The organism is Candidatus Berkiella cookevillensis (assembly GCF_001431315.2).
In the GTDB taxonomy this organism is placed as follows: Bacteria; Pseudomonadota; Gammaproteobacteria; order Berkiellales; family Berkiellaceae; genus Berkiella_A; species Berkiella_A cookevillensis.
Genome location: NZ_LKHV02000001.1, coordinates 403,699 through 461,369 on the forward strand (window position 1 = coordinate 403,699; position 57,671 = coordinate 461,369).

Sequence of the window (57,671 nt, forward strand, 5' to 3'; positions counted from 1 at the left end):
TTCATCCAGTTTAAATCAGCACCAGCAGAGAAATTTTTGCCTTGTGCTTTTAAGAGGATAATACGGGTATTTTCATTTGAAATCGCTTCTTTGATAAAATAAGTGAGCTGCTCTATCATCCCATCATCAAAGGCATTATGCTTATCTGGTCGATTGAGGGTTAAGGTGGTAACGCCTCGTTTGTCTGTTTCGGATAAGATAAATGAATCAGTACTCATATTCTAAATACTCCAAATTGGGTTGGCTCGATAGGGGCATTTAATGAGGCAGACAAACCAAGTCCAAGCACTTCCCTGGTTTTGGCAGGATCGATGATGGCATCGTCCCAAAGGCGAGCGCTTGAATAATAGGGGCTACCCTGGGTCTCATATTGTTGAATGATGGATTCAAAAAACTGGGTTTCTTCTTTTTTATCCCATGTTTTATTTTGTTTTTTTAGGCTTGCTTGTTTTACTTGTACCAGTACACTTGCGGCTTGTTCACCTCCCATGACAGAGATACGTGCATTGGGCCACATCCACAAGAAGCGAGGCTGATAGGCTCTGCCACACATACCGTAATTACCCGCACCAAAACTGCCTCCAATAATGACAGTCAGTTTAGGCACTTTTGCGCAAGCAACGGCAGTTACCATTTTGGCACCATCTTTTGCAATACCGCCTTCTTCATAGCGTTTACCGACCATAAATCCGGTGATATTTTGCAAGAAAATTAATGAGATTTTACGTTGACAGCATAGTTCAATGAAATGTGTGCCTTTCTTGGCAGACTCAGAAAATAAAATACCATTGTTGGCAACAATGCCAACTGGATGACCATAAAGATGCGCAAAACCGCAGACTAAGGTTGAGCCATAGAGCGCTTTAAACTCATGAAATTCAGAATCATCAACTATTCGTGCAATGATTTCCTTGACATCCATTGGATATTTTAAGGAGGTAGGAATAATGCCGTATATTTCTTCTGGGCGATAGCGGGGGGCTTTTATGCTTTGTATGTCAAAGGGTATGCGTTTTATCGTAGTGAGATTTTTAATACAGTCGCGCGCAATTAATAAGGCATGCGCATCATTTTGTGCATAATGATCTGCAACACCCGATATTTTGCAGTGGGTATCAGCGCCACCGAGTGCTTCTGCTGTGACGACTTCGCCTGTAGCAGCCTTTACTAAAGGGGGGCCTGCTAAGAAAATGGTAGCTTGATTTTTTACCATGATGCTTTCATCCGCCATAGCAGGCACATAAGCACCACCAGCGGTGCAAGAACCCATTACAACGGCAATTTGTGGGATGCCTTGGCTTGACATCATTGCTTGGTTAAAAAAGATTCTGCCAAAATGATCTCTATCTGGAAAGACTTCATCTTGATAAGGTAAATTTGCACCGCCTGAATCCACTAAATAAATACAGGGTAAACGATTTTCTTGTGCAATTTCTTGTGCTCGTAAATGCTTTTTGACTGTAATGGGATAATAAGTGCCGCCTTTAACGGTCGCATCATTGGCAATAATCATACATTCTCTGCCATGAACACGACCGATACCGGTAATGATGCCGCCTGCAGGCACAGAATCTTCATAGAGATTAAAACCAGCAAAGAGAGAAAACTCCAAGAAGGCAGAGCCTGGATCGATCAATTTATCGATCCGAACTCTGGGGAGTAATTTGCCACTACTGGTGTGTTTATCTTGTTGCGCTTTGCCGCCTCCTTGCGCAACAAGTTCACTTAACGCTTGTAATTGTGCAACCTGTGTCTGCATGGCGGCAGCATTTTTTTTAAAGTCATCAGATTGTGTATTTACTTTAGTTGCTATAAAGGGCATATCTTAATCCATTAATGTTATGGCAATTGCTGTGGCCTCTCCACCACCAATGCAGAGTGATGCAACACCTTTGCTTAGGCCTTTTGTGCGTAAGGCATAAATAAGTGTCGTTAAAATGCGTGCACCTGATGCCCCAATAGGGTGACCCAATGCACAGGCACCACCATGAATGTTTACTTTTTCGCTTGGTAATTTAAGATCTTTCATTGCTGCTAAGGTAACAACCGCAAAAGCTTCATTGATTTCATATAAGTCCACCTCTTCTGCAGACCAATTGAGTTGAGCTAAAAGTTTCTGAATGGCGCCAACGGGAGCTGTTGTAAACCAGCTGGGATCTTGAGAATGTGTGGCATGTCCTTCTATGCGCGCTAATACAGGAAGTTTATGTTTTTGTGCTTCTTGTAGCGACATAATTAAATGCGCAGATGCACCATCAGAAATACCGCTGGCATTGGCTGCCGTTACCGTGCCGTCTTTTTTGAAGGCAGGTTTGAGTGTCGTAATTTTATCTAATTTTGCATTCAGTGGTAATTCATCGGTGTCGTATAGCATAGCTCCTTTTTTGGTTTGTACTTCAAGTGCACTGATCTCATTCTTAAAAAGTTTGTGTTCAATGGCGTATTGAGCGCGTTTGAGGGATTGTATTGCAAATTCATCTTGCATTTGTCGGGTGAAGCCATATTTTTCTGCACACAATTCAGCAAAAACACCCATGAGTGTGCCTTTATTGTAGGCATCTTCTAGACCATCTAAAAACATATGATCTTTTACTTCACCATGCCCCATACGCAACCCACCACGTGCTTTGGGGAGCAAGTAAGGTGCAAGTGTCATATTTTCCATACCACCGGCAACAACGCATTGATTAGTGCCTGCTTTGATAGAATCAATACCCAACATAATCGCTTTCATGCCAGAGCCACACATTTTATTAACGGTTACAGCGGCAGCTTTATCTGGAATGCCAGCGGCTTTGGCGGCTTGGCGAGCAGGGGCTTGGCCTAATCCTGCGGGTAATACGCATCCCATGATGACTTCATCAATATGTTGAGGATCCATTTTGACAGAAGCTAAAGTAGCATTGATGGCATGTCCACCCAATTGTGGTGCAGTGATGTCACTAAAACAGCCTTGAAATTGGCCAATAGGGGTGCGTTGTGTTGCGACGATGACGATGGGATTGTCTTTTGAAATCATAGAATTGTCCTTAGTGTCGTTTTATGTTGGGTTTTTAGTTCGATTATTGTCGCCATCTTGTATACCCTTCACAGCTGAATTTTCGAGGGTGTTGACATCGCTTATCTCGCAATAGTCATGTATTTTGCATACATTCCTATTGCTCGAAAGCTTGTCGCCTACTCGACATTGTGCCCCTTGCGGGTAAAAATCATCTGTTCTGGGTATAATATTCAATGCGAGCTTGCTTCATTAAATATTTCCTTACCAATGATCATACGACGAATTTCAGAAGTTCCAGCGCCAATTTCGTATAATTTAGCGTCTCTTAAAAAGCGCCCGGTGGGAAATTCATTGATATAGCCATTGCCGCCCAAGCATTGAATGGCTTGTAAAGCAACTTGAGTTGCTTGTTCTGAAGCAAATAAGATAACAGCGGCAGCATCTTTGTTTGAGAGTTGTCCGCTTTCATCTGCGTATTTTGCTAATTGATATACAAAAGCTCTTGCTGCACTTAAGGTAGCATACATGTCTGCAACTTTTGCTTGAATCATTTGGAATTCGCCAATAGCTTTGCCAAACTGCTTGCGTTCGTGAATATAAGGCACGACACAATCAAGACAGGCTTGCATAATGCCAATAGGGCCTGCGGCTAAAATCAGTCGTTCATAATTCAAACCACTCATTAAAACTTTAGCGCCTTGATTGAGTTCTCCGAGAATATTTTCAGCAGGCACTTCACAATTATTAAAAACCAGTTCACATGTGTTTGATCCGCGCATACCCAATTTATCTAATTTTTGTGCAGTAGAAAAACCAGAAAATTCTTTTTCAATGATGAAAGCAGTAATGCCTTTAGAGCCACCTTCAGGGGTTGTTTTGGCATATACTACGAGTGTATTTGCTTCGGGGCCATTGGTGATCCACATCTTATGGCCATTGAGGATAAATTTATCGCCTTTTTGTGTTGCTTGTAATTTTAAACTCATGACATCAGAGCCACTGCCTGTTTCACTCATGGCCAGTGCTCCGACATGCTCGCCAGAAATCAGTTTAGGTAGGTAGCTTTGTTTTTGTTGCTCTGTGCCATTGCGGCGAATTTGATTGACACACAGATTAGAGTGCGCCCCATAACTAAGGCCAACAGAAGCTGATGCCCGACTGATTTCTTCCATGACAATGACGTGTTCTAAATATCCTAATTGTGCGCCGCCGTATTTTTCTTCTACAGTAATGCCTAAGAGTCCAAGCTCGCCCATTTTTCGCCAGAGTGGTTGTGGAAATGTATTGCTTGTATCAATTTCATGAGCAATCGGTTTAATTTCTTTTGCAGCAAATTGCTCAACGGTTTGTTGAATAAGGTTTGCTGTCTCTCCAAGATGATGTCTCATAATGCTTTCCTTAAATGAGAGTAAACTTTATAACTCGATTGCAAAAGTTTTCAGAAACTCTATCCTTCTTTGGTACAAACCACAAGTATATAGTCTTCTCACATGAATTTTATGGGGTGTTGTCTTCGTCCTCTCGCAATCCTCATGTACTATATGTACACTGCGGTTGCTTGAGGCTTGACGCCTACCCTAAAACCCATGTGCTGTGACTATATGCATTCAAATTTTAGGCTTCACTCATAGAGTCAAAAGTTAAGGTAATCAGATGAACATAAAAGATCAAGTCGTTCTTGTTTCTGGTGGTGGTAGTGGTATGGGTGAAACGCTGTGTCATTCATTGGCTCAGCAGAATGCGACTATTATCGTGCTTGATCGACATGCAGAAAATGCGCATCGTGTTGCTAAAGCAATAAATGGCATAGCTTTAGTCTGTGATATTACAGATGAAAAAGCTTTGGAAGACAGCATTCATGGTTTAGCAATAGAGCTTCAAACAAAACTTAAAGTAGTCGTCAATTGTGCGGGTATAGCGCCTGCACAACGTATGGTCGGTAAGAAAGGACCCGTTGCTTTAGAGTGGTTTGAGCAAGTGATTAAAGTGAATTTAATTGGCACCTTTAATGTCATGCGTTTGGCTGCGCATCTTATGATTCAAAATGCCACAGAACGAGAAGAAAATGGCGTTATTATTAATACTGCTTCGATAGCGGCTTTTGATGGGCAAATAGGCCAAAGTGCTTATAGTGCTTCTAAAGGAGGCGTTGTGGCAATGACTTTGCCATTAGCGCGTGAATTAGCACAATTTGGTATACGTGTGATGACCATTGCACCAGGTTTGATTAATACACCCATGTTACAAGGCATGCCAGATGCAGTGACAGAAGCATTAATCAGCCAAACGGTTTATCCGAAGCGTTTTGGTGAGACATCAGAATATGCCAAACTGGTTGCACATATTATTGATAATCCAATGTTGAATGGGGAAGTGATACGCCTCGATGGGGCTATGCGCATGGCTTAAGTCTTCGCAGCTGTGTTTTAAACATCGTTGCTTTCGCCATCTCGCAATCCTCATTTGTTTTTCAATAAATGAGCGTAGCGAATGATTTTTCCCACTTTTGTAAAGGGGGAAAGCGTGAAACGCTAGGGGGATTTAGACCTCGAATTTAGATTGTACAGCTAAATCTCCCTGACACTACGTGTCTTCCCTCTTTACAAAGAGGGAATTTGATTCATTGCGCGTATCTACCTTTATAATCAAAGCTATCCCTCTTTCTGTAATTCTTTTCCAATCACAATTTTTTGTATTTCGCTGGAGCCTTCATAAATAGAAGTTACGCGTACATCACGATAAATTCTTTCAATGGGAAAATCACTGAGATATCCATAGCCGCCTAAGATTTGTATGGCTTCTCTACAAATATGCTCCGCACGTTCTGTTGCAAAGAGTTTTGCCATGGCAGCTTCTTTGATAACGCTGTGGCCCATGTCACGCTTACTGGCCGCATAATGTATTAATTGACGTGCTGCTTCTAATTCAGTTGCCATTTCTGCGAGTTTAAATTGTATGGCTTGGTGCTGAAATATTTTCTTGCCAAAGCTTTCTCGTTCTTTTGCATACTGCAAACTGAATTCAAAAGCCTTTTGCGCCATACCGAGTGCTTGAGCACCGACACCTAAACGACCACATTCCAGCGTAGATAAAGCAATTTTATAGCCTTCTCCCTGCTGGCCAAGCAGATATTCTTCGGGCACACTGATATTGTCCAGCACAATTTGCGCAATATTTGAGGTATGTTGACCCATTTTGCTTTCGATTTTAGCAACCGTATAGCCTTTGGTATTGGTGGGTACAATGAAAGCACTGATCTCTCTTTTATCATCGTGATGATTGGTTGCTGCAAATACAATGGCAATATCTGCAATGTCTCCAGAAGTGATGAATTGTTTAACACCATTGAGGATGTAGTTGTTGCCTTGCTTTACTGCTTTGCTTTGAATATTAATGGCATCACTGCCCGCTTGAGGTTCAGATAAGCAAAAAGCGCCCAAATGCTTGCCTTGAGCCATTGGTTTTAAAAATTGTTCTTTTTGTTCTGTGGAGCCATATTTTAACAAAGGCAAGGTGCCTACACTGTTGTGTACACCGATGATGGTAGAAACACCGCCATCTGCTTTTGCTATTTCTTCCATAAATAAGACATAAGAAAGGTAATCGCATTCAGCACCACCCAAATGTTCTGGAACTAAGACACCCATAAAACCTGCTTGTGCAAAAGGCTCAAGTGCCGCTTTGGGGAACTGCTTTTTTTGTGCCCATTCTTCTGCAAAAGGTGCAATATGTTTATTTGCTAGTTGCCTTGCAGTTTCTTTTATGAGTTTGTGCTCTTCCTTGAGTAGCATAAATAACACTCCATGACCATTCGTCGATTATTATACTTTTAAACAGTTACTACATAAGAATATTGCTAAAATAGCTGCTTGGCTATTAGCCTTAACATATTTTGGCTGTTAGAATTTTCCATTTATAGTCTTTGCACATAAATTTTGGGCGATGTTGTCTTCGCTCTCTCGTAATCCTCATTTACGCTTGCGTAAACGCCGGTTGCTCGAGGCTTGATGCCTACCCCAAAAATCATGCGTTGTGACTAAAGAAAGATTGCATAATATTTTGCGTCGCAAAAAGGAGATCCTTGTGAATCAAGAGAATACGATTGTAGCAAATTTTGCCATCTCCTATTTTCGTTATTTAGATGAAAATGGAATTTGTTCAAAAGAGTTGCCTGCATATCTACAGGATCCACAGCATATTGAAAAGTTATATAAGATGATGGCTAAAACAAGAATATTTGATAAAAAAGCCATCACTTTGCAGCGTACAGGTAAATTGGGTACTTATCCTTCTACTTTGGGCCAAGAAGCCATTTGTGTGGGTATTGGTGCTGCGATGAAAAAAGAAGATGTGTTGTGTCCCTATTATCGTGAATATGGTGCGCAATTTTGGCGCGGTGTTCGTATGGAAGAAATTTTATTGTATTGGGGTGGTGATGAAATAGGGAGCGCCTTTAAAGACAATCCACATGATTTTCCTATTTGTGTGCCCATTGCAAGTCAATGTTTGCATGCGGTAGGTGCTGCATTTGCTTTTCAGTACCGTCAAGAGAAAAGAGCAGTTGTTGCTACTATCGGAGATGGTGGCACTTCTCGGGGTGACTTTTATGAAGCTTTGGGCGTTGCGGGTGTCTGGAAATTGCCGGTTGTGTTTGTTATCAATAACAACCAATGGGCAATCTCTGTTGCAAGAGAAAAGCAAACCGCTTCAGAAACATTGGCACAAAAAGGCATCGCCTGTGGTGTTCCTTCTCTTCAAGTCGATGGGAATGATATTTTTGCCGTTACGCAAAAAGTTGAAGAAGCTTTAGCGCGTGCACGTAATGGTGAAGGCTCTACTTTGATTGAAGCGATTACCTATCGTATGTGCGATCATACAACAGCAGATGATGCCAGCCGCTACAGGCCCGAAGCAGAACTTAAAGCACATGAAAAATTTGATCCCATCAAACGTGTAAAGCAATATTTGTTAAGCAAAGGGGATTGGGATGAAGCGCGTGAAAGTAAAATGATTGAATCTTTTACGCAGGAAGTAAACGATGCAGTAGCGCGATATCTTGAAACACCTACACCACCTGCCGAAGTTATGTTTGAACACTTATATGCCACTTTGCCCAGAGCATATGAGGCTCAATACCAAGCATTAAAAGAGGGAACAAAATGACCGCTATTACATTAATTGAAGCTGTTAACAAAGCCTTAGCTTATGAATTAGAACATGATCCCAATGTTGTGGTATACGGTGAAGATGTTGGTGTGAATGGTGGTGTGTTTCGTGCCACAGATGGTTTGGCAAAAAGCTTTGGAGAGCACCGCGTTAAAGATTCTCCTTTGGCTGAAAATCTGATTGCAGGCTTAGCGGTTGGTATGTCTGCAATGGGGCTAAAGCCCGTGGCAGAAATTCAATTTTTAGGCTTTATTTACGCAGCTTTAGATCAAATCATTAGCCATGCAAGCCGCTTGCGTAATCGTACACGAGGACGATTAAGTTGCCCAATGGTGATTCGTACGCCTTACGGCGCGGGTATTCATGCGCCTGAACACCACTCAGAAAGTATCGAAGCAATGTTTGCGCATGTACCAGGATTACGGGTTGTCATTCCATCCTCTCCTAGTCGTGCTTATGGATTATTATTGGCCGCCATTCGTGATCCAGATCCTGTTATATTTTTAGAACCAACGCGTGTTTATCGTTTAATGAAAGAGGAAGTGGAAGATAATGGTGAAGCATTGCCGTTAGATGTTTGTTTTCAGTTACGCGAAGGCAATGATGTTACCTTAGTTTCTTGGGGGGCGATGATGCACGAAACCTTACAGGCTGCTGATGAACTTGCAAAAAATGGCATTACAGCAGATGTTATTGACGTTGCTACCATTAAGCCTTTAGATATTAATACGATTTTAAATTCTGTGCATAAAACAGGCCGCTGTGTGATTGTGCAAGAATCTGTCTCAACCTGTTCTGTTGGATCGGAAATTTCAGCACTCATTGCAGAAAATGCTTTAACCTCATTAATGGCACCTGTTGTGAGAGTATCAGGTTATGACACCATTGTTCCCTTATATAAGCTTGAAAAAACATATCTTCCAAGTAAACAAAGGATTTTAACGGCTGTACAACAAGTTTTGGAGTTCGCATGAAGATATTTCATTTGCCTGATTTAGGAGAAGGATTGCCAGATGCAGAAGTTGTAAAATGGCATGTTGCTGAGGGCGATACTATTGTAGAAGATCAAGCTTTGGTTTCAATGGAAACTGCAAAGGCAGTTGTAGAAGTACCTTCCCCTTTTGCTGGGAAAGTAAAAAAACTACATGGTAAAGAAGGTGATATTATTGCAACAGGCGCACCTTTAATAGAATTTGAAGTGAGCGCTAAAGAAGACAGAGGAACGGTTGCGGGTAAAATTGAAGTCAGCGATGAGATCATCAAAGAAACCGCAATTTCAGCATCTGGTAAGGCTTCTGGTATCAAAGTATTACCTGCCGTGCGTGCACTTGCAAATAAACTCAATGTTGATCTCTCCATTGTCTCTGCAACTGGGGCGAATGGTACAATCACTGCCGATGATGTAAAAAGAGCAAGCGAAGCATTGAATCAGGCTGGCCCTTTAGAACCTTTGAAAGGGACTCGACGCATGATGGCGATAACGATGGCGCAATCGCATAGTGAAGTTGTGCCCGTTACCATTGTGGATGATGTGGATATTCATGCATGGGCCAATAATGGTGATTATACGGTACGTGTTATTCAAGCCATGGTTGCAGCTTGCCAGCAAGAAAAATCCTTAAATGCTTGGTTTGATTCTGCACAATTGGGTAGACGTTTGCTAAAAGAAGTGCACATTGGTTTGGCGATGGATACGCCCGATGGTTTATTTGTTCCTGTGATTAAAGATGCGCACAGCAAAGATGCTAAAATGTTGCGTGATGAGATCAATGCGCTTAAAACGGAAGTGAGCACGCGCACTATTAAGCCTGAGAAATTACAAGGGGCTACCATTGTTCTGTCTAATTTTGGAAAGTTTGCTGGTCGTTATGCAAATCCCATTGTTGTACCTCCGATGGTTGCTATCTTAGGTGTTGGCGCATTGCGTAAAGAAGTAGTGGTTGTGAATAACGATCCGCAAGTGCATCCCGTGCTACCGTTGTCTTTAAGTTTTGATCATCGCTCTGTAACAGGCGGGGAAGCAACACGCTTTTTGAAAATATTGATAGATGAATTAAAAAAATAGTGATTATCTAGGTAAATTCAAAGATAAATTCAAAAAAGGCGCTTTAAGCGCCTTTTTTGTTAATATTGATATTCTTTACATTTTCGGTTGAGTAACCAATCAATAGAGATCTTTCCTGGGCCGTGTGCCATCAGTACCATCATCATTACACCCCAATAGAGATGTTGATGAAAGCCAGCTGAGCCTTGTGGTGTCCATAGAAATGGGTAGGAATAAAGGGCTACAAGGTTAACGATAAATAGACCAATGGCTGCAAAGCGACTAAACAAGCCAATCAACAACAGAAGGGGTAAAACTAATTCACCCATTGTACCCAAATAGGCTGCAATATCGGCAGAAATCAGTGGCACTTCATATTCATTTTCAAATAGCATTAGAGTGCTATCCCAGCTTTGAATTTTGTTTAAGCCAGAATTCCAGAAAAAAACTACGAACAGCCAAGCACGTAGTGTCAGATCGACTAAAGGGGCTAGTACGCTTAATAAGTTGGTCAATTTGCTATATAGGCGTGATAGTCTTTCCATAGATTCCTATTTCCCTAATTCTATTAAATACCAATCAGATCTTCACTGAATGGTATTACACCTAAAGCAGTACTGATTATCAACAAAATTTTCTTTAGCTCACAGAAGGGTGAGTCGTTTCTTGAATTTTTTATGCTACTATTTAGGTGTAGCTAAACATTTTTAAGAATTAGATATAAAGCAAGGAGCATTATTATGCGTAAAGGGGTTATGGGATTATTATTTATAAGTGTTGGTCTGGCATTTTCTCAAGCTGCATTTTCAACAGAAATGATACGTTATGAGCATGATCTGCATCACAATAAAGCGACCAATCATAAAGTGCATCAGCAAGGGGCTAGCCATACACAAGGTACTGATCGTAAAACCTCTGGCCAAAAGCTTCAAAAGAAACAATCCAATTCTGATGCGTATCAAGGCGCTAGACCTAATTATTATAAAGACGATTCTGCTAACAGTCGTAATGCTGCGCGTCATGGGGTGCGTGAAAAAAATTAGCGCTTAATTAAGTTCAGGGAGGCCAAAATTTAGGTCTCCCAAATATTATTTTTTATACAGTAATGCCTCTTTTTTAGCTCGCATGCTTTCCTATTTTTCTTCACCCATCGTTTTATAGAAAAAATATATTTAAAATCATTATGTTACTTTTGAACTCTTACTTCATTTATTTTGTGATAGGTCATAGCCATTTTTTAGAATAGGCGCATATCAACTTTTATTCATCTTTCAAACTGAGATAATAAAAGACATTAAAGCCACATTGGTTTTAGATGTGAGGAGTAGTTGGTATGTTAACGAAAAACCTATTATTAAGTTTGATTTTTTCTTTAAGCTTAGGATTAGCTTCCGTTGTTCATGCAGAGTCTGGTGGTGGTAGCGATGGCGGTAGTTCTGGCGCTTCAGGTGGCGGCGGTAGTGAAGGTGGCGGCGGTAGTGAAGGTGGCGGAGACAATGACAATGGCATGCAAAAAAGTGTGGGAAACGCTGCTGTTGAGCGGGCTAGAAGTGATGGTGGAACGCATATCAATGACATGACAGAAGGTCGTGGTGGTGCACCTGCAGGTTCTAATGCTGAATCAGCGTTGGAAAGAATGAGAGATAGAGACTAGGTCGCTATTCAGCTTCTAATAAAATAAAGTTTATTTTATAGGGGGAGAAACCCCCTATTTTTTATATTCTAAAATACTCAAAAAGATCACCTTTATCGATAGATTTGAGTTTTCTACCTTATCCTTTATGCAGTAATCTACTTACTGTAGCTTAAGCTTCCTTTTATTTATCTGTATTGCAAATATTAATAGAAAATATCTTTAAAATCATGATGCTGTTTTTTTACTTGTGTGTTGTTAGCATTTTTTTAAGTTGAAGAGCTGTGCATGATGCTTAAGTATGAACTATGATTCATTTGCTAAACTGGGAATATAAAAGATATTAAAGCCACTTTGGTTTTGAATGTTAGGAGTGATTTTGTATGTTAACGAAAAATTTATTATTAAGTTTAATCTTTTCTTTAGGTTTGGGCTTAGTAACTGCGGCTCATGCTGGTAGCGAAGGTGGCGGTGCAGACGGCGGTGGTTCAGGTGATTCTAGCTCTGGCAGTGAGGGCGGAGATAATAATGATGTAAAAAGAGGTTCTAGTATTTCTCCTCAAAATAGCCGTCAAGGACAGATTCGAGAAGGAGATCCACCTGCAAGCCATCCTGCTGTGCGTGCAGAAAAGTTTATGGGTGATAGAGACTAATTTTAAGCTATTCACTTTTATATCTTGGAACTCGTATGAAAATACGGGTTCCATTACCATCCAATCAACCTCTTTATTTATCTGCTAAAATTCATGTGAGAAGGCTATATAATCGTCTTGTGCAAAAGGTGGCAATATGAAAAAAATCTCTCTTGCAATAGTCGTTGCTATGATTGTGTGCACCATGAATGCATGTTCCCATTTGCGCAAAGAAAATACCGCATCCGCACAATCTCAGTCAGCCTCTCAACCTAAAAAGAGTAATAGCATCAGTAAGTGGTTGTTTCAAAAAGAACCTGCGCATTACAGCGAAAGCTATGACAGGGGTGTATACCGTGTGCGTGACAGAAAGTAAAATAGGTGAGCGAGGTACTCTCGATATTAAATAGATGTTGCGTGTTTACCTAAATAAGCCGATTGAATGGTGGGGTTGTTGAGTAGTGACTGACCTGTTCCTATGAGTTCTATTTTTCCATTCACAAGCACATATCCACGATGTGCAAGTTTGAGCGCATGATTTGCATTTTGCTCAACCAAAAATAAAGTGGTACCTGCCTTTGCAATCTCTGAGAGTATCTTGAATATTTGCGTTACCAACAAAGGTGCTAAGCCAAGACTGGGTTCATCTAAAAAAAATACACGTGGTTTTGGCATGAGGCCTCGACCAATGGCCAACATTTGTTGTTCGCCACCGGATAAGGTGCCCGCTCGTTGAGTGCGTCTGTCGTATAAAATGGGAAAGAGAGAATATATATACTTTTGTTGCATTTGATTTTGTGCTTTATTTTTGATGACAAAAGCACCTAATTGCAAATTTTCTTCCACGGTGAGTTTGGGAAATATACGCCTTCCTTCTGGAGACACAGAGATGCCGCATTTTATGATTTCATGTGAACTTAAGTGATGAATAGCTGTGCCTTCAAATAAAATACTGCCTGTTGCTATCGCTGGCTCTCTAAATAAGGACATCAGTAGCGTTGTTTTTCCTGCACCATTTGCACCAATGAGTGCAACAATCTCATTTTCGTAGATATCTAATGACACATCATTTAAGGCTGTGATAGAGCCATAGCGGGCAACAATGTTCTTATATTGCAGTAAGGGCGTATTATTCATAAGATATTCTTCGCATTCTTTCAAGCGGCATCTTGTTCAATTCCCAAATAGGCTGCAATAACGCGTTTGTTATCTCTGACCATCTCTGGCGAGCCTTGGCAGATAACTTTACCATGGTCGAGAACGACGATTTGATCGGATATACCCATCACCATGTTCATATCATGTTCAATCAGTAAGATGCTAAGTTCAAGGCTTTGTTTAAGGTGTTGCAGCAGGATGCTCAGTTCTTCTGTTTCTTGAGGATTTAATCCCGCTGCAGGTTCATCTAAACAGAGTAATTTGGGTTTTAAGCAAAGACAACGTGCAATTTCTAAATGGCGTTGTTGTCCATAAGATAATTCACCCGCTAAACGATTGGCTTGTGCTGTTAAATGAAAATTTGCCAGCCAATAGAAGGCAATTTCAAGCGCTTGATTTTCCCAATGCTGAAATTTCTTTGTATTGAACAAACCACTTAAAAGATTACGATGTGCGAAGATGTGTTGGGCTACCAGTAAATTTTCCACAACGGTCATTTCTTTAAAAAGCCGAATATTTTGAAAAGTTCTAGCAATGCCTAGTTGAGCGACTAAGTGAGAGCCACCGAACATTTTATAATACAAGCACTGATATAATTCATAAGGTGATAAGAGATAGCCTAATTGAAAGGGCATACCTAATAGCGCGCGGATATTAATACGTCGATGCTTCTCGTTGAAGTATAAAGCGCCTTTGCTGGCATTATAAAAGCCGGTTAAGCAATTAAAAAGCGTTGTCTTACCCGCGCCATTAGGTCCAATGATGGCGGTAATACTTTTTTCTTTGACATCGAATGAAATATCTTCGAGTGCGTGTATGCCACCAAAGGTTATGCCTAATTTTTCAACGCTTAAAATGCTGTTGTTACTCATAAGCCTCGGGCGCCTGTTGTTTTTTCTTAGGTGCATCGAACCATTGTCGGACAACCCCTACTAAACCTTTGGGTCGCCAGATCATCATTAAAACCATCAAAGCACCAAAGCCAAGCATTCGATACTCAGAAAATTCTCTTAGTAGCTCTGGTAACAAAGTGAGTACAATCGCAGCAAAGACAACACCCACGATAGAACCCATGCCACCTAATACAACAATGGCTAAGATAATAGCCGATTCAAAGAAAGTGAAGGAAGCAGGATTCACAAAACCTTCATGCGCCGCAAAAAATACGCCCCCTAAGCTGCCGACCATTGCACCTAGGCTAAAGGCGGATAGCTTGGTTGTGACATGATTGATGCCCAGGGAGCGACAGGCAATTTCGTCTTCTCGTAATGCTTCCCAAGCGCGCCCAATAGGCATTTTTTGCAGCCGAACAACAAAGCGCAGCATCACGCATACAACCAGAAATAATAAGAGATAAATAAAGATGTAGCGATGATTTGCAGAATAAGTGATGCCTAAAAATTCATGAAAGGGTATACCGCCTTCTTTGGCTCGGCGTGAAAATTCTAGGCCAAATAAAGTAGGCGCAGGCGCTGAGATACCATTAGGGCCATGTGTAAAGGAAGCCCAATTGTTCAGTACTAAATGAATGATTTCACCAAAGCCCAATGTGACAATGGCCAAATAGTCGCCGTGCATTCTTAGGACAGGGAAAGCTAAGAGAGCACCAAAACTGGCAGCGAGTAAGGCGCAAAAAGGAAGCGCACCCCAAAAACCAAGCCCTAGATACTCGGCACCTAAGGCATATCCATAAGCGCCTACAGCATAGAAAGCAACAAAGCCCAGATCCAGCAAGCCTGCCAATCCCACAACAATATTTAATCCTAAGCCCAATAACACATAAATAAGTGCAAGTATGGCAACACTGAGCCAATATTTTCCTAAGAAGAAAGGCAGTAATAAACCAAGACTAAAAATAATTAAGAGTATGAGCCAGTTTTTATGAAAGGGTCTTCTGACAGTAATTTTAGAGGCTTTGGAAGGGGATATTTTTTTCCACCAGGCTTTATGATTTTGTGTTTCTTGGCCGATGATAAGTAAAAATCGACCTATAAATACAATGAGAGCCAGAGCGATGGGGCGCATGGGTGCGAAATCAATGGTGAAGCCGCGGAGTATGAGTCCTGTAATGGGGCCAAACACTAAGAAAGCGATAATACTTGTATAAAATGAATCTAGTAGAGCTTTCCTTAGCATTAAGTTTACACCTTTTCCACTTCTGGTGTTCCCAACAAACCACTGGGTTTGAATATAAGCACTAACACTAAGATAGAGAAGGCAAAGACATCTTTAAAATCAACATCGATAAAGCCTGAGAATAGGGATTCTGCCATGCCTAGCAGCAAACCGCCTAACATGGCACCAGGCAATGATCCAATACCACCCAGAACAGCTGCAGTGAAGGCTTTTATGCCAATGATAAAGCCAATATAGAAGTTAAAAGAACCATAATTTAGAGAAACAAGAATACCTGCGATGGCAGCCATTATGGCGCCAATGACAAAAACCAAGGGAATAATTTTATGGGTGGGAATACCTAAAATACTTGCCATCTTGAGATCTTGTTGGGTGGCACGCATGGCTTTGCCTAAACGGGTTTTTTTAATCATTAAGCTTAGTAAAATCATGCTGATGATGGTTGTTAGCATGATAGAAAGCTGCACTTGGGAAATTTGAATAAAATGATCTTCGCTGCCAAAACGCCAATGCCCTTCTAGTAAAGAGGGGATACCTTGGCTGCGTGCTCCCTGACTGACACGTACATAGTTTTGTAAAACAAGAGACATGCCGATCGCAGAAATTAAAGGCGCTAATCGTGTAGAGCCTCTAAGTGGTTTATAAGCAATACGTTCAATGCACCAACCGTAGATGCCTGTTATGGTAAGTGTCAGTATTAAGGTAATGGCTAGAACAATCGGTAAGCTAGTAATGCCTAGCAGAGCAAGTAAAGCAATAAAAATAGCGGCAAGATAGGCTGAAATCATATAGACATCACCATGTGCAAAATTGATCATGCCGATGATGCCGTAAACCATGGTATAGCCAATGGCAATAAGACCATAAATGGAGCCTAATACGAGTCCATTGATGAGTTGTTGGCCAATGACTATCCAATCCATGGTCGTTGCTTAGGATACAGTGTTTTTATATTGATGGTATTTACCGTCTTTATCCCAGAAATAGATGACATAATCAGACGTTTTTAAATCACCTTTTTCATCCCAGGCTTTTTCTCCCATAATCGTTTCAACTGAGTTGGCCTTTAACCAGGTACTCAGTTGTTCGCCTTGTGTAGATTTTGTTGCTTCCATTGCTTTGACAATAATTTGTAGCGTTGCATAAGAATATAAAGTATATCCCTCGGGCTCGTAGCCATTTTTTCTAAAAGTGTCGACAAGACGTTTACCTTCAGGTAAAGTTCGTGGATCGGCACCAAAAGTCATGTAGACATTTTTCACCATTTTGGCGCCACCTGCTGCAACCACAAAGTCTTCAGACATAATTCCATCACCTGAAATAAAAGGTATCATGCTGCCTTGTTCTCTTAATTGGCGTACAAGAGGACCTGCCTCATTATGGAGTCCGCCAAAATAAACTGCCTCTGCTTTGACTTGTTTTATTTTGGTAACTAAGGCATTAAAATCTTTTTCACCTCGTGTTAAGCCTTCATATAAAACTATGTCAATACTCAGTGTTTTCAAATGTTTCATCATGGCATCTGCAATGCCTTTGCCGTAGGTATCTTTGTCATGGATAACGGCAACTTTTTTGGCATTCAGTTTTTCATTGAGAAAATCTGCTGCAACGACGCCTTGTTGATCGTCACGACCGCAGGTTCTAAAGATGGTTTTAAGGCCTCTGTCTGTGACACGTGGATTTGTAGAGGCAGGCGTAATCATCAGCACATCACTTTCTGCATATATGTTTGATGCTGGAATGGTAGAAGAAGAACAGAAATGACCGATGACTGCTTTTACATCTTCTTGATCGACCATACGATTTGCAAGGGCAATGGCTTGTTTAGGTTCACAGGCATCATCTGCCCGAATCAATTCAAGCGTGTGACCTAGAACGCCTCCCTTTGCGTTTATATCTTTGGCTGCTTGTTCAGCTCCTTTCCATAATTGTTCACCAAAAGAAGCGTAAGCACCTGACAAAGGGCCTGCAATCGCAATTTTAATGGTTTCTTTTGCAAACAGTGGGGCTGAGAGCAGTGCGCTGCACAACAAAGGGCCAATTATCTTTTTAATTCCTTTTAACACAATATGCTACTCCTTTGACTGTTAACGCGTTAGGCCTTTTCAATGCTGATTTGATAAAAGGGATTGGGGATTTTAACCTTAGCTTCTGTATATCCGCCCTTTAAATCATCGGGTTGGTCGCCGATATTGAGGATAATTTCATAACCTTTGTGTGCAATGTCCTTTCTTGCATAGGTTTTGTAATCTGTTGTTGATAATTTGTCGTTCGAGATGGGGCGCATATAGATATCTTCCCAGGTGTGGTAGCCTGCTCGCTTTAAATTCATAACGGTGACAGTACTGATTTCTGGGGTATGAGGACGGCCTGTGATAAAAAAAACAGCGACATTGTGATCAATGGCATGTTGATAAAGATTTAAGATTGAGTCAATAGCAGGTGCATCGCCTTGTAAATAAGCGCCTGTAAAGGCTTCTGTATTGCCGGTAAAGTGCATGCGTTTTAAGCTTGCGTAATTAGAAAGCGCTGTCTCGTCAATATCTAATACAATGGCAAGCCTTGCTTCTTTACGATTGCGGATTTGGATATCTAGATATTTTCTTGCTTTGTCTATTTCCGTTTCAATATCTTTAAAATAATTCCCAGACTCATAATATTCTGTGAGTGTTTTAATGATCTCAGGGCTTTGCCCCTTTGTATAAGCTGCTTGTATGAACGAAGGTATGGCAAGCGCACAAAGCAAGAACACTGTGGAAAAAATGGAGTCTATTCTAGTTTTCATCTTTCTCTCAGGCTTAGCGTACTGTAAAAGGAGATTGATTTTGCCGTTGCTTGATTCGCAAATCATTAAACAATACTAATGCAATACTAAAGGTTAAGGGTAACAGCAAGCTTTGCAAAATGAGGTGTAGTGCAAATACATAATAATACCAGCCCGTTATTTGGAACAGTGTTTTGGAAAAAATACTAACTAATAACACAAAGGCCAATAGCATGATAATAATGTTTAGTAATAGGGGGACACTCATAATAACAAAGGTATGCCACCAATTGCCCCACACAAGCTGATGGCTTGTTAAGAGAGACTGTAGTACACCTTTGTTTTCATTGACGACCATCATAAAAGAGAACATCAGAGTGATGGACAATATAAAGCCTGGTACGATCAATAGCATCGTGCCACTGAAGACAATAATCAGATAGAGTGTGGCTACTAAGAGGGTCGTCACTAATCTATAGAGGCTTTGCTTGATAGATTGCAGTGTCGAGTTCTGAATACCATTACATGAGCAATGTAACTTAAATAATAAGCCTAAACTAAAAATAAGAGAAAGAAGCCAGCTTAGACTCAGCATCAATAAATGCGTTGCTGAGTGTTCTGATATGTGAATATTTGAAGTAAGTGTAATGTAGGGCCAATATAAAGGCACAAGAAAAAAGAAGGATGCAATCAACGCAAGTAGAAATCCTTGTTTATAAGAAGATTTATAGAGTTTAAATCCACTTTCAAGAATTTCGGACTGTTGACTTGATTTTGTTAATAAACTAAACATTATGGCTAATATATTATTTATTCATGACCACATCATAACGCGAAATGAGGGGAATGGAGTATTATCTTATGAAATTTTAAGTGTTATATCTTCCTTACACTATTTTTCTCTTAAAGTTCATTTACTTCTATCGCTAAAATTTTGAGTGTATAGTCCAATCATAAATTAAATAGACGATAATAAAAGTTAACAAGCAGACTATACATTATGCAAGCATTGTCAATCAGCAATCTTAAGAAACAGTATGCAGATGGTACGGTAGCACTCAATGGTGTCACTTTAGCGGTAGAGCATGGTGATTTTTTTGGCTTACTTGGCCCAAATGGTGCGGGTAAATCAACAACCATTGGTATCATTGCAACACTTGTCACTAAATCTTCTGGTCAAGTTGAAATTTATGGACATGACTTGGATAAGGATAGGTATCAAGCCAAGTTTCAGTTAGGCCTTGTACCTCAAGAGTTTAACTTTAATGTCTTTGAGTCGCCCATGAGTATTTTGATCAACCAAGCTGGTTATTATGGTATTCCCTATAAGGAAGCGAAAATACGAGCGACCGATCTTTTAAAAAAATTAGATTTATGGAGCAAAGCGCATACACCGGGTCGCATGTTATCGGGTGGGATGAAAAGGCGACTGATGATTGCACGAGGACTCATTAATCATCCGAAATTATTAATCTTGGATGAACCTACAGCGGGTGTTGATATTGAGTTGCGTCGCTTTATGTGGGAATTTTTGAAAGATCTCAATAAGCAAGGCACAACCATTATTTTGACAACGCATTATCTTGAAGAGGCAGAGCAGCTTTGTAAAAATGTTGCCATTATTAATAAGGGCGAACTCATTGAAAACAGTAGCGTTAAGCTACTGGTCAATCAATTACATGTAGAGAGTTACGTGCTCGATATCAAAGAGCCGCTTGCAGAAGTGCCCAAGCTGGATGGCTATAGTTTTATGTTGCCAGATCCGACAACCTTGGAGGTCAGTTTCCAACGATCTTTAACGGTCAATCAATTATTCCAAGGATTATCTGAATTGGGTTGCCACGTATTAAGTATGCGCAACAAAGTAAACCGCTTAGAAGAGTTATTTTTATCTCGAGTATCAGGAAAGCCCTTATCATGATATGGCAAAACTACATTGCATTTAATACGCTTGTCAGAAGAGAAATTTCAAGATTTTTTCGCATTTGGACGCAAACACTGCTGCCTTCACCGATTTCAATTATTCTATATTTTATCATTTTTGGTAGCTTAATTGGGCCACGCATTGGCGAGTTGGGTGGTTATCCTTATATTGATTACATTGCGCCAGGTTTGATTATGATGGCAATCATTAATAATTCCTATGCAAATGTCGTTGCTTCATTCTTTGGAGCTAAATTTCAAAAAAATATCGAAGAAATGTATGTATCTCCCATGTCAGCCAATACGATTCTATGGGGATTTGTTATTGGTGGTGTTGTTAGGGGATTTTGCGTTGGACTTATTGTGATGGTGGTTGCTTTCTTGTTTGCAGATTTGCACCTTTATCATGCTTGGATTATTTTGCTAGTTGCCTTTTTAACGGCATTGTTGTTTTCTTTGGCAGGATTGTTGAATGCTATTTTCTCTAAGAAATTTGACGATATTAATATTATTCCTACTTTTGTTTTGACACCACTGACTTATTTAGGTGGCGTGTTTTATTCTATTCATATGTTGCCATCCTTTTGGCAAAAAGTGTCCTACTTTAACCCAATGCTATATATGGTTGATGCTTTCCGTTATGGCATGTTAGGTGTGAGTGATATTGCCGTAGAAAAGGCTATATTATTCATTGCGAGTGTCTGTGTGGTTCTTTATTTAGTGAATTGGTGGGCACTTGTAAAAGGGATTGGGATTAAGAACTAGAAGCAGCCTGTCCTGACCTCTCTTTTGTTGATGTCAGGACAGGGAATACAAGCACAAAAGTGAGAAAATAGATTTACATAGCGAATCAGGAATTATATGGGCTTATTTATTGTGTCTCATCCAAAATAGCTTTGAATTTCTCTGAATATCGTGTAGGTGTGAATTCAATAATTTGATACTCTGCCAAGTTGTGCACATTAAAAGGGTCTTCTGCTAATATTGTTTTAAGTGCACTTCTATTTTCTGCTTTAGCGAGCATAATACCACCGGAGCGTGGATTCTGTGTGCCCGATGTAATAAATACGCCTTTTGTATATAAGTGGTCAAGGAAGTTTAGATGGGCAGAGCGATATTCATCAATGGTTTCTATTGGCACAATATATCGTAAAATAACGACAAAAATATTTTTCATTTTGCAAGATCCTTTTTGATACTATTGGATGATTGTATCAAACTCTATCCATTCTCAAAACAGAAGATGAATATAGGGGCTGTTGACATTTTGCTGACCTAGGTACTGCTACGTCCCGCGGACAAGCCCTGACTCTTCTACACAAGTTGACTATAAGCATAGTAACTGTCTTTTTCTTCGTTCGCAAAGCGAACATTTTCTCACTTTTGTAAAGGGAGATGCTTGGCAACAGCGTAGCTGCGCCAAGCAGAGGGATTTAGCTGTTTGACCTTAAATTCTCAGCATCAATCCCCCTTGCGCACTTGTCAGTGCGCGTCCCCCTTCAAAAAGTGGGATTTTTTATTCGCTTTGCGAATATTAAAAATCAACTGTATGGTGTGCTAGACATATTTGTGTAGAAGAGACAGGGACAAGCCGCGGGACGTAGCGGTAACTAGGTCAGCAAAATGTCAACAGCCCCTAGTCTTCCGTTAAAAATATTGATTTAAGCACAAATGGCTTTGCATATGCTTGCCAAGACTTTCCCAGAAAGCCGCTTTCAGAGCAGCACCAAAAAATATATAAGCCATATGACTCTGATAGAAGAAAGTTTTGTTTTGGGGTACTGATAAGAGGTCATATTTTTAGAATGGATTGCATTTACTAACTTACAGAATCTTGTTATTATCGGCAAAGTATTGTTTATTTTGGAGAGATTAGACGCGTGATTCAATTATACTGCCCGTATAATTACCCAGTTTTATCTCTTTTAGAAAAGCTTAAAAAGGGCGCATTTCTGAGTGTCCTTCATGTATTCATTGTCTCCCAAGTCGTTGTTGTGGCCTGACGGCCATATTTACCCACCCCCTACATTTACACCTTTTTTATCATTTCATTAGAAACGAACGCTTCGGAGTAATGACGATGCAGCAATATAAGTCTATTTTTCTTTATGGTTTTGCCATATTTGCAATGTTTTTTGGCTCGGGGAATTTGGTATTCCCTATCTCAATTGGCAATCATTCAGGGAATAGCTGGGCTATTGGTTTTGTGGGATTGTTTCTTTCGGGGATTTTACTGCCGTTTTTAGGTCTTTTTGTTATCAAACTACATAAAGGTGATTATAATCAATTTTTCGGAGAAGCAGGCAGTATTGCACGCATTGCTTTACCCCTTTTTATACTCTCTTTATTAGGTGCTTTTGGTGTTGTGCCAAGGTGTATTACGGTAGCACATGGAGGAATAAGCTATGTTTTTCCAGAGCTGAGCCTTGTCATCTTTGCTGCTATTTTCTGTCTGGCAACTTTTTTCTTTTGCTTAAAAGATGATGTAATGATCACTATTTTAGGGAAGTGGATGAGCCCTATCTTATTGATAGTCTTATTAGGTTTGATTGTAATGGGTATCATAAGAGCGCCTGACAATATTGAGAATATAAGTGCCTCTCATGCATTTATAGATGGATTTTTAACGGGCTATCAGACAATGGATTTATTTGCTGCACTTTTTTTCTCTGCACTTATTTTTAAACAAATGCAAAGCCTCATGCCTGCAACAGCGACGGATAGAGAGATTTTAAAATTTGCGATTAAGCCCAGTATTATTGGTTCAATAATGCTATCGATTGTTTATTTGGGATTTGTGTTTTTAGGCGCACATTATTCACATCTGATTTCAACCATTGAACCCGAACAAATGCTACCAATGATTGTGATGCATGTGATGGGGGATTTCGCAACTTTATTTGTTGCTGTTGCTATGCTTTTTTCTTGTATTACCACTGCAGTTGCTTTAAACAATATTTATGCGCGATATCTTTGCAATTTATTTAAGTGCAAAGACTCCAGATTTCCTATTATCTTATTTTCAACGACATTCATCTCCTTTTTGATTTCACTGTTAGATTTTAAAGGGATTGCTGCCTTTTTAGCGCCTGCATTAGAAATATCTTATCCAGGTTTAATTGTATTGACGGTATTTAGTATTTGTACAAGAAAATACCATAAGTCTAAGATGTATCTATTCTGGATCATTACGCTGTGTTCAGCAGCATATATTGTATTTAAGCATAGCGTGCTATGAAAGTCATAGAAACAGATAGGTTGATACTGCGTACGTGGAAAGAAGAAGACAGAGATGCTTATTGGCAGATCAACCAAGATCCTAAGGTCATCGAATTTTTGTTAGGCAGTATGAGCAAAGCGCAAGTAGACATTTTTATGCAAAACTGCAACAAAGGATTTGAAGAAAAAAGATTTTGTCTTTTTGCTGCAGAATTGAAGGCAAGTCATGAAATGATAGGTTTTATTGGCTTATCTAGCATGCAATGGGAAGCACATTTTACGCCTGCTGTAGAGATAGGGTGGCGTTTAGGCTCACAATATTGGGGTATGGGATATGCCACAGAAGGTGCAAAGGCAGTACTTGCGTATGGATTTCATACCTTGGGTTTGGCAGAAATTGTATCTTTTACAGCTATGCTTAACCTTCGATCAATTCGAGTGATGGAAAGAATTGGTATGATGCGGGATTTGCGAGATGACTTCACGCATCCCAAATTAGATCTTCAACATCCTTTGTCTAAGCATGTGCTGTATCGAATAACCAAGCTTTAAATTTTATTCTTCTTTTTCAAACTGAACAATCCCCAGGAATAAAGATTTGTCATTTTTTTCCTGCGTCTTTTGCTCGCAATGACGAATCTTTATTCCTGAGTTTTCAAAGAGGGTATCCTATTAAATAAATTCTTCTGATTATAGACTTGAAAGTCTATATGTTGTATATTTTTGAACATTAAAGTATCTTTAATAGGAGAGTATACATGGATTTATCAGTTTATAAAGCATTGTGTAATGCCATCGTGTTGTTGATGAAGCCTTTGGTAGAAGTTGTGATCCATGACTTAAGTTCGGGCACGATTTGCTATATAGAAGGTGTTTTGTCAAAACGTCAAATCGGTGATCCTTCCTTGCTTGAGCTATCAGGTTTTGAGGATAATTTAGAGACAATTGTTTATCCAAAACTCAGTTTTGATGGCCGTTTGATCAAATCAATCTCAGTACCCCTCAGTGACAAATGGCTGATCTGCATTAACTGCGATGTTTCTGTTTTTAATCAAATGCAAACACTCAGTCAACAATTCTTAGAAATAAGCCAGAAAGCAGGGCCTAAAAGTCTTTTCGCAAAAGATTGGCAGGAAAAATTGCATCTTGCGATCCATACCTATTTGCAAGAGCAAGCATGGTATTTTGAAAGCTTAACAAACCGTCAAAAGAAAGAGGTTGCAAAGCACTTATTTGGGATTGGTGCATTCAATGAAAAAAATGCAACTGACTATATTGCAAGCACTCTTAATATCGGTCGTGCCACCCTGTTTAAATATTTGAAAGAATGGAGACACCTTAATCATGAAAGCATTTAAATTAGAAGAATATTTAACGCAATATGAGTTCAGTAGCCCTTATTTGCTGTGTTGTTCAGATGCAGAGAGCTTTACGATGCAGGAGATAATTGCACTTGCAAGTCCTGAGGATAGAAAATTATGGGACGATCTGCGCTTACATTATACAGAACCTTATGGTTTACCATTGCTGCGTGAGGAAATTGCAAAAAGCCTTTACCCTGATCTAACAGCTGAGAATATTTTATGCTTTGCTGGTGCTGAAGAAGGTATCTTTGCATCTTTGTATACTCTTTCAGAACCAGGCGATCATGTAATTGTATTGACGCCCTGTTATCAATCTTTGCTCGAGATTTCTCAATTAAAGGGAGCGACAGTTACTCAAGTACTGTTACGTGAAGAGAATCATTGGTGCATTGATATAAAGGAGATTGAAAGTGCAATTCAAGAAAATACAAAATGCGTGATTATTAATTTCCCCCATAATCCAACTGGACAAGTGATTACACAAGCTGCACTTTCAGAATTAGTTGCATTGTGCGATAAACATGGCATATGGTTATTTTCTGATGAGGTTTATCGACTACTAGGATCGCCACAAGAACCTTGGGCTGAGCCTGCTGCTTGCAAATATCCTAAGGCATTGTCACTGGGAGTGATGAGCAAAGCTTTTGGCATGGCAGGGCTTAGAGTGGGTTGGGTTGCTTGTCAAGATATCGAATTACTGCATAAAATTAAAAAAATGAAAGACTATCTATCCATCTGTAATAGTGCCCCTGCTGAGGTCATGAGTCTCATTGCCTTAAAAAATAAAGCAAAAATTTTGGATAGAAATAATAAAATTGTGTCTGATAATTTAATTTTATTAGATCAATTTATGGCAGAATATCAGCATCTCTTTTCATGGCAAAGACCACAAGGTGGATGCGTGGGCTTTGTACAATATAAAGGGAATGAATCAATAGATGAATTCTGTGAGGCTTTGATTAAAAAAAGTGGTGTACTGCTATTGCCAGCATCTGTCTATGATTATCCAAGCCAGTATTTTCGAATTGGCTATGGTCGTAAAAATATGCCGGAGGCTTTAGAGAGATTAAAAGCATTCATTGTAGCATGAGTGCTGTTTATTTATTCTTGATTTTTTTATATTCCTAATATAATCAAAAATAAAAATTTAAGATCCTCATTAGAACTATAATATCTTTATAGTAAAATCCTCCAGGATTAGAGTTTATATATGATATCAAAATGGCAATGGATAAGCCGTCAACTTTCAGAGAAATTATGGTTACGCGCTGGTTTATTTTGCATCATTAGTGTTATATGTGCGTTGGCAGGTCTCATTATAAAGAACTACGTACCTATTAATTTAAATTTTAAAATTTCTGCTGAGGCTATATATGATGTTTTAAATATTATTGCATCCAGTATGTTAGCAGTTACTATTTTTTCACTCAGTGTTATGATTACTGCTTACGCTGCTGCTGCGAACAGTGCTACACCACGCTCTACTCGTTTATTGTTGACTGATCGTACTGCACAAAATGCACTTTCAACTTTTATAGGTTCATTTCTCTTTAGTCTTGTAGGTATTATTGCTTTAAAAATGGATATCTACGATGAAAATGGTCGGCTGCTTCTCTTTATCGCTACTATTATAGTCATTTTTCTTGTGGTTTTGATGCTACTGCGTTGGATTGAGTATTTATCCAGTTTAGGGCGTCTTGGAAAAACCATAGATATGGTAGAAAAGGCTGCAACTGCATCTATTCGTGAGTTTTGTAAACATCCTTATCTTGGGGGGACGCCTTTATTTAAATTTTCGAATAAACCAGAATATATATCCATACCGCACCCTAAAATTGGTTATATACAGCATATTGATATAGCCGCACTCTCAAAAGTAGCTGAACAGCTTGAATATCCAATCTATGTAATGTCAAGGCCAGGTACATTCAATGATTCTCTTCAGCCCGTTGTTTATTTGGGCGCTACTACCATCTCTGAAAATGATATTAAGAAAATACAAAATGCTTTTATTATTGGTGGCGAACGTTTATTTGAACAAGATCCACGATTTGGCACGATTGTTTTGACAGAAATAGCGTCACGTTCACTTTCTCCGGCTATTAACGATCCGGGTACAGCTATAGATGTATTGGGTACTCTATTACGCATTTTTACTATTTTAGCCAGTGCTTCGATGGAATTGGAAGAAAGTGCTAAAGAAATAAAGTATGCAAATGTATTTATTCCAGAAATCCCGATAGAAGATTTTTTTAGTGATTGTTTTTCTCCTATTGCTCGAGATGGGGCAGGTATGCTAGAAGTTGGAATTAGATTGCAAAAAACCTTTCACTCTCTTGCTAGCGCTGGGGATAGCCCTTTTCAAAAAGCCGTACGCAATCAATCTCAATATGCTTTGGCTCAGGCTTTAGCTACATTAAAGATAGAGCAAGATAAAGAAGTGATAAAATCAATTACACTTTCATCATAGTGAATTGATATTGGTTACACCATTTGAAAGTATAAGTTTGGCTGATGATAACATTATTATCGTATTTTAACGTCAATAATTAATTTGAATAACTTGTTTATTGGCATAGAGTATATGAAAATGTTCTCGTCAATAAAACAATAAAATAAGATTACTAAAGTGTATTTCATCTCATTGATAAGTTAACTTGGGCATGTGCTTTTATGTCACTGGAACTTTTCTATATCAGGTAGCTGTTGACCTTAGGAAAATTTTATCGTAGAGTCATGACTTTAGTGTTAATGATCCTAATAACTTTCGGGCTATCAAAAATCTAATGTATAAGCAGTATTTCAATATCATTATTCTCTCTTCTATTATCGGCTAAGGCCGATACATACGCTCACACCCTTTCGATCATCAGCTCTGTTTTTAATAATCCTTCGTCAATGAGGTTGCACGTGCTTGGCTCTAGATATAAATATTTGCCTTATTTAATGTGGCTATTCCCACTATCATTTTTTGCATACCAATTTATTTTGCGCCTCTGGCCGGGCCTCATGATGCATCAGATTATGGATCAATTCTCCATTGATGCGAGTCATTTTGGCCTATTGGCAGCCTTTTATTATTATGGTTATGCAGGTATGCAAATACCCGTGGCTATTTTATTGGAGCGATTTGGGGCACGGCGTGTTGTCTTTACTTTTGCAATGGTATGTGGACTTGCGACCTTAATGTTCACTCATACCAATCATTTTTATATGGCAGTGTTGAGTCGATTTTTAATAGGGGCTGGTTCTGCTGTTGGTTTTCTGGCTATTTCTAAAGTCGTTTCTGAATGGTTTCCCAAAGAGCAGTATGCACGGATGATAGGTTTCTCCTTTACCTTTGGACTCATGGGAGCAATTTTTGGTGGCAAGCCTGTGAGCTTGCTCATTGAAACCCATCCTTGGCAGAGTGTTGCGCTTACACTTGCCGCTATTTCAATTGTCATTGGTTGTTTAACCTATTTTATATTGTGTTCTCCCCAAACAAATAATGCGCAAAAACAAGAAGAACAATTTAATGCCGCAAATTTTAAATCCTTACTGTCTTCGCCGGTTATTTGGTTTTTAGCCATTGCAAATCTATTGATGGTGGGTTCTTTAGAAGGCTTTGCAGATGTGTGGGGTGTTCCCTATTTAATGACCGCTTATAATCTTAACAAAGCAGATGCCGCAGGACTTATATCCTTTATCTTCTTTGGTATGTTAATTGGTGGTCCATTATTAGCATTGCTCAGTAGAAAATTTGGTAACTATACAGTGATTGCCGCATCTGGACTTGGTATGGCAGCAGCTTTTTTATTGTTATTTTTAAATCAAAGCTACAACTCAGTACTGCTTTCTTGCCTGTTCTTTGGGGTGGGTATTTTATGTTGTTATCAAGTGATTGTCTTTGCTGCGGGTTCTAATTTGGTAGCACCTAAACATTTAGGCGTGACTGTTGCATTCCTAAACTGTATCAATATGCTGGGTGGTTCATTCTTTCATACCACCATTGGTAAAATAATGGATGTCTTTGGGGGAGGAGGTTTAAATCATGAGGGCTTGAGGATATATGATCTTCATGCATATAAATATGCACTTTGTGTTGTGCCACTGTGTGCCTTGGTAGGCGCTATTATTGTCGCTGTCATTGGTATGAAGTTAAAAGTGAATGAGTACAACAAATCGTCTATCAATGGAGCCTAATAATTTGCTTAATCAAGACAGTATGTTTTTTGTAAACAGCGGGCATTTGCCCGCTTTTATTAGCTAGTCATTTTTAAATTGATCAAAAGAACGTAGTGCATCTGCGGCATACATAAGTGATGGGCCACCCCCCATATAGACAGCCATGCCTAAGACTTCTGCTACTTCTTCTCGTGTTGCGCCAAGGCGAGCAAGCGCTTTGGTATGATAACCAAGGCAGCCGTCGCAGTGTGCTGCAACCCCCAAGGCAAGCGCGATCATTTCTTTGGTTTTCTCATCTATCGCTTTTGTTGTCGTGGCTGATTTTGCCATGCTAGCAAATCCAGCCATGGTGTCAGGAATGAGTTTGTGTAGCTCTTTGCTGTAAGCGCTAATATCGCTGATAATAGATTTGTATTCTTTAGTCATATGGGGCTCCTAAGCTTAAATTTTATCGATGGATTTATCTTGGTAATGTTGTTGTGTCAAATGAATCTTTTGTTTTATTCCAGGGTGCTTTGGTGAGTATCAATGCCATGCCACAACGATCTGTAATGCCTGCAAAAATGAGACCACAGCCTACAAATAGAGGAATAATGCTAAAGAGAGGGCTGATAAAGAGTGCCAGTGCTGCACCCAGTGTAACGAATAAACCTGCCGCGATACGAACTTGCCGTTCAAGCGAGATTGGCTTTTTTAGTTTTGTTTGAGTGGTAGAGATTTGTGTGCCATAACCTTTAATATCATGCCCACACATTTCACATGCAGTGATGCCACCTTCAATGACTTTAACGTTACAGTAGCCTTCAGCTATGAATTTTTCTGCTGCTTGGCTTGCACGTTTACCACTGCGGCACAAAATATATACTTCAGCATTCTTTGCTAAACCATGGTGGACCATGAGTTCAGTGGGCTTTAATTCATCGAGTGGTACATGAGCATGACTAAAACCAATATGCTTTTCCGCATGCTCCATTTTAGTGCGGACATCTAAAATAATTCCTTGCTTTGGATCCACTGGACAGAGGTTTTCTGCAAGAATGATTGAAAAACTTGTCATGGCGCCTCCTATTGAATACTGTGGTACTTGATAATATTAGTATATTATAATAATATAAATTAATATGTTGTAATGTAAATGTCAAGATAGCTAGAGAATATTGATTTATGAGGGGAGCGATGAATAAACAGCGTGAGAAATTAGAGCGTGCAGTAGGCTTACTGAAACTGCTTTCTCATCCAGTGCGTTTATCGATTTTATGTAATCTGATTCATAACGGCGAAATGAGTGTCACTGAAATCGTAGCAGCCGAAGAAGGTACTGCGGGACAATCGCAGATTTCACAGTTTCTGGCGAAGATGCGTAGTGAAGGTTTAGTCAAAACGCGTAAGCATGCGCAGACAGTTTACTACGGAATCGATTCATCTCAGGCTAAAAGGCTAGTGCAGGCACTTTATGAAATATACTGTGGTGAAGATTATTGACACACATAAATAAACATAGAGCCCTTTAAGAACATTAGTTATATCGCCTAGTTGTGTTGCCATATGTAAAAATTTAAGTGCGTTGCAAATAATAACCATAATAAGTATGGACTCAATAAGATACACACAATTTTTAGATGTTTACGTGTTTTATAAACCAGTAGTGAAACCAAAGTAACAATTAAGCACAGACATATCAGGGCAATATCAGGTAATTGATAAGTGAAAAAGATCGGGCTCCAGCTCCAGTTTAAAATTAATTGAGAGATATATAATCCCTTTATGCGTTTTAATTCTGATAGCTTCGTTTTACTGCGCCAAATTATCCAGCCACAGATTGCTATCATTGCGTATAAGATGCTCCATACCACTCCGAATAAATAGTTGGGAGGCGTTAGAGGTGAGCGATTTAATGTGCTATACCAGCTGTTAACACCGCTCTGAGTCAACGAACCAATAAATGAGCCTATGAGCAAAAAAGAGGCTATCCAAATTACTAGAGATATATAGTCCTTAGTGGTTAATTTCAAAAAATCACCTCAAACATTATTTTGATCCAAATTAAAATGTACATTTTCTTCTATCTACAAACCCTTAAGCGCATGGGGCTCAATGAGATCTTAAACTATAATCAGAGTTTTTATTTCCTAATTTGCTGTAATACAAAGCCTTCTAATGTGTTAATCGCGAGATTATCAGCTTTATGTTTCAGTAATGAAACATGAGTGTCAGCAAGGTTTGGCAGCAAACTAGATTCTATGGCTTCTAATCCATGCGGTATCATCGTATAAGGCATTACAGTAATTCCCATGCCAGCTTTGACTGCAGCAATTGTTCCTGCGTTGCTAGGACTTGAAAAAGCTAAGCGCCAAGCTATGCCGGATTTTTCGAGTGTTATCAGAGCAGATTCTCTGTAGACGCATGGTTTAGGTGATAATACAAGCGGAATAGGTTTTTTAAAATTGATCAGCTCGGATTTTCCGACCCATTTCAGAGGCTCAGACCATATATCAAGGCCATTTGGAAAGTCTTCCGGGCGATGCATTTTTACGAGTACCAGATCGAATTCGTTGTTTTTAAATCTTTCAAAAAGGTTCAAGGTCAAATCGCATTCAATCTTAAGCAAAATACGTGGATGAATACGTGAAAAATCTGCAAGTACGTCAGAGAGGTAGGCGCTGGCAAAGTTTTCAGGTAGACCAAAGCGTACCTCACCCTCTAGTTCGGGTTCTTTGAATCTATCGATTGCCTCACGATACAAAGAAAAGATCTGCCGAGCATAACCCAAGAAAATCTCGCCCTCAGGCGTCAGCCCTAAAATTTTGTTTCGTACCAGTAATGGCTTGCCGAGAAGATTTTCCAATTTAGACATTTGTTGGCTAATAGCCGATTGTGTGCGCCCGACCTGCTTGGCTGCCTTGGTAAAACTGCCAGTTTCTGCGACAGCGATGAATGACTGTAGCGTAATAGTGTCAATACTCATTAGAAAATCTTATTGATAATATAAGAATTATTAATTTTTCTTATTATTGCATTGCTATTAATATTAGTCAACAACAAAACTAGCCATTAGGTTTTTATCAAAGTGAAAAACAAACTATTTGCGCAACTCTTTCATTTCGATTCGCTTGCTATCACGATGATGGTGTTTCTAAGCCTTATTGGTTTATGTATTTGTCGTTATGCTTATCGATATATGAGCGGAGATGCACGCTATAAATTCTTTTTTGCTCAAATTACTTTATTGATTATTTCAGTCATGCTCATGGTCAGCGCAAATCATTTTGTGTTGTTTATTTGCAGTTGGTGTGCGAGCAATGCTTTGCTAGTGCGCCTTATGAGGCATAAAATCAGCTGGAAGGCAGCCAAGGCTTCCGGCCTACTTGCTTTAAAATACTACCTATTTGGTGCGCTCGCCTTAATGACGGCATTTATTATCTTTTATTCTGTCACAGGTCAAACAACGATTCAGGGGCTGATTGATAATCAAAGTGATTCAGTCTTTATTTCATTTGCATTATTATTCTTGCTTATTGGAGCAATGCTGCAGTCATCTATATGGCCATTTCACCCTTGGCTTATTAGTTCTTTAAACTCGCCTACGCCTGTTTCAGCGGTGATGCATGCTGGTTTAGTAAATGGTGGAGGATTTTTATTAGTACGTTTCGCTCCTCTTTATTTAAAATATTCTTCTTTGTTATTGGTGATATTTGTTGTTGGTCTTATCACCGCTTTGCTAGGTACCTTATGGAAGCTGATGCAAAATGATGTGAAGCGCATGCTTGCCTGTTCAACGATGGGGCAGATGGGATTTATGTTTGTGCAATGTGGCCTTGGATTGTTTCCTGCAGCTATCGCGCATTTAGTTTGGCATAGTATGTTTAAGGCTTATCTTTTTCTAGCCAGTGGAAGCGCAGCTCAGGAAAAACGCTATGACCTAGGCTATCCTCCGGAATTGATCACTTTTATTTGTGCGTTATTATGTGGCGCTGTTGGAAGCATTGGCTTTGCATATGTTACTGGCAAATCATGGTTTGCTGGGGATACAACCTTAGTACTCATGGTCTTAGCATTCCTAAGTGCAAGCCAGTTTGCGTTGTCAATACTGAAGTTCAAATCATTATTTAGCATAGCGACGGCATTCATCATAACAGCTGCATTTGGATTGTTATACGGCATGAGCGTACAGCTGGTTGCCTGGGCGATAGAGCCGATGCATCTGATGCAACCACAGTTGCTAAATGGCTTTCATATGATAGGAATTGCTGTGCTGACACTTGCATGGTTATCCATTCTATTCTTAAGGAATCGATCAGAAGCAGAGGTAAATTCTTCCCTCATGCCGAGAACTTATGTATTTGCGCTCAATGCGAGTCAGCCTCACCCCACTACAGTGACTGCGATTCGCAACCAATATCAGTATCAATGAGGAAAATATGAAAAAGGCAGCCATGTTTCAAATAGAGTCTAGCACCGAATCTCCTCGTGAAAACTGCACGGCTGATTTGGCAGTTCAGAGCTTCAAGAAGATTGCGCCCTTTTGGCCGCTTAAAAACTTGATCGCAGTGAATCCTCTGCAAGGATTTGAAGACTTACCAATCGAAGCAGCAGTTAAAATGGCAGCAGCTCATTTTGAGATAAAGGATCTGCCAGAAGAAATGGATGCAGTCAATCGTGAAACCATTAAATGGTTACAAGCATATTTTGATGATGGGCAGTCTACGATATCGATGCCGTTCAGGTCGCAGGGCTTATACGCATCCTGGCGAAAACTTGCTATTTACGATGAAAAATTGCATAAAAATGATAAAGAAAAAAAATCAGTATTAAATTTGTTACCAAAAACGCCTGGGAAAACTATTGCACAGTGCTTGTTAGCTTTGGGTCTCTCAAAAGAACAACAGCTTCAATTTTTAAGTTTGATGCTCACTACATTGCCAGGTTGGGCAGGATACATAAAATATCGCACGGAGTGGGCGGGATTAGATGCTCACCATCCACACCCAGTATCTCAAGAAGATTATTTGGCGATACGGTTAGTTATCACAATGTTACTTTGGCCAAAAGCAAAGTCACTTATAGATTGGCATAAAAAAGTATTAACAGAATATGATTTTAAAAATAGTATACTAGAAAAAATTCAAAATGCAGAAAGTGCATATCGTATTCCGTTGTTAAATAAATTAGCGGCACAACCAACCCATTCTCCGCATATACCAGAAGCTCAACTTGTGTTCTGCATTGATGTACGTTCAGAACCCTTTCGCAGGGCGCTAGAGTCAACAGGGGATTATCAAACCTTTGGCTTTGCTGGCTTTTTTGGTATACCTGTTAAAATTAGCAACATGCTTAGCAAAGAGTCTTATGCTTCCTGTCCAGTACTTCTTCAACCTAAACATGAAGTAAAAGAATTTCCTTGTATAAATCACGCACACAATAAAAATCTGAATGGATATGAAAGATTGACCTCTTTCAAGAAAGTTTATCAATCCCTCAAATACACATTCACTACGCCATTTGCATTAGTCGAATCCTTAGGCATCATGAGCGGCCTATGGATAGGGTTTCGTAGTTTTGCACCAGAGCTTGCTTCAAAATTAAAAAACATTGCAACTGAAACTATCTGTAAAGATCCAGAGATTAAACCCTCTCTTGAGAATATCAGCTTTGCAGAGCAGTGTTCATATGCAGAAGGTGCGTTGAAAATGATGGGACTGACTCATCACTTTGCAAAATTAATTGTTTTTTGTGGGCATGGGAGCACTACCCAGAATAATGCATACGCTACCGCTCTTGATTGTGGTGCTTGCGGTGGAAGACATGGCGCTAGTAATGCGCGTATTCTTGCTGCAATCTTAAATCGCCCAGAGATAAGAGCAGAGCTTTACAACCGTGGTATTAAGATCCCTAAAGGTACCCATTTTATTGCCGCAGAGCATAATACTACTACAGATCAAGTTGCACTTTATGGCAACCACGATTCTGTCGCAATCCAGGTGCTTAAAAAAAACCTAGAAATAGCAAAAAATATTAATAATTCAGCGCGACTGTTGCAGATGGATAAAAAAGTGAATACTTCGAATGCTTCAGCCAAGGTGCGGCTTCGTTCACAAGACTGGGCTCAGTTACGTCCAGAATGGGGGCTTGCAAGAAACGCTGCATTTATAGTAGGGCCACGTGATATTACAGCCTCTCTCAATCTGGAAGGACGGTGTTTTCTGCATTCATACGATTATAAGCAGGATGAAAATGGCAGTTTTCTTACTACAATTCTTACCGCACCGATGGTGGTTGCGCAATGGATTAATATGCAATACCTATTTTCAACCTACGATAATGTGGCTTATGGAGGAGGAAGTAAAATCACTAAAAATATAACTGGCAAAATTGGTATTATGCAGGGTAATGCAAGTGATTTGATGACTGGGCTGCCCTTGCAGTCGGTTTATAGCAGTGATACAGAAGCTTATCATGAAACTCAACGACTGATTACGGTTGTTTTTGCTCCGCGCAAGAAACTAGATAACATCATTCGTGAGCAGGCAGTTCTAGGGAAATTGCTCGGTAATGGTTGGGTACAGATGGCATGTATCGAGCCAGATAGTCGGCAAATTTATATCCTTAATAGAGATTTTACATGGCAATTAATAAATTAAAACATAGTTCAGTTTACACAAACAGTTTCTTTGCCAAGATCCCTACAGTAGTAGCCATGCTATCATTTTCATTCCTCCTCTTTTGCTGCCAGCTGACAATGATCAAGTCTTTTAAAGCGCCAATTTGCAAATGCTCGGTAGACCAAATTTGCTATTTGTCTGATAATGGGCAATCCAATGATTGTCGATAGAATACGCCACCGCTTCAACTGCTTCGAAATTAGGATGAAGGCATCAACGCCAATATGTAACTGACCAGTATGATCTTTGGCATGCAGCAGTTTTAATCCATCGGAAAGAGAAACCCCTTCCTTTTTGAGATCATCAGCCGACTCAGTGATATCTTGCCAATCAAAAATACCTTCAGGCGCGATCTTGCGGTAATGGTTGATCTCTTTAGAGCATAAGCCGCATTTTCCATCATAAAATACTGTAATCATTTTATTTCTTATTCTTATTGCTGCTATGTCGTTTTGAAGAATATTTTGTTCATTAAAATATAACACCGATATTTTGTAACTCAAAAATCATAAAACACTCCCTTTCATTACATTTACAATATTGTAAGCAGAATTGATAGCTTCTTCGACTTAAGATCACCCTCTTAGGTGATGCAATAGACGCAGGATGAACATATATATAGAACATTTTGGGTAAAGTCAGTGTAGCTGGTGTCAAATTGAAAGCTGCAATCATTTGTCATTTTAGTATACTGTTTTTATTTTTTTTTTGTAAAGCTGACAGAAATAACATTAAGAGCGGAATATTTACGAGCCTCTAAAAGACTCTAAGAGCATTTTCTTGTTAGCAGCATTTCAACAAAGAAAATTCAGAAAAACTGGCCACTTGTTCATATAAGCCATCTCGTTCATCATGGGCTTTATCAATAAAAGCTGCTAAAAAACTATCTCGGTCAATTTTGGTCAGCCTAGCAATTTAATTAGCTATGTTAATGCGGCTTGCTAGTAGTTTTGATTACAACATCGCTTGATCTGACGTTGCTTTCCATGGCTGATTCACACATACTCATGTCACGGTGCTTCCTCACCGAATCTACTGAGTGCGCGTATAATAAATGAGGTATACTATGAAAAAACAGATCTACGCCTTATTAATAGCATTTATATTTTCACCTTTTCAGTCTTTTGCAAAGGTGAAAACCTTAGATAAAACAGCATATGATTTTTCATTTAAAACACTGGTAGGTGAAAAACCTATGCGGCTCAAGCAATTTGAAGGGAAAGTGCTCTTAATTGTGAATACTGCCTCAAATTGTGGATTTACATCACAATACAAAGGGCTTGAAGAGATATATCAGACCTATGCAGATAAAGGTTTGATAGTGATAGGCGTACCCAGTAATGATTTTGGGGCTCAAGAGCCTGGCAATAACATGGAAATTTCTAATTTTTGCAAGCTCAATTACGGCGTCAGCTTTCCAATGGCATCGAAAGAAGTCGTGTCAGGTGATAATGCACATCCATTCTACATATGGGCCAAGCAAAGCTTAGGCTTTGGCACTGGGCCGAAATGGAATTTCCATAAATATCTTATTAACCGTAAGGGCGAGTTAATTGATTATTTTAATTCTACAACGTTACCAGAAAGCGATCGCATTAAAAAATCAATTGAGAAAGCATTGATGGAAAAATTGTGAGCAGTCTTCGTCTCATTTTGGGTGATCAACTCTCTGAAAGCATTTCGTCATTAAATGATTTTCAAAAAGATGATTGGATTTTATTATGCGAAGTGATGGAGGAAGCCACTTATGTTAAACATCATCCCAAAAAAATTGCTTTTTTGTTTGCTGCGATGCGTCATTTCGCGGTAGAGATGCAAGCAAAAGGTTTCAAACTTCGTTATGTAAAGCTTACGGATCCGCAAAATTCTGGTAGTTTCACAGGTGAGGTGCACCGTATTGCACAAGAGTTAGGTGTGGAACGCTTAATTGTGACTGAGCCTGGTGAATATCGTGTGAAATGTATGATGGAATCATGGCAAGAATTAATTGGAATACCAGTAGAAATTCGTGTCGATGATCGTTTCTTGTGTTCTATACAAGCTTTTAATAATTGGGCGAAAGATAAAAAACAACTTAGGATGGAGTATTTTTATCGTGAAATGCGTAAAAAGTACCATATCCTTATAGAAAAAAATGGTTCGCCTACTGGTGGTAAGTGGAATTATGATAAAGAGAACCGTAAACCACCTACCAAAGGTCTTTTTTCTCCTAAACGCATCAGCCATAATAAATCATCTATTTTGAAGGAAGTACTGAGGCTAGTGGCTGAAAAGTTTTCTGACCATTTTGGTATGCTTGAGCCATTTAATTATGCCATTACTCGTGCGCAGGCGTTGATAGAACTGGACGATTTTATCGATCGAATTTTATCTAATTTTGGTGATTATCAAGATGCAATGCTAAAAGGTGAAGTTTATCTTAATCATTCACTACTCTCTTCTTATATTAACGTTGGTTTATTGTTGCCACTGGAAGTTTGTCAAAAAGCTGAAACTGCTTATCGGAATGGTAAAGTGTCGCTGAATGCTGCGGAAGGCTTTATTCGACAAATTCTTGGTTGGCGAGAATACATACGTGGCATTTATTGGCGATATATGCCTGAATATGAAGAACTAAATTACCTCAATGCCAAAAATCCATTGCCAGACTTTTATTGGGGATCAAAAACACGTATGAGTTGCATCAATGAGGTTATTTCGCATACTCAACAACATGCATATTCACACCATATCCAACGTTTAATGATCTCTGGAAATTTTGCGTTGCTTGCAGGCTTGGATGTCAAACAAGTCCAGGAATGGTACTTGGCTGTTTATAGTGATGCTTATGAATGGGTGGAAATGCCCAACACCTTAGGCATGTCTTTGTTCGGAGATGGTGGAATTGTTGCGAGTAAACCTTATGCGGCAAGTGGAAAATATATTAAAAAGATGAGTAATTTCTGTCAGCATTGCTCTTATGACCCTGAAGACATGTTGGGTGAAAATGCTTGTCCCTTTAATGCATTGTATTGGGACTTTATTGCCCGAAATCGCGAAAAACTAAAGGGGAATCAGAGATTATTTTATGTTTATAGTACCTGGGAAAAATTCAGCGATGAAAAGCAAAGAGCCATCCGAGATAAAGCAGCAATCACTTTGGTGTGTATGAATAAAGGTGAACTTTAAAAATTAAGAACGGAATAATCCAGGACAGCCATAAAAAGTTAATTGACTAATAATCTATTGATTAGAGATTAAAAAAATAAATACACATTAAAAGCAAAAAAATTATCATGACATGAGTCTCTATTATCTTTGTCATGCAACAGTTTTTATACTTCAGAAAGAAAAATATCGTCTTTTTTAGGCCATCAGCAGACTCAGTGATATCTTGTCAATCAAAAATCATAAAACAATACCTTTGATTGCATTCACAAGATTGTAAGCAGAATTGAAGGCTCCCTCGACACGACCGCCAAGACACCAGTCACCACAGGCAGCAAGCTTATGATCCTGATCTAAAAATATAGGGTTAATTTCCCTTTTTGAATTATTTGCATAGCGCCATCTATGAATGGTTTTGTAATCGGCAATACTGACATCATGCCCAATAATACGGCTTGCTTCGGTTATTAGATATTGCATGACTTCTTCATGATCATCATTAATATGTGCTTCTGCATACTTTTCAGAAGAATGCGCTATCAGAGTATAGTGTTCTGATCTTCCCGGCTTATGGCTGTTCACAGCAATCCAGCTCAAGTCAGCATTTTCAATCTGTGCAGCATCAAAATCGAGTGGTAGGCTTTTTTCAAAGCCAAGCATCAAAGAAAAACATGCTCGCATTTCTATAGCCTTAGCATTGTTGTAATATTTGAAAGTCTTAGGAAGTAGCTCTACGGTCTGTGGTGGTGGCGCTGTAGATATCAAAAAATCAAAGCCATCATAGCGATGCCCTTCATTATCTGTCAATTGCCATCTTTTTTTATGTTCAATAGATACAATCTTTGTGTCGGTGTGGATATTGAGATTTTTTGCTAAATACTTACCAACTTCATTCATTCCAGGAACACCAACATAATGCGGATTTTCATCCATCCAATTTTTGCGTTCTATAATTTGATTACCATCAAACTTTAGGTAGCGTGCATTCCATGGCTCAATAATTTTTTTCTCTATAAGAGGTCGAATAAAATCTTTAAATGGCTGGGTTCGAGCGGTAAAATATTGCGTTCCATGATCAAAGAAATAAGATTTTGCGCGCCGTGTGGACATACGTCCACTAACACCACGTGCTTTTTCAAAAAGCGTGATCTCAGCATAATTATTTAATAGATGAGCCGCAGATAGGCCCGATATGCCTGCTCCGATGATAGCAATTTTTGTCATGAAATAGTTCCTGAAATAATAGCTGTTGAAATAAGTATAGCTGCCCTGATTAGATGTCAGCTAAGAAACTGGAAATAATGAGTATGTATGCTATCAACATGCGTTTTATTGGATCAAACCATGGTAATTGACGGATACCAAGTAATAAATAAATATTAAAATCAAAAAAAGTCTTATGCTTGCACAGGTGAGATAAAGTCTTTTTTTCAGCTCTAGATTTATTATCAACAAGGACGGATAAGAAACTATGCTCAATGGATAAAAATTATTGGTATATATAAGTTTTCCAGTCTTATGCTTAGATAATTTTCGATTGATATCTTGGGTTAGCTCAACATAATATTTATTTCAATTATTTTCACTTTGTATTGAAGATATATAATAAACTAAGTAGCTGATCTTCGTTCCCTTTGTGTAGGCTGCGCTTTAACTTCACCGAGGCATTCGCTTCGCGCGCCACGATGTTTCAAAGTTGTTCATATATTCAAATTCGTACTAGTGACGTCGTAGCTAAATTTTGCTTTCAGTAAAATAGCAAAAATGGATGGCGGAGAGGGAGGGATTCGAACCCTCGGTACGGGTTAACGTACACACACTTTCCAGGCGTGCTCTTTCGACCGCTCAGACACCTCTCCGGGAATGGTCGACCATTCTATCAAACAATCATCATTTTCGGAAAGAGTGATTTTAAATTATCTTAGCTACCTAAGTCTATATATGTTCTATTATGATATGAGATAAAAAGAAAGCCGCATGATGCGGCTTATGTATATTAAGCTTGCGGTTTGCGACGCGATACCGCAAGAACAACCGCGAATAAAGCAGCTAAGCCCAATAAAATTAAATTATCCATTATTAAATCTTTTAAGGTTCGTTTAGGGGTAATATTTTTACTGTTTTTTTCAAAATAATAAACTATCCCACCAATGCCTTCTTTAAGAACACGCTGATAATCTTTACCCTGCATTTCCTTTTTAACCTTTCCAATAATTTCGTCTTGCACTGCGGGTGGGTAGAAGGCTTCCATATTGGTTGAAGGGTGAATGCTGGCATAGTTCTCTTTTAACGAAACAATAAATAAAGCACTATATTGTGGCGCAGGTTGCCTGTTTGAGAGTTGTTCAATAAAGTAATTGACAACTTTTTCCGGCGGATCATTTTTGAAATCTGGCATAATAACTGCTTCAATACGCAGTTTATTGTTAAGTTCGATCTGACCCAATAATTCATTGTATTGTTTGAAAACATAAGCATCAATAACCTTTGCATAATCAGAGATATAGGGTGCTGGTGCTGTGGTTGTTTGTGCTTGTGCAAAGATAATACTTGAGAATAATAAAGATAAGATACACAGCAAGAAATTCTGTTTTTTCACTGCTAGTGCATTATAAAATCTGCAAACTTCCATGTTAAAGCTCCTTAGCATCCGTCGATATTAAAAGTATGTGAATTGACTTATACTCATTGCCATATTAGCTTAAAAATGGTTGATTGTGTAGTTTTGAAAACAGTTATTCAATATACTTAAGTAGATCTTGCGTGACCTGTTTTTTAGTATAAGTCGGTTTGTGCCATATCCATAAAGCGTATATACCAAGCAGCGCAAAGCAAAACCATAAGAATACAGACAAATAAGTGAATACGGTGCTTTGTTGCATCAAGGGAATAAGATCCAGGGGAATACGACCGTCTAGTAAGTTTAACGGCGTTCTTATGCCGTCTAATACGATATAAATCCCTATAAATTTTAGAGTTATTTTCATTAAACTGTAATTATGTAATTTAATGATAGACAATAAAAGACCAACCATGATGATTAAGATCAAAATGGTAAGGATATCTCTTACCCACAAAATTGAAATAAAGAGAATAAAGAGACTTAAGACGATGGCTTCAAAAATAGCATATTTTTTATGCAGTTTATCAGCCAGAATATAAATGAGCATGCCCCATAGCACAGCACCACAATAACTACAGGTGGCAATGAACCATATATTTCCGCCTTGTGCAAAACTTGTTCCCATGCCACGCAAAGACAATTCTAAAGAAGAGACAGAACCGCCGGTTGCAAGGATCCCTAATGCTTTACTGATTTCATGGAAAAATCCCATCCACCAAGAAAAAGGCCAGTTGAATATTGGAACATAATAGACTGCAAAGGCAACCACCACATAAGCTAAAAATGTGATCGACCGTAATGAGAACATTATCTCAACCTAAAGGTTAGTTAAAAGGCATAAAACACGAACAGCTGTCATTCTTGAGACTGCTCGTGTTTTCAATAAAATTCAAGATTTCTGTTTAATTTTTCTTGCCTCTATGGTACAGATAACCACCTGCAGCACCTACGCCAGCACCTATTAATGCGCCTGTTCCAGCACTGCCAGAAGCTGCACCAATGAGTGCGCCTGCACCTGCACCTATCGCGGTACCCGTTAGTACACGTTGTTCACCTTTGGTTGTAGAGCACGCTGTCGTTAAGCTCAACATACCGATAAGGGCAATTGTTTTTACAGCTGTGTTCATTTTTCACTCCTAACATTATTATGAAACATATCTTCAAATTACAAAGATAACTGCGTAGATTGACTTATTTATTTCGGAAGAAGTTCCCGCATTGATTAATTTTTTTTACAACATTGGAATATAACTAAAGAGTGTTTTTGTATAGGTCGTTGCTCTATGTTTTTTTCATTGAACTAAATTTGGTCAGTCAAAATCTATTTTTTACATTTAATTTTTAGAATAGAACGGGTGATTCAATGGCAAATCTAGGACCTATTATTCTCGATCTAAAGGTCTTATTGATAATCTCACAGATAGAGATTGGGAAGAGGCAGAAAAATATTTTCAGACTAACCCTAGTGCAAGCAAATTTGATAAATTTTCTTCAGACAACAAAAATAAAGCAAAACATTTGAGAGAACAAAGGGTTAATTGTTCATTTATCAATGTAGAAGGAAAAATCTATGCTATTAAAAATGGCGAATGTGTGGGGGAAGGGAATTTTGGTAAAGTCAAAATTATTCAGGCTAGAAATCGCAATAACTTTGCTGTAAAAATTGAAGGACGACAAAAACGTGGCGAAACAGATCCTGAACTTGCAATCATGAAAACGTTGAATCACTTTCATGGTGAAGCAGAGCGCTTGTATGGGAAAATTTTTAAAGGGCAATATTCGCATAAAAAATTATATACAGTCATGGATTTTCATGAAGGTAATGAGTTGTTAAGAGAACTGTATGTTGGAAAAACAGATGAAACACCGCATAAAAATTTAACAGAAGAGCAAAAATTGTTACTGGCGATTCGAGCAGCACAAGCAATACAATACCTGCATGCACATAAAGTTATACATGCAGATATTAAACCTGCAAACCTCATGACAAGAGTAGATGGTGATGTGATTGTTATGGCTGCCATTGATTTTGGCTTTTCTATGGTTTTGAATGAGGGTCAAAAAGTATTACAAGATACTTGTAAAGGGTCGCCTCTTTATTGTGCACCTGAGATTCTTGAGTTAAATTACGATAACAAAGGTAACCCCGTATCAGTTAAGAGAGCCAAAGATCCTGCCTCCTATTCTTTTGCATCAGACATATTTGCGCTTGGTGTGATGTTTAAATATGATTTTCAGTTGAAAATGGAAGATGCATTTTATAAAAAAATAATGAATACCGATCCTAGTCAACGACCTTCAATGGATGAGCTAATAGAAGCATTGTATAGTGAATTGGAAAAACAACCGAATCTCAGTAGTGTTGCACAAAAAATGCTTCAGGAGAGACAACAGCCAGAAGAGCAGAACAATCAAACTCAAATAGATGCAAAAACGATACAGATAAACCGAAGCTTTACACCTTTAAAAGAAGATGCTGAAATTTTCAAATCTTCAACTAAAAAAGAACAAGCATTGAATGAATCGGATAATAAATACCAACATCTGGTTGAAGTCTTAGAGACTTGCAAAAATAATCTTGACGTAGAATATAAAAATAAAAGACATCATTCAGGTTGGGGGAGATGGTTTAAGCATATTTCATCAGGCAGAGATGCAAGAAAAGACCAGATGTCAAATTTAACAATAGCTTTGAATACTTTCATCGAAAACCCAACGGACATCAACATGAATGTGCTTAAAGAGACCTTAACAAATATTAAAAATGATATTGATAAGGAGTTTCATTTTTTAGGTTCATCCGGGCTTAAAGTAATGATCACAGATATTGAAAAAAAGATAGAAACAACAAATGAACAGTTATTAGAGTCGAGTAAAAGAGGACCATCACATTCATAGTGGGCTTTGAGATAGGGATATACGAGACGCAATGCGAAGACACGAGCAAGATTTCAGAGATAAGGGTATAAATACCGTCAGCCTAGAAGGCTACAATCTAAGCCATTATATTATTTTTGTTATTCAATCTTGTTTATTTCTCAATATGCCATTGATAATGATGAATCATCTTCTTGATTAAGCAAAAGACAAGTCCAAGTCCCATTAAGCTGAGTGCTTTGGTGAGTAGCAATGCATCTGCGCTGTAAATAGAAGAAGCAATCAAAAATGCTAAAAGACCTGCACCAGTAAACATGAGTAATGCATTTACTGTCCTATAACCGATGAGTATAAAAATAAGAGACATGCTTAGATAAGGGCTTATGACACTAGCAATAATACTGCTTACAATCAGCAATACCATGATTGGTGTATCAATCGGTTTTAAAGCATTTTTTCTCAATGAAATAATATGTGCTATCGCAATGATAGATAAACCGACTTGAGCGAATGCTACGAGAAGGGCATGACTATGATGGATATCACTGATTGATTGTGTGAGCACAAGATTCATTATTTCGAGCACAATGGTGGCTATATTGGCATATAGCATGGGGCGTAATAATTTTTGTGTTACAGGAAGTAAAAAGAGCGCACAAGTAATGGCACTTAAAAAACACAGCGCTAAATGACTTGTTTCTTCTGGTAATATGGCAATAAATAAGTAGATATTTAAGAGTAGAATGCTTGAAAATCGTACCCACATATCTCGATAAAAACCATAGCTTATTAAACTAAACAGAGCAAAGATGCCAAATTTTGTAAGCGTAATTGCTATGTTATGATCTGGTATTGCATGCAATGCAAATAGTATTAATAAATGGCTACTTAGAAGTGTTATGCGATAGATAAAAACACTCAGCATAAAATAATCATAAGCTAATTGACGCATGAAATAATAGATAGTCCCACTTAAGAGCGTCAATAATAACCCCAGGCTGAACAGTTCTATTATATGATGTAGGTTAATAATATTATTTGCATATAGCCCCATAAAAAAACAGGCATGAAAAATAACAGTTATGCCATAGAAAAAAATTATTTTCATGGATAATCTTGATTCAGCATTTAATTGGCAGAGTATGGCGATTTCTGCCGAATTCCGTTTTTTAAGGAGTCCTTTTGTTTCTAAGAGATCAAAGAAGCTTTGTAAATCATATATTTTCATACAATGATCCTTGCAACGAAGAGCAGATAGAATGCAGCGCATGTCAGTAATGCGCCAAGTAGCAGAAATAAAGAGGCTTCTTTAGAGCGAAAATGATGCAGCCATGCGCCAAGCAGTGTGCTTAATAGCAGCAATGGGATGCTGAGTATTTGATACAGTGCTGGAATATCTTGCCATTTCAATAGCATTAATAATATTGTTCCACACAATAACAATAGACCACCCAACCACTGACAAAAAAGAATAATGAAGTGTCCTAAAGAAGCATGACGGTTTAAAAATCTCCAGCTGTAAAATAATGCATTCTCATCTAAGTGGCCGGATTGATAGAGGTGTTGAATCATAGGCCATCGTACGGGTAAAGAGAGTAGTGATGGGCTATCCATATCCTGATTCATTGGTTCAGAGTGTGTGTTATGTGCATCCATGCAGCTTCTAACCTTGCAATTCTTCAAGCTTACTTTTAGTGTAGTCTTAACTTTTGAGAATGCTTTTAAGTTGGGATCCCAAGATACAAATAAGGAATATTATGAAGAACGACGCAATGATGCCCACAGAATTAAAAAAAATTTTAGCAGATACCTACGCGCTGTATTTAAAATCTCAAAACTATCACTGGAATGTAGAGGGCATTCATTTTCAAAGCCTGCATAGCTTATTTGAAGGGCATTATAAGGATTTATCTGAAGCAGTGGATGAAATTGCAGAGCGTATTCGTGCCTTAGGCCTTAAGGCGCCTGGTAGCTTTAAAAGCTTTGATTCATTGAAAACGATTACGGATGCCAATGAAAATGCAACGGCGAAGGAAATGTTAGAGGATCTTGTGCATTCTCACCAAGTGATACAGCAAAACATTATTGCAGCGCTTGAAGTTGCACAGCAGCAAAAAGATGAAGTAACCATTGGGCTGCTTGTTGATAGGTTGGAATATCATGAAAAAACACTTTGGATGCTAGGCGCACATCTTGCTGAATGAACGAAGTGAATGATTCTCGTTCCTTGAGATCTACGGTTTTTCTTAAGTTGGCACCTATAAGCGAAGGCTGGCATCTAGAAATTCTGGGATGACAGCCTAGTAGAAATTCGTAGAGAATTGTTCAGTTTAGAGAGAAGGCTTGGAAAATAATATTAGAGGCTTTCCACCGTATCATCTGTGATCAGTGCCTGGTAGCGCACGATTTGTTCTTCTGCACTTTTGAGTGCTTCAGTGCTTCCCATATCGATAAAAGGATCTGAACAACGGGCAACATGAATTTCTTTGCCAGCATTTAGCCAGGCTGGAAAGCAATCATATTCCAAACTGATTTCTTTATCGGCATTGAGATCTTCTAGTAAGTGACTGCGTAGTAGGTATACGCCAGCATTCACAACATCAGTGCCAGATTTTTTCTCATGAAAGCCAATTAAGCGATTTTCACTATCACATTCAAGAGAACCATATCGCCCTGCGTTGGCAACTTTAGCCCCCATGATGATGCCATCTAAATTTGGGTCGTTATGCAATTTGCGCAAACTGGGCTTTAAGTTGGTGAGTAAGAGGGAGTCACCATTTGCAACTAAAATAGTCGAAGAAGGGTAGCGTCTTACACAAAAGGCGGCAGCACCGGCTGTACCCAAAGGACGTGGTTCTGTCACGACATCAATAAAGAAATCATTTTGTTGACTAGATATTTGATTGGCCCAAGCAGTGATTTTCTCTGCGCCAAAGCCTGCAGAAAATATGATGTGCTTGAATCCTTGCTGCTTCAGCCACTTTGTTATCCAAGAAATAACAGGCTCTCCAGCGATTGGTAATAACCCAAGTGGTGTCTCTGGGTTTGTTTCACTGATAATATTATGTTTGCCACCAACTAAAACAATCGCAATCATTATTTTTATTATCTTCCATGTGCAATCTGATAAAGAAGAAAAATAACTTCCTTTTCGCCGTCATGCAATAGTTTTTAGAAATTAACTAATATTTTTATTTTTTCAGTTAACTTTCTGCTTGTACTACGTATCTCATTTAGAAACTTATCTGCTTAGCCTACTTGGTTGTATTTGATGTCAAACTCGGTACAATCTGACCGGCATTAAAGAAATAAAATATGGAAGGAATGCAGGCTATGTCGAGCAAAAAAGCGTTGATTACGGGTATTACTGGCCAAGATGGTTCCTATTTGGCAGAACTACTGCTCAACAAGGGTTATGAGGTGCATGGGATTAAGCGTAGAACCTCTATGATTAATACACAGCGTATTGATCATTTGTATGAAGATCCGCATCAACAGAATCGACATTTTATTTTGCATTATGGTGACTTGGTCGATGGCACGAGTTTAACGCGTATTATTCAAAAAGTGATGCCTGATGAAATTTATCATTTAGCGGCACAAAGCCATGTAAAAGTTTCTTTTGATGCGCCTGAATACACAGGAGATGTGAATGGTCTTGGCACGCTAAGAATTTTAGAAGCCATTCGTATGCTAGGCTTGGAACAAAAAACAAAATTTTATCAAGCATCTACCTCAGAATTGTATGGAAAAGTACAAGAGATTCCTCAAAAAGAAACAACACCGTTCTATCCAAGATCGCCTTATGCCGTAGCAAAATTATACGCATATTGGATGACAGTGAACTATAGAGAAGCTTATAACATCTTTGCTTGTAATGGCATTTTATTTAACCATGAATCCCCTGTGCGTGGTGAAACCTTTGTGACGCGTAAGATAACGCGTGCGCTATCACGCATCAAATTAGGATTACAAGATTGTCTATATCTGGGCAATATGGATGCTAAACGTGATTGGGGACATGCAAAAGATTATGTAGAAATGCAATGGCTCATGTTGCAACAAGATGAGCCAGATGATTATGTCATTGCGACAGGTATTCAGAAAACTGTGCGAGAATTTGTTGAGTTATCTGCACAAGAATTAAAGATTGATTTAGTGTGGGAAGGAACAGGTGAAAGCGAAAAAGGATTAGATGCGAAAACAGGCACCTGTATTGTCGCTGTTGATCCTGCCTATTATCGCCCCACCGAAGTAGAAACTTTATTAGGAGACGCAAGCAAAGCAAAAGCAAAGCTTGGCTGGGTGCCTAAAATTAGCTTTGAAGCCTTGGTTAAAGAAATGGTTTTATCTGATTGGAAAGAAGCGCAAAAAGAAGCTGCGCTCAAAGGCTTAACACATATTCATGAGAGTATTGTCAGCTAATCATTGAATTACAAATCTCATATTCATGGGGCACAAGTCGGTATTTTTAGTGCTCTCTTGTTAGTGTATTACACTGTTAATTGACTCAGATAGATATCAATCGACTCATTTTGTTGAGTCAATTGATTGCATGGGTCAATTAAATATCTTATTGACTCACTATTGCTGAGGCAATTAAAATATAATTTTACTACTAAATAGCATAGAGCTTTGGATGAAATATCCAGGAAAAGAGTCAGCAACGCTTGAATTTAAAAGCACACTTCCAGGTAAGCAGCAAATAGTTAGCACTGTTATTGCATTCTGTAATAATTTTGGAGGACGCTTAATTATTGGCGTTGATGATAATCGGCGTGTCGTTGGATTACCTGATGATAGTATTGATGAATTAATTAATAGTCTGCATCAGTCAATATTTCAAAGCGCAACTCCTGTAATATTGCCTATGATATATTCGCAACGGCTTGATGATAAGATAATTCTTGTCATTGAAGTTTCATCAGGCATGAACAAGCCTTATTTTCGAACCTCAGATGGTATGAATAATGGCACATTTATAAGAGTAGGCTCACATACGTTAAAAGCAACACCAGAAATAATTCAAGAGCTACAATGGCAGTCTAGGGGATTTTACTCTGACGAGGTGCCAGTATATACCTCAACAATAGATGATATAAATTTAGATCTGTTCAGACTTTTTTTAAAGCAAAGAAAAAATGATTATAATTCACCTGATATAAATAAAATGCTTATGCAATATCGTTTGGCTGTGGAAGAGCATAAGCGTTTGTATCCCTCTGTGGCAGGTATTTTGCTTTTTGGGCATAAACCACAGAAATTTATAACAGAATCATTTATTATTTGCAGTCATTTTAAGGGAACTAGTGGGCGTGAAGCTTTGGCAAGTTTTGATTGCGGAGGCTCATTATTCAATCAGTTAAACGATTGTATTGCCTTTGTCGAAAGTAGGCTCAGTAGATCATTCAAAATAGAAGGGATTAAACGAGAGGAGCAATTAGAAATACCATTGAAGGCACTCAGAGAAGCGATTATCAATGCAATTGTGCATAGACAATATCAAATTCCTGGGCCAACTAAAGTTGCAATTTTTGATGATCGAATTGAAATTTTTAGCCCAGGTAATTTCCCGGGACCTTTGCAATCTGATGAATTAGAAATGGGTATTACCTACTTGAGAAATTCTGCTATTTGTCGAATTTTTCGTGAAGCAGGTTATGTTGAGAAACTTGGGTCAGGTTTTTTAACTATGTTTAAGCTATACCGCGAACACCAACTTCCTACACCGACGGTAATTGAGGGCACGGGTTATGTCAAATGCATTCTGCCTAGACCTGTTCTTCAGCGTCCACTTATTCAGTTGACGGAGCATGAAGAAAAGATCTTGGAATTATTTGATGTGCACGAAGAAATCAGCCCACAACTCGTCAATAAAATTTTATGTGTATCTCGCCAGACAACAGCTAGAATTTTATCTTCTCTTGTTAAGAAAGGGTTAATTAGAAGGTACGGGGCAGGTAAAAGTACTCGCTATAGAAAATATTAAATTTGTATTTGTGCTACAATAGGTGAGTTTTTAGATGTAATATTAAGAAAGCCAACAAAAAATTAACATGAAAAAAAATGCAAGGATCTACGTAGCTGGACATACGGGTTTAGTGGGAAGTGCTATTGTAAGAGCACTCAAAAAATTAAGCTATCAGACTATTCTAACGCGTAGTCATCAAGAGTTAGAGTTAACAGATCAGGTTGCAGTTGCACAATTTTTTGAAAGCCATAAACCAGAATATGTGGTATTAGCGGCTGCAAAAGTGGGGGGCATTTATGCTAATAGTCACTATCCAGCAGATTTTATTGCTCAAAACTTAAACATTCAATCAAATGTGATTCATCAAGCAAAAATACATGGTGTAAAACGCTTACTTTTCTTAGGCTCTTCTTGCATTTACCCACGAGAATGTTCTCAACCGATCAAAGAAGAATATTTGCTGTCAGGATCTTTAGAGCCTACAAACAGGCCCTATGCACTTGCTAAAATTGCAGGTATAGAAATGTGTTGGGCTTACAATCGTCAGTATGGTACGCAATATTTGGCAGCGATGCCTACTAATCTGTATGGACCAGGTGACAACTATGATTTAAAAAGCTCACATGTCATACCTGCACTTATTCGCAAAATGCATGAAGCAAAAATCGCCAATAAAGAAGAAGTTGAAATATGGGGTACGGGTACACCTAGACGAGAGTTTTTGTATAGCGATGATTTAGCAGAGGCTTGTATATTTTTGTTGAACCTAGATGAAAGTAAATATAGTGCTTTGGTAAGCTCAGAAACACAAGCACCACTTGTGAATGTGGGGTGTGGAGAAGATATTACTATTGCAGAATTAGCTAATGTGATTGCCAGTGTTGTTGGCTTTGAGGGCAAGATTAATTACAACACGGCAATGCCTGATGGTACACCTCGTAAGCTTTTGTGTGTTGAGAAGATGCAAATGTTGGGGTGGCAGAGAAAGACGAATTTGGTAGATGGCTTAAAAATTGCATATCAAGAATATATGCAATACAAACAAGAAAAGAAAACAGATTGTAATATTCTCAATGAGATTAGTTAAATAGTATTACTTTATGAATATTGTTGATGCATTGCTAAAATATGTTGGGCTACGATCTGGAGAGCAGTCAAAAGACATTTTTTACCAACGTTTTTTAAATTCTGAGTATTCTTGGCAACTAAGGAAACCATTATTAGTTAACTCGCCTAGCACTGTTAACGAAATAGATTCTTTGCAGAGAATTCCATTTGAGAGATTATCTTTTCTAGAATTAGAAAATCCTTCTAATCAAGTAGTCAAAATTCGTTTGCAAGAAAATGTGATCCATAAGTTAAAAAATTTTGAAAAAGCTTTCAATATTTTTGTGGATTTCACATCTCATAGTAATCCCCTTGGTGACTTTCGTAAATTTAGCTCATTTTATCACCCACTTTACTGCACATCACGCTACTTATTTTTTCATGGCGATGGTAATTGTGTGACTTTAGGGGTATTGCTGTACAGTTTTCTAACACATTATTTTGAGAAAGATAGTATAAAGCTGAAATATAGCTGTGCACTTAAACGAGAATTTATGCATGTTTATGCCTTGAGAGAGCGTAAAAATCATAAAATACTTTATGTTGACCCTGATCAAAAAATATTTTGTGGCTATGATGAGCTAGATCAAATATATTCTCATGGGCTTATATTTCAACTACTCAGCGGCGCTGGTTATTATGTATTTGATCAGATACCTATCATTAAGAGGAAGCATTTCTTCTTAAAGATGACTGAAGATCTAATGGATAACTATCGTATAACGCCAACACAATTAATTTATCAAAAAGAACCTGAAAAGAATGATTTTTCTAGAATTTTTCTAAAGGCAAGAATAGAATCTTCGCAAGATCTTGAATTATTTGCAGAGGATTATGAGTGGAAAAAATCTTATCGTGAAATTGGTAAGAAAATTTATCAGCAACCACTACCATTCTTATCACAACTAAAAAACATTATCACTGTAATCATTCCTCCACAAGGTCAATTGACTTTGGGTTGGCATAATTCTTTTCCTCAAGAAGTGTTAGATTTTTGCCTTATTTTTTTTGGTAGAGTTCCTCTCTCCATTGACTGGGAAGCCAAGTCAGCTATAGTTCAGGAAGTAGTACTGCCAGAGATACCATGGATCATTTTATTTGGCGCTCATGTTAATTTTTGTATTTTAAATCAGAAGAGATTTGATTTGCATCGAACTCAGTGCGGTAACTTCGCTTATTTAGGCATGGGAGATTTGGAGGCACAGTTTGATGGCATTACTAAAGATATAAAAATGACTATCCAGGTGTTACAAGATACATTTATAAAAATAGTTTTACCTTTTAATGCTTTAGCTGTGAATGCAAATTTGATCAGCTTAACATCAGAACATGAAGATTTATTGAATATAAAATATCAGGCTGCTTAAAGCGAACTCATAATGATAGAATAGCTTCTTCTATCATAAGAGATTCAGGATGGTTTCTGCATGAATATCTGGAGAAACAAATGGAGCTTTATTTTCAATAATGAGATCTGCTTCTGGTTCTTCAAAAGGTAGGTCTAATCCCGCGACATTAGAAATTTTTTTCTCTAGAAAGCCACTATAAATACCTTTTTGATTTCTTTGATATAATTCAGGTAATGGCACTTTGATGTATACTTCAAAATATGCTGAATAATTTTTCCGATTCCAATCTCTATGCTCAGTAAAAAGTGAGATAACGCTGCACACAACGTTCAAACCTTCTTTATCAAGGTGTTCGCAGAATCTGCAAATTCTCCAGCCACTTAGTCTTCTTTCTTCTAAGCTATATCCTAAATTATCTCCAACGATATGTCGAATAGTGTCGCCATCTAAGAAAACGGTGTTTTTCTGAGTTTTTTTCAATCGATTTGCTAGCGCTTCTCCAATAGTAGTTTTCCCCGCACCTGATAAACCAATGAGCCAGATAACCATATATTCCTCATAGATGTTAAAATAGTTTATTATCATATAATATTTGTAAAAAGTAATAAAATTTTGCTAAAGGAGAGTAGAGTGGAAAATCTAGATAAAATTAAAGAACACTTTAATGATAAGAAGAGGATTCAGTGCGATATCAACAGTTATCATCTAGATAAATCTCCGGATTATCAAAATTTTGATCCCTATGAAAAGCCCAGAGAAGATTTTATATTTTCTTTAATTTTAGAACATTATAAATCGGGAAGTGTGTTAGATGTGGGCTGTGGTGTTGGTAATTTGGTTAAAGAACTAAAATCAAAAAAAATGGATGCCTATGGTATTGATCTGTCTAGTGAAATGATTGGCACGGCCAAAAAAATTCTAGAAAAAGCGAATCATGATCCACGTTGTGTGCAATATGCTGACATTTTTAAATATGAATCAGATAAGAGATTTAGTTTGGTTATTGCCAATGGTGTAATATGGTACTACCAAAATAAATTAGACTTTCTTGCACAAATTAATCGTCTTACAGCTGAAGATAGCACAATTATTATTGTTCATCGCAATGATCTTTTTAATATTTTTGCCATGAATGAAGGTACGATACATTTTATGATAGATCGTTTGTATGCAGAGCGTTCAGAGACAGATAAGAAAAAACTCAAAGCAGATGTATTAGAAACATATCCAAATATGGCTTCAGCGATAAGTATTAATAGCAATTTGCGAAAGGATTTTGATAATCCTCTTACGATATCAGAATTGTATCGACAAGCTGGTTTTGAAATAACTTCTATTAATTATACTTATATTCATCCTTTTCCACCAAAATTCATGGAGAAAAATTTAGAGATTAATTATGCGCAATTACAGGAAAAATATGGCAAGCAATGGCAAGGCATGTTTTTAGGCTCACAATTTATTGTAGTTGCGAAGAAATGTTTTCAGAAAACATCTTAAGTGTAAATTTATAATAAAGAAGCCATTCGAGAGATAAGCGGTGATATCTTTTCAATGACAGTGCTTGGAGTATGCATTTTTACTTTATTATTGTCGTTATATTCAATCACCGCACTATATTCTTCATTTTTAATTTGAGGATATTGGTTTGATACAAGCAGTTTTAGTTCATCATTCCGTTGTTCGCCCGTAAACATATACCATATTGCCTTTTTCAAAAAATTTTTGATGGCTGTCGTCTCAGCATCAAAATCTTGCACTTTATGGTCGTAGTTGATATCTAGAATGTTCTTATGTTTTATAAGTACTGTTTCTATATCTTTTGCCCTTGCAGGCATTTTAAATTTTGGTAAGGTTGTAAAATCACAGTTAGGATCCATGTCACTGATATCAACAGTTGAACCAAGTCGAACAAGATTGAACCAACGGAATGCGTACATGATTCTAGTTATAGAACATTGAGGAGCATTTAAATATAATTGAACTTTTTTGAAATAATCTTCTTTAGTATTAGCCCAAAGAATAACATCATCCTTGGGGTAAGGGCAGTGTTGGAAAGCAGCAAGCACAGGCGCACCAAACCGCGCCATTTCAATACCAACTGATGTCCAACTGATAAGTATTAGATGGGCAAGCTCTGCTAAATCATAGCTTGAGATAGTGTCACTTGGCCAAATAAACTTTACTTGTCCTGAGACATGAGAAAATGCAGATTGAAGTTGTAGCAAATGCTTAGAAGGTTTATTTTTAAAACCATCACTTCCTTCTCGCGGATGAATGCGCACAACCAATTGTATGTCTTTATGTTTCTCTGTGTATGCTATAAGTTCGTTTATCCATTCAATCTGATCAGTGAAAGGATTATCCATTGGTAATGAAGGCACGTTAAGGCCAGCATATTGGAAGATAGTGGCTTGTGCTTCATCTAAGCTACTTGTAAAAGCAACAAGTAATTTTTTTGTAGGGTCAATATTGAGTTCTGAATAAAGTCGATTAGAGGTCGTTGATTTAAGTGGGGAATATATAGTAAAACCACCTTTAGAGATTCTATTGAGCAAGTCATCTCCAATATTCTTGACTTCTTCTGTTGTCAATGCAATATTTTTTCGTTTATTCCATTGAGCGAGCTTATCAAATTGATATCTTGTGGAAAGTGCGCCACCAAAAATTATTTTATTTCGTCTCACATTATTAATAAGCGCATGAGAAATATTTGTGATTGGGATAGTAGATTTTTGTGCTGATGCTATGATGCCTAATACATTTCCATAATCGCCAAAGTAAATAACACGGTTAATTTTTGCTCTAGTTTTTAATGCTTCGAATGCCAAATAATTAGTAATACTTCCTAGAATATGGGCTTTTGTATGTTGAATTTCTTCAGGAGATAATTGCGTGTCATAGAGTTTTCTTATTCTGAATACTTCACCAAATGCGATTTGACCAAAGTTTATGTCATCATAAATGAAATTGGTAACATCAGGTAAGCTATCAATCTTTTTTGATATAGACGCTAAGATTTTTTGTGGAATCAATTCTTGAATATTTAAAATTTTCAGATTGTATTGTGATGCATAATCAATAGATGATTTTGTGCAGCTCGCACATATCATTTCTCTTTGTAAAAAATTGATTCTTGGTTTTGCATCCACTGCATCTAAGACAGTACAACGCTCCAGATTTTTGTGACAACGTATGAGTAGTGTCTCATATCCTAGGCAGTTTAGTATCTTGGCTAAGACGCAGTGGGTAATAAAATGATATTTTAACCCAGCGTCAATTGACCAGAAAACTGTTATAGGCTTTTTAGAGGATAAACCTGCAGGTTTTATAGCATTTCTATTATTATTTTTAATTACATATAATTTTTTGAAGGGTAATTGTGAATATTGTTTTATCTTACCCAAGATAATTCTGATTTTTTTTATAGACATACTATTTATTTTGCCTCATAAATATTCTTGAAGAAATTTCTTCGGAATACATAGGTGTAGAGAATAACCCTGGAAGATAAATAGAAAGGGATGAACGTAGCACAATAATAAAAGCGATTAATACCTTCTTTTATTGATTCACGTGTTCCATTGATTAGCCACCTCATAGTAGGCAACTCACCTTCAAAAGGTAACAGGGCTGATAATAGATAATTCTTTTTATCAGAATCGGATTGATTGTCATAAATGATTGGATAATTGTAAAATTGTAATTCTTCTTTAAATAAGCGTTCAAGCAAACGGATTTCTCTTTTATTTAATTCTTTCTGCCATCGTTGAGTGACATGTGTATTGGGGCCTGCAATTCTTTTTGAAATTGTATCTGGTTCATTTTGTAGACGGCCATTTGTAATGGTTTGGTATCGATTGTTGTAAGCACCTGTTCCGTGCCAAGTTTTTCCTAAGATTGTTGGTTGAAAGTCTTTATTTTCCCAACGTTGATCTATAGAAGTATTGAGCCAATCACAAATCATAGTAGCAGTTGCTAAGAAATCTTTATTTAAATCTTCATTGCGCACACTAATAAAATTATCTTTAAATTGTGCTTTCTTTCTTGTAACGGCTCTTGCACTTTGTGCAAGATAAAGCAACCAAAAAAGGTATACGCAAGTATTATCCATGGTTAAATTTCTTGTCCATAGATCTTTCATTCTAGCCCAAAAATTACCAGGTTTTAAGGCGTACATATTACCAAGCCAATTAACAAATTGATGTCGGGGAGATGCAAAGGTAGCTCGAGGATCTCTCACAAGATTAATAAGTTTTGCCTTGGGAAAATCTTCGATGATAGTATCTATTACTTTTCCACTATAACCTGTATTTACATTTTCAGATCTTAAACTAATGGCGTCACTTATTAGGACATATTTTGCTTGGCTTATGTCTTTATTATGTGCTAATGCATAGATAATAAAAGGCAGTATAGCAAGTTCTTTTCTTGTAATTGTATCCCTTGATCTGAAAAATGCATCTGTGTAATTTCTAATTTTTTCCGCTTGAATAATGACAGAATCATCCATACCCATTCTATAAGTAAGTGTTTTATTTTCTGGATTATCTAGTGCATAAAGTAATCGAAAGTAGCTTATTTCTGTCAGAAATTTGTGGGCTTCATTTGTAGGGATATTATTTTTTTCGAAGTGTGTGATTATATAGGAATAAGTGTAGTGCATCAGCGGGCATGCAATGATTTCTGGGTGTTGATCAAAAATAGTCAGAAAAAAAGCGTTGCCCGCTC

Annotated in this window: 57 protein-coding genes and 1 tRNA gene (2 of these 58 only partly in view); 28 read left to right on the forward strand and 30 right to left on the reverse strand. The window is 38.2% G+C overall.

Going from position 1 to position 57,671, the window contains the following annotated elements; all coding sequences use genetic code 11:
- From CC99x_RS01735 to CC99x_RS01750, 4 genes are all read right to left on the reverse strand, one after another.
- Positions 1-218, reverse strand: partial view of an enoyl-CoA hydratase-related protein gene (locus CC99x_RS01735; protein ID WP_057623574.1) — the start only. The gene continues 580 nt to the left of window position 1, outside the view; only the first 218 of its 798 coding nucleotides appear in the window; it begins with the start codon at positions 216-218; its stop codon lies off the left edge, out of view.
- A complete protein-coding gene (locus CC99x_RS01740; protein ID WP_057623576.1) occupies positions 215-1,822 on the reverse strand; it encodes a carboxyl transferase domain-containing protein in 1,608 nt (535 codons plus the stop codon). The genes CC99x_RS01735 and CC99x_RS01740 overlap by 4 nt, the downstream gene beginning before the upstream one ends.
- A 3-nt stretch (positions 1,823-1,825) precedes the next feature.
- Positions 1,826-3,019 (reverse strand): acetyl-CoA C-acyltransferase, encoded by a 1,194-nt coding sequence (locus CC99x_RS01745; protein WP_057623579.1) that lies wholly within the window; start codon positions 3,017-3,019, stop codon positions 1,826-1,828.
- Positions 3,020-3,231: 212 nt separating this feature from the next.
- On the reverse strand, positions 3,232-4,389 hold the full coding sequence (locus CC99x_RS01750) for an isovaleryl-CoA dehydrogenase (protein WP_057623581.1): 1,158 nt from the start codon (positions 4,387-4,389) through the stop codon (positions 3,232-3,234).
- A gap of 265 nt (positions 4,390-4,654) precedes the next feature.
- On the opposite strand from CC99x_RS01750, the gene CC99x_RS01755 reads away from it, so the two are divergent.
- A complete protein-coding gene (locus tag CC99x_RS01755; RefSeq protein ID WP_057623583.1) occupies positions 4,655-5,410 on the forward strand; it encodes an SDR family NAD(P)-dependent oxidoreductase in 756 nt (251 codons plus the stop codon).
- 242 nt (positions 5,411-5,652) lie between these two features.
- Here the strand turns inward: CC99x_RS01755 and CC99x_RS01760 are convergent, their stop codons facing one another.
- A complete protein-coding gene (locus CC99x_RS01760) occupies positions 5,653-6,792 on the reverse strand; it encodes an acyl-CoA dehydrogenase family protein (RefSeq protein ID WP_057623585.1) in 1,140 nt (379 codons plus the stop codon).
- Positions 6,793-7,084: 292 nt separating this feature from the next.
- On the opposite strand from CC99x_RS01760, the gene pdhA reads away from it, so the two are divergent.
- Genes pdhA through CC99x_RS01775 form a run of 3 tightly spaced genes read left to right on the forward strand, consistent with a single transcriptional unit; the run spans position 7,085 to position 10,232 of the window.
- Complete coding sequence (pdhA, locus tag CC99x_RS01765) at positions 7,085-8,164, forward strand: pyruvate dehydrogenase (acetyl-transferring) E1 component subunit alpha (protein WP_057623587.1); 1,080 nt, start codon at positions 7,085-7,087, stop codon at positions 8,162-8,164.
- Positions 8,161-9,141, forward strand: coding sequence for an alpha-ketoacid dehydrogenase subunit beta (locus tag CC99x_RS01770; protein WP_057623591.1), 981 nt, complete (start codon positions 8,161-8,163; stop codon positions 9,139-9,141). The genes pdhA and CC99x_RS01770 overlap by 4 nt, the downstream gene beginning before the upstream one ends.
- Complete coding sequence (locus CC99x_RS01775; protein ID WP_057623593.1) at positions 9,138-10,232, forward strand: dihydrolipoamide acetyltransferase family protein; 1,095 nt, start codon at positions 9,138-9,140, stop codon at positions 10,230-10,232. Before CC99x_RS01770 ends, CC99x_RS01775 begins: the two co-directional genes overlap by 4 nt.
- A 59-nt stretch (positions 10,233-10,291) precedes the next feature.
- Here the strand turns inward: CC99x_RS01775 and CC99x_RS01780 are convergent, their stop codons facing one another.
- On the reverse strand, positions 10,292-10,756 hold the full coding sequence (locus tag CC99x_RS01780; RefSeq protein WP_057623595.1) for a DoxX family protein: 465 nt from the start codon (positions 10,754-10,756) through the stop codon (positions 10,292-10,294).
- 195 nt (positions 10,757-10,951) lie between these two features.
- On the opposite strand from CC99x_RS01780, the gene CC99x_RS01785 reads away from it, so the two are divergent.
- From CC99x_RS01785 to CC99x_RS01800, 4 genes are all read left to right on the forward strand, one after another.
- Entirely contained in the window at positions 10,952-11,254 is a 303-nt protein-coding gene (locus tag CC99x_RS01785) for a hypothetical protein (RefSeq protein ID WP_057623597.1), read from the forward strand.
- Between the two features lie 290 nt (positions 11,255-11,544).
- Complete coding sequence (locus CC99x_RS01790) at positions 11,545-11,865, forward strand: hypothetical protein (RefSeq protein WP_057623599.1); 321 nt, start codon at positions 11,545-11,547, stop codon at positions 11,863-11,865.
- A 362-nt stretch (positions 11,866-12,227) separates the two neighbouring features.
- Complete coding sequence (locus CC99x_RS01795; RefSeq protein ID WP_057623601.1) at positions 12,228-12,497, forward strand: hypothetical protein; 270 nt, start codon at positions 12,228-12,230, stop codon at positions 12,495-12,497.
- 136 nt (positions 12,498-12,633) lie between these two features.
- Entirely contained in the window at positions 12,634-12,852 is a 219-nt protein-coding gene (locus tag CC99x_RS01800; protein WP_057623603.1) for a hypothetical protein, read from the forward strand.
- Positions 12,853-12,878: 26 nt separating this feature from the next.
- Here CC99x_RS01800 and CC99x_RS01805 read toward each other — a convergent pair whose 3' ends face one another.
- The 7 genes from CC99x_RS01805 to CC99x_RS01835 are packed head-to-tail and all read right to left on the reverse strand — an operon-like array spanning position 12,879 to position 19,327.
- The gene (locus CC99x_RS01805; RefSeq protein ID WP_057623762.1) at positions 12,879-13,613 is read right to left on the reverse strand and encodes an ABC transporter ATP-binding protein; all 735 of its coding nucleotides are present in this window, start codon (positions 13,611-13,613) and stop codon (positions 12,879-12,881) included.
- 20 nt (positions 13,614-13,633) lie between these two features.
- Positions 13,634-14,506 carry an ABC transporter ATP-binding protein gene (locus CC99x_RS01810; protein ID WP_057623605.1) on the reverse strand — a complete coding sequence of 291 codons (873 nt, stop codon included), beginning with the start codon at positions 14,504-14,506 and terminating at the stop codon, positions 13,634-13,636.
- Positions 14,499-15,770 carry a high-affinity branched-chain amino acid ABC transporter permease LivM gene (gene livM / locus CC99x_RS01815; RefSeq protein WP_057623608.1) on the reverse strand — a complete coding sequence of 424 codons (1,272 nt, stop codon included), beginning with the start codon at positions 15,768-15,770 and terminating at the stop codon, positions 14,499-14,501. Before livM ends, CC99x_RS01810 begins: the two co-directional genes overlap by 8 nt.
- A 5-nt stretch (positions 15,771-15,775) precedes the next feature.
- Positions 15,776-16,693: an ABC transporter permease subunit gene (locus CC99x_RS01820; protein WP_057623611.1), complete on the reverse strand. Its 918-nt coding sequence runs from the start codon at positions 16,691-16,693 to the stop codon at positions 15,776-15,778.
- A gap of 9 nt (positions 16,694-16,702) precedes the next feature.
- The gene (locus CC99x_RS01825) at positions 16,703-17,839 is read right to left on the reverse strand and encodes a branched-chain amino acid ABC transporter substrate-binding protein (protein ID WP_057623613.1); all 1,137 of its coding nucleotides are present in this window, start codon (positions 17,837-17,839) and stop codon (positions 16,703-16,705) included.
- Positions 17,840-17,865: 26 nt separating this feature from the next.
- The gene (locus CC99x_RS01830) at positions 17,866-18,555 is read right to left on the reverse strand and encodes an HAD family acid phosphatase (RefSeq protein ID WP_057623615.1); all 690 of its coding nucleotides are present in this window, start codon (positions 18,553-18,555) and stop codon (positions 17,866-17,868) included.
- Between the two features lie 13 nt (positions 18,556-18,568).
- Positions 18,569-19,327: a YciC family protein gene (locus CC99x_RS01835; protein WP_057623617.1), complete on the reverse strand. Its 759-nt coding sequence runs from the start codon at positions 19,325-19,327 to the stop codon at positions 18,569-18,571.
- A gap of 204 nt (positions 19,328-19,531) precedes the next feature.
- On the opposite strand from CC99x_RS01835, the gene CC99x_RS01840 reads away from it, so the two are divergent.
- Positions 19,532-20,455, forward strand: a complete 924-nt coding sequence (locus tag CC99x_RS01840; protein WP_102134507.1) for an ABC transporter ATP-binding protein — start codon at positions 19,532-19,534, stop codon at positions 20,453-20,455.
- Positions 20,452-21,222 (forward strand): ABC transporter permease, encoded by a 771-nt coding sequence (locus CC99x_RS01845; protein WP_259596546.1) that lies wholly within the window; start codon positions 20,452-20,454, stop codon positions 21,220-21,222. Before CC99x_RS01840 ends, CC99x_RS01845 begins: the two co-directional genes overlap by 4 nt.
- A 106-nt stretch (positions 21,223-21,328) precedes the next feature.
- Here the strand turns inward: CC99x_RS01845 and CC99x_RS01850 are convergent, their stop codons facing one another.
- Positions 21,329-21,634, reverse strand: a complete 306-nt coding sequence (locus tag CC99x_RS01850) for a YciI family protein (protein ID WP_200953412.1) — start codon at positions 21,632-21,634, stop codon at positions 21,329-21,331.
- A gap of 903 nt (positions 21,635-22,537) precedes the next feature.
- Between CC99x_RS01850 and CC99x_RS01855 the strand changes: the two genes are divergently transcribed.
- The 6 genes from CC99x_RS01855 to CC99x_RS01880 all read left to right on the forward strand — a co-directional run bounded on the left by CC99x_RS01855 (position 22,538) and on the right by CC99x_RS01880 (position 29,225).
- A complete protein-coding gene (locus tag CC99x_RS01855) occupies positions 22,538-23,695 on the forward strand; it encodes a branched-chain amino acid transport system II carrier protein (protein WP_057623623.1) in 1,158 nt (385 codons plus the stop codon).
- Positions 23,692-24,228 (forward strand): GNAT family N-acetyltransferase, encoded by a 537-nt coding sequence (locus CC99x_RS01860; protein ID WP_057623625.1) that lies wholly within the window; start codon positions 23,692-23,694, stop codon positions 24,226-24,228. The genes CC99x_RS01855 and CC99x_RS01860 overlap by 4 nt, the downstream gene beginning before the upstream one ends.
- 206 nt (positions 24,229-24,434) lie before the next feature.
- Complete coding sequence (locus CC99x_RS01865; protein WP_057623627.1) at positions 24,435-25,034, forward strand: helix-turn-helix transcriptional regulator; 600 nt, start codon at positions 24,435-24,437, stop codon at positions 25,032-25,034.
- The gene (locus CC99x_RS01870; RefSeq protein ID WP_057623628.1) at positions 25,021-26,130 is read left to right on the forward strand and encodes an aminotransferase class I/II-fold pyridoxal phosphate-dependent enzyme; all 1,110 of its coding nucleotides are present in this window, start codon (positions 25,021-25,023) and stop codon (positions 26,128-26,130) included. Before CC99x_RS01865 ends, CC99x_RS01870 begins: the two co-directional genes overlap by 14 nt.
- Positions 26,131-26,250: 120 nt before the next feature.
- Entirely contained in the window at positions 26,251-27,510 is a 1,260-nt protein-coding gene (locus tag CC99x_RS01875; protein ID WP_057623630.1) for a DUF2254 domain-containing protein, read from the forward strand.
- 428 nt (positions 27,511-27,938) lie between these two features.
- The gene (locus tag CC99x_RS01880; protein WP_057623633.1) at positions 27,939-29,225 is read left to right on the forward strand and encodes an MFS transporter; all 1,287 of its coding nucleotides are present in this window, start codon (positions 27,939-27,941) and stop codon (positions 29,223-29,225) included.
- A gap of 63 nt (positions 29,226-29,288) precedes the next feature.
- Here CC99x_RS01880 and CC99x_RS01885 read toward each other — a convergent pair whose 3' ends face one another.
- Complete coding sequence (locus tag CC99x_RS01885) at positions 29,289-29,633, reverse strand: carboxymuconolactone decarboxylase family protein (RefSeq protein WP_057623635.1); 345 nt, start codon at positions 29,631-29,633, stop codon at positions 29,289-29,291.
- A gap of 34 nt (positions 29,634-29,667) precedes the next feature.
- A complete protein-coding gene (locus CC99x_RS01890; RefSeq protein WP_057623637.1) occupies positions 29,668-30,264 on the reverse strand; it encodes a rhodanese-like domain-containing protein in 597 nt (198 codons plus the stop codon).
- A gap of 119 nt (positions 30,265-30,383) precedes the next feature.
- Between CC99x_RS01890 and CC99x_RS01895 the strand changes: the two genes are divergently transcribed.
- Complete coding sequence (locus CC99x_RS01895) at positions 30,384-30,689, forward strand: ArsR/SmtB family transcription factor (protein ID WP_057623638.1); 306 nt, start codon at positions 30,384-30,386, stop codon at positions 30,687-30,689.
- Between the two features lie 47 nt (positions 30,690-30,736).
- Here CC99x_RS01895 and CC99x_RS13020 read toward each other — a convergent pair whose 3' ends face one another.
- Both CC99x_RS13020 and CC99x_RS01900 read right to left on the reverse strand, forming a co-directional pair.
- The gene (locus CC99x_RS13020) at positions 30,737-31,219 is read right to left on the reverse strand and encodes a TspO/MBR family protein (protein ID WP_077065340.1); all 483 of its coding nucleotides are present in this window, start codon (positions 31,217-31,219) and stop codon (positions 30,737-30,739) included.
- A gap of 110 nt (positions 31,220-31,329) precedes the next feature.
- Positions 31,330-32,172 carry a LysR substrate-binding domain-containing protein gene (locus CC99x_RS01900; protein WP_057623640.1) on the reverse strand — a complete coding sequence of 281 codons (843 nt, stop codon included), beginning with the start codon at positions 32,170-32,172 and terminating at the stop codon, positions 31,330-31,332.
- A 102-nt stretch (positions 32,173-32,274) separates the two neighbouring features.
- Between CC99x_RS01900 and CC99x_RS01905 the strand changes: the two genes are divergently transcribed.
- Together CC99x_RS01905 and CC99x_RS01910 are read left to right on the forward strand one after the other, a co-directional pair.
- Positions 32,275-33,618: a proton-conducting transporter transmembrane domain-containing protein gene (locus CC99x_RS01905; RefSeq protein WP_057623642.1), complete on the forward strand. Its 1,344-nt coding sequence runs from the start codon at positions 32,275-32,277 to the stop codon at positions 33,616-33,618.
- A gap of 7 nt (positions 33,619-33,625) precedes the next feature.
- Positions 33,626-35,845 carry a DUF2309 domain-containing protein gene (locus tag CC99x_RS01910; protein ID WP_057623644.1) on the forward strand — a complete coding sequence of 740 codons (2,220 nt, stop codon included), beginning with the start codon at positions 33,626-33,628 and terminating at the stop codon, positions 35,843-35,845.
- Positions 35,846-35,913: 68 nt separating this feature from the next.
- Here CC99x_RS01910 and CC99x_RS01915 read toward each other — a convergent pair whose 3' ends face one another.
- Positions 35,914-36,285 (reverse strand): thiol-disulfide oxidoreductase DCC family protein, encoded by a 372-nt coding sequence (locus tag CC99x_RS01915; RefSeq protein ID WP_057623766.1) that lies wholly within the window; start codon positions 36,283-36,285, stop codon positions 35,914-35,916.
- Between the two features lie 647 nt (positions 36,286-36,932).
- On the opposite strand from CC99x_RS01915, the gene CC99x_RS01920 reads away from it, so the two are divergent.
- Both CC99x_RS01920 and CC99x_RS01925 read left to right on the forward strand, forming a co-directional pair.
- A complete protein-coding gene (locus CC99x_RS01920) occupies positions 36,933-37,502 on the forward strand; it encodes a glutathione peroxidase (RefSeq protein WP_083477283.1) in 570 nt (189 codons plus the stop codon).
- A complete protein-coding gene (locus tag CC99x_RS01925; RefSeq protein ID WP_057623646.1) occupies positions 37,499-39,034 on the forward strand; it encodes a cryptochrome/photolyase family protein in 1,536 nt (511 codons plus the stop codon). The genes CC99x_RS01920 and CC99x_RS01925 overlap by 4 nt, the downstream gene beginning before the upstream one ends.
- Before the next feature lie 219 nt (positions 39,035-39,253).
- Here CC99x_RS01925 and CC99x_RS01930 read toward each other — a convergent pair whose 3' ends face one another.
- From CC99x_RS01930 to CC99x_RS01950, 5 genes are all read right to left on the reverse strand, one after another.
- Positions 39,254-40,237, reverse strand: a complete 984-nt coding sequence (locus CC99x_RS01930) for an NAD(P)/FAD-dependent oxidoreductase (protein WP_057623648.1) — start codon at positions 40,235-40,237, stop codon at positions 39,254-39,256.
- Between the two features lie 545 nt (positions 40,238-40,782).
- Positions 40,783-40,872 (reverse strand) — tRNA-Ser (locus CC99x_RS01935).
- Between the two features lie 137 nt (positions 40,873-41,009).
- Positions 41,010-41,645, reverse strand: a complete 636-nt coding sequence (locus tag CC99x_RS01940; RefSeq protein ID WP_057623650.1) for a TPM domain-containing protein — start codon at positions 41,643-41,645, stop codon at positions 41,010-41,012.
- Positions 41,646-41,748: 103 nt separating this feature from the next.
- On the reverse strand, positions 41,749-42,444 hold the full coding sequence (locus tag CC99x_RS01945) for a M50 family metallopeptidase (protein WP_057623652.1): 696 nt from the start codon (positions 42,442-42,444) through the stop codon (positions 41,749-41,751).
- A gap of 94 nt (positions 42,445-42,538) precedes the next feature.
- Positions 42,539-42,763 carry a YMGG-like glycine zipper-containing protein gene (locus CC99x_RS01950; RefSeq protein WP_057623653.1) on the reverse strand — a complete coding sequence of 75 codons (225 nt, stop codon included), beginning with the start codon at positions 42,761-42,763 and terminating at the stop codon, positions 42,539-42,541.
- 391 nt (positions 42,764-43,154) lie between these two features.
- Between CC99x_RS01950 and CC99x_RS01955 the strand changes: the two genes are divergently transcribed.
- Complete coding sequence (locus CC99x_RS01955) at positions 43,155-44,534, forward strand: protein kinase domain-containing protein (protein ID WP_057623655.1); 1,380 nt, start codon at positions 43,155-43,157, stop codon at positions 44,532-44,534.
- Positions 44,535-44,667: 133 nt separating this feature from the next.
- Here CC99x_RS01955 and CC99x_RS01960 read toward each other — a convergent pair whose 3' ends face one another.
- Positions 44,668-45,741, reverse strand: coding sequence for a DUF4401 domain-containing protein (locus tag CC99x_RS01960; RefSeq protein ID WP_057623657.1), 1,074 nt, complete (start codon positions 45,739-45,741; stop codon positions 44,668-44,670).
- Entirely contained in the window at positions 45,738-46,169 is a 432-nt protein-coding gene (locus tag CC99x_RS01965; RefSeq protein ID WP_057623659.1) for a hypothetical protein, read from the reverse strand. Before CC99x_RS01965 ends, CC99x_RS01960 begins: the two co-directional genes overlap by 4 nt.
- A gap of 101 nt (positions 46,170-46,270) precedes the next feature.
- On the opposite strand from CC99x_RS01965, the gene CC99x_RS01970 reads away from it, so the two are divergent.
- Positions 46,271-46,717, forward strand: coding sequence for a Dps family protein (locus CC99x_RS01970; protein WP_235528056.1), 447 nt, complete (start codon positions 46,271-46,273; stop codon positions 46,715-46,717).
- A gap of 152 nt (positions 46,718-46,869) precedes the next feature.
- Here CC99x_RS01970 and CC99x_RS01975 read toward each other — a convergent pair whose 3' ends face one another.
- A complete protein-coding gene (locus CC99x_RS01975) occupies positions 46,870-47,610 on the reverse strand; it encodes a sugar phosphate nucleotidyltransferase (protein ID WP_057623661.1) in 741 nt (246 codons plus the stop codon).
- 236 nt (positions 47,611-47,846) lie between these two features.
- Between CC99x_RS01975 and gmd the strand changes: the two genes are divergently transcribed.
- From gmd to CC99x_RS01995, 4 genes are all read left to right on the forward strand, one after another.
- Positions 47,847-48,938: a GDP-mannose 4,6-dehydratase gene (gmd, locus tag CC99x_RS01980; protein WP_057623663.1), complete on the forward strand. Its 1,092-nt coding sequence runs from the start codon at positions 47,847-47,849 to the stop codon at positions 48,936-48,938.
- Positions 48,939-49,152: 214 nt separating this feature from the next.
- Positions 49,153-50,502: an RNA-binding domain-containing protein gene (locus CC99x_RS01985; protein ID WP_057623665.1), complete on the forward strand. Its 1,350-nt coding sequence runs from the start codon at positions 49,153-49,155 to the stop codon at positions 50,500-50,502.
- Between the two features lie 67 nt (positions 50,503-50,569).
- A complete protein-coding gene (locus CC99x_RS01990; RefSeq protein WP_057623667.1) occupies positions 50,570-51,571 on the forward strand; it encodes a GDP-L-fucose synthase family protein in 1,002 nt (333 codons plus the stop codon).
- Positions 51,572-51,584: 13 nt separating this feature from the next.
- A complete protein-coding gene (locus CC99x_RS01995; RefSeq protein WP_057623669.1) occupies positions 51,585-52,958 on the forward strand; it encodes a hypothetical protein in 1,374 nt (457 codons plus the stop codon).
- A 33-nt stretch (positions 52,959-52,991) separates the two neighbouring features.
- On the opposite strand, the gene CC99x_RS02000 is transcribed toward CC99x_RS01995, so the two are convergent.
- Positions 52,992-53,489: an adenylyl-sulfate kinase gene (locus CC99x_RS02000; protein ID WP_057623671.1), complete on the reverse strand. Its 498-nt coding sequence runs from the start codon at positions 53,487-53,489 to the stop codon at positions 52,992-52,994.
- An 81-nt stretch (positions 53,490-53,570) separates the two neighbouring features.
- Here CC99x_RS02000 and CC99x_RS02005 point away from each other — a divergent pair, with 81 nt between their 5' ends.
- Complete coding sequence (locus CC99x_RS02005) at positions 53,571-54,440, forward strand: methyltransferase domain-containing protein (RefSeq protein WP_057623673.1); 870 nt, start codon at positions 53,571-53,573, stop codon at positions 54,438-54,440.
- Positions 54,441-54,448: 8 nt separating this feature from the next.
- Here the strand turns inward: CC99x_RS02005 and CC99x_RS02010 are convergent, their stop codons facing one another.
- Positions 54,449-56,374: a hypothetical protein gene (locus CC99x_RS02010; protein WP_057623675.1), complete on the reverse strand. Its 1,926-nt coding sequence runs from the start codon at positions 56,372-56,374 to the stop codon at positions 54,449-54,451.
- A 5-nt stretch (positions 56,375-56,379) separates the two neighbouring features.
- Positions 56,380-57,671: the 3' portion of a sulfotransferase gene (locus CC99x_RS02015; protein WP_057623677.1), read on the reverse strand. It continues 73 nt past the right edge of the window; only the last 1,292 of its 1,365 coding nucleotides appear in the window; its start codon lies beyond the right edge, outside the window; the stop codon is at positions 56,380-56,382.

What these genes read in the sequence shown, in the direction of transcription:
- CC99x_RS01995 (WP_057623669.1), top strand. Translation starts at nt 51,585, where the DNA reads ATGAATATTGTTGATGCATTGCTAAAATATGTTGGGCTACGATCTGGA.
- CC99x_RS01945 (WP_057623652.1), bottom strand. Translation starts at nt 42,444, where the DNA reads ATGTTCTCATTACGGTCGATCACATTTTTAGCTTATGTGGTGGTTGCC.
- CC99x_RS01870 (WP_057623628.1), top strand. Translation starts at nt 25,021, where the DNA reads ATGAAAGCATTTAAATTAGAAGAATATTTAACGCAATATGAGTTCAGT.
- CC99x_RS01740 (WP_057623576.1), bottom strand. Translation starts at nt 1,822, where the DNA reads ATGCCCTTTATAGCAACTAAAGTAAATACACAATCTGATGACTTTAAA.
- CC99x_RS01910 (WP_057623644.1), top strand. Translation starts at nt 33,626, where the DNA reads ATGAAAAAGGCAGCCATGTTTCAAATAGAGTCTAGCACCGAATCTCCT.
- CC99x_RS01990 (WP_057623667.1), top strand. Translation starts at nt 50,570, where the DNA reads ATGAAAAAAAATGCAAGGATCTACGTAGCTGGACATACGGGTTTAGTG.
- livM (WP_057623608.1), bottom strand. Translation starts at nt 15,770, where the DNA reads ATGCTAAGGAAAGCTCTACTAGATTCATTTTATACAAGTATTATCGCT.
- CC99x_RS01890 (WP_057623637.1), bottom strand. Translation starts at nt 30,264, where the DNA reads ATGACAAGTTTTTCAATCATTCTTGCAGAAAACCTCTGTCCAGTGGAT.
- CC99x_RS01830 (WP_057623615.1), bottom strand. Translation starts at nt 18,555, where the DNA reads ATGAAAACTAGAATAGACTCCATTTTTTCCACAGTGTTCTTGCTTTGT.
- CC99x_RS01975 (WP_057623661.1), bottom strand. Translation starts at nt 47,610, where the DNA reads ATGATTGCGATTGTTTTAGTTGGTGGCAAACATAATATTATCAGTGAA.
- CC99x_RS01760 (WP_057623585.1), bottom strand. Translation starts at nt 6,792, where the DNA reads ATGCTACTCAAGGAAGAGCACAAACTCATAAAAGAAACTGCAAGGCAA.
- CC99x_RS01785 (WP_057623597.1), top strand. Translation starts at nt 10,952, where the DNA reads ATGCGTAAAGGGGTTATGGGATTATTATTTATAAGTGTTGGTCTGGCA.
- CC99x_RS01850 (WP_200953412.1), bottom strand. Translation starts at nt 21,634, where the DNA reads ATGAAAAATATTTTTGTCGTTATTTTACGATATATTGTGCCAATAGAA.
- CC99x_RS01915 (WP_057623766.1), bottom strand. Translation starts at nt 36,285, where the DNA reads ATGATTACAGTATTTTATGATGGAAAATGCGGCTTATGCTCTAAAGAG.
- CC99x_RS01880 (WP_057623633.1), top strand. Translation starts at nt 27,939, where the DNA reads ATGAGGTTGCACGTGCTTGGCTCTAGATATAAATATTTGCCTTATTTA.
- CC99x_RS01810 (WP_057623605.1), bottom strand. Translation starts at nt 14,506, where the DNA reads ATGAGTAACAACAGCATTTTAAGCGTTGAAAAATTAGGCATAACCTTT.
- CC99x_RS01755 (WP_057623583.1), top strand. Translation starts at nt 4,655, where the DNA reads ATGAACATAAAAGATCAAGTCGTTCTTGTTTCTGGTGGTGGTAGTGGT.
- CC99x_RS01845 (WP_259596546.1), top strand. Translation starts at nt 20,452, where the DNA reads ATGATATGGCAAAACTACATTGCATTTAATACGCTTGTCAGAAGAGAA.
- CC99x_RS01970 (WP_235528056.1), top strand. Translation starts at nt 46,271, where the DNA reads ATGAAGAACGACGCAATGATGCCCACAGAATTAAAAAAAATTTTAGCA.
- CC99x_RS01805 (WP_057623762.1), bottom strand. Translation starts at nt 13,613, where the DNA reads ATGAATAATACGCCCTTACTGCAATATAAGAACATTGTTGCCCGCTAT.
- CC99x_RS01950 (WP_057623653.1), bottom strand. Translation starts at nt 42,763, where the DNA reads ATGAACACAGCTGTAAAAACAATTGCCCTTATCGGTATGTTGAGCTTA.
- CC99x_RS02010 (WP_057623675.1), bottom strand. Translation starts at nt 56,374, where the DNA reads ATGTCTATAAAAAAAATCAGAATTATCTTGGGTAAGATAAAACAATAT.
- CC99x_RS01820 (WP_057623611.1), bottom strand. Translation starts at nt 16,693, where the DNA reads ATGGATTGGATAGTCATTGGCCAACAACTCATCAATGGACTCGTATTA.
- gmd (WP_057623663.1), top strand. Translation starts at nt 47,847, where the DNA reads ATGTCGAGCAAAAAAGCGTTGATTACGGGTATTACTGGCCAAGATGGT.
- CC99x_RS01985 (WP_057623665.1), top strand. Translation starts at nt 49,153, where the DNA reads ATGAAATATCCAGGAAAAGAGTCAGCAACGCTTGAATTTAAAAGCACA.
- CC99x_RS01920 (WP_083477283.1), top strand. Translation starts at nt 36,933, where the DNA reads ATGAAAAAACAGATCTACGCCTTATTAATAGCATTTATATTTTCACCT.
- CC99x_RS01875 (WP_057623630.1), top strand. Translation starts at nt 26,251, where the DNA reads ATGATATCAAAATGGCAATGGATAAGCCGTCAACTTTCAGAGAAATTA.
- CC99x_RS01930 (WP_057623648.1), bottom strand. Translation starts at nt 40,237, where the DNA reads ATGACAAAAATTGCTATCATCGGAGCAGGCATATCGGGCCTATCTGCG.
- CC99x_RS01770 (WP_057623591.1), top strand. Translation starts at nt 8,161, where the DNA reads ATGACCGCTATTACATTAATTGAAGCTGTTAACAAAGCCTTAGCTTAT.
- CC99x_RS01865 (WP_057623627.1), top strand. Translation starts at nt 24,435, where the DNA reads ATGGATTTATCAGTTTATAAAGCATTGTGTAATGCCATCGTGTTGTTG.
- CC99x_RS01835 (WP_057623617.1), bottom strand. Translation starts at nt 19,327, where the DNA reads ATGTTTAGTTTATTAACAAAATCAAGTCAACAGTCCGAAATTCTTGAA.
- CC99x_RS01775 (WP_057623593.1), top strand. Translation starts at nt 9,138, where the DNA reads ATGAAGATATTTCATTTGCCTGATTTAGGAGAAGGATTGCCAGATGCA.
- CC99x_RS01790 (WP_057623599.1), top strand. Translation starts at nt 11,545, where the DNA reads ATGTTAACGAAAAACCTATTATTAAGTTTGATTTTTTCTTTAAGCTTA.
- CC99x_RS01855 (WP_057623623.1), top strand. Translation starts at nt 22,538, where the DNA reads ATGCAGCAATATAAGTCTATTTTTCTTTATGGTTTTGCCATATTTGCA.
- CC99x_RS01745 (WP_057623579.1), bottom strand. Translation starts at nt 3,019, where the DNA reads ATGATTTCAAAAGACAATCCCATCGTCATCGTCGCAACACAACGCACC.
- CC99x_RS01940 (WP_057623650.1), bottom strand. Translation starts at nt 41,645, where the DNA reads ATGGAAGTTTGCAGATTTTATAATGCACTAGCAGTGAAAAAACAGAAT.
- CC99x_RS01900 (WP_057623640.1), bottom strand. Translation starts at nt 32,172, where the DNA reads ATGAGTATTGACACTATTACGCTACAGTCATTCATCGCTGTCGCAGAA.
- CC99x_RS01885 (WP_057623635.1), bottom strand. Translation starts at nt 29,633, where the DNA reads ATGACTAAAGAATACAAATCTATTATCAGCGATATTAGCGCTTACAGC.
- CC99x_RS01795 (WP_057623601.1), top strand. Translation starts at nt 12,228, where the DNA reads ATGTTAACGAAAAATTTATTATTAAGTTTAATCTTTTCTTTAGGTTTG.
- CC99x_RS01960 (WP_057623657.1), bottom strand. Translation starts at nt 45,741, where the DNA reads ATGAAAATATATGATTTACAAAGCTTCTTTGATCTCTTAGAAACAAAA.
- CC99x_RS01895 (WP_057623638.1), top strand. Translation starts at nt 30,384, where the DNA reads ATGAATAAACAGCGTGAGAAATTAGAGCGTGCAGTAGGCTTACTGAAA.
- CC99x_RS01800 (WP_057623603.1), top strand. Translation starts at nt 12,634, where the DNA reads ATGAAAAAAATCTCTCTTGCAATAGTCGTTGCTATGATTGTGTGCACC.
- CC99x_RS01965 (WP_057623659.1), bottom strand. Translation starts at nt 46,169, where the DNA reads ATGGATGCACATAACACACACTCTGAACCAATGAATCAGGATATGGAT.
- CC99x_RS01860 (WP_057623625.1), top strand. Translation starts at nt 23,692, where the DNA reads ATGAAAGTCATAGAAACAGATAGGTTGATACTGCGTACGTGGAAAGAA.
- CC99x_RS02000 (WP_057623671.1), bottom strand. Translation starts at nt 53,489, where the DNA reads ATGGTTATCTGGCTCATTGGTTTATCAGGTGCGGGGAAAACTACTATT.
- CC99x_RS01750 (WP_057623581.1), bottom strand. Translation starts at nt 4,389, where the DNA reads ATGAGACATCATCTTGGAGAGACAGCAAACCTTATTCAACAAACCGTT.
- CC99x_RS01780 (WP_057623595.1), bottom strand. Translation starts at nt 10,756, where the DNA reads ATGGAAAGACTATCACGCCTATATAGCAAATTGACCAACTTATTAAGC.